Source organism: Shewanella sp. 1180_01, assembly GCF_052850535.1.
The window spans coordinates 1-57,671 of sequence record NZ_VXCT01000009.1 but is presented as its reverse complement, the minus strand read 5'-3'; the positions used below and the strand labels follow the sequence as shown (position 1 = coordinate 57,671).

Below are 57,671 nucleotides of genomic sequence, written 5' to 3'. Positions count from 1 at the left end.
GACTTATTATGTTACATATTAAACCTATTCTCAGCAGTTTGTTGCGCAGTAAAAGCGGTCCTGTCTTACTGCTTATTCAGATTATTTTGTCTGTGGCAATTGTGGCGAACGCGAGCTTTATTATTCAGGAGCGTTTAGCCCTGATGCAGCGCGTTTCGGGAGTCGAAGAATCTGAAGTCTTGACCTTTAGCTTGTTCAACTTCGATCCATTGATAGATAAAACCGCGCAAAACAAAATTGATCAGCAAATTTTACGTGGGCTACCCAATGTGATTGATGCGACCTCAACCAATATGTTGCCATTAAGCGGTGGCGGCTGGTCGAGCACCTTCAATCTGGGGCCCGATCCGGATAGCGCTAAATCGACACCGCAATTTGCCATGTACTTAGGGACAGATCACACCCTTGAGACCTTAGGTCTTAAGCTGATTGAAGGGCGTAACTTTTACCCCCATGAACTTAAGGACAATCTCGATAGCCCGAGCCGATTAGCGATCATCTCCAGCGCGTTAGCGAAAGCGATTTGGCCTGATGAATCACCACTTGGCAAAGTGTTGTACGAGGGTAAAGATGCACAGATCACTGTGATAGGGGTTGTCGATAAACTGCAAGGCGCGTGGATTGACAGTTCTAGCCTTGAAAACAGTGTGATTCAAAATGTGGATTATGGCAGCAGTTCTTACATGGTTCGGGCCAAACCTGAGTTTCACGCCGAGCTTAAAGATGCGATAAAAAAAGCGTTGCTGGCCGAGAATCCTAACCGAGTTCTCGATGGCTTTAAGTCAATCGAGGCGTTAAAAGATAGCTCATACCGCGATCATAAATTGATGATTACCGTGTTGATCATGATGGTGGTGTTGCTGCTGCTGATCACTTCGCTCGGTTTAACGGGCATGGTGATGTTTAATATCCAGCGCCGCACTAAACAGATAGGTACCCGCCGCGCATTAGGTGCTAAAAAGCGCGATATTATCAGTTACTTCCTCGTGGAGAACTATTTGATTTGCTTAGCGGGAGGCGTGTTGGGCGGCTTGTTAGCGATACAGTTAGGGCAGCAGTTAATGAGAATCTATAGCTTGCCTATGTTGGATTTAAGCTACCCACTATTTACTGTGGCAGGTTTGTTTATTGTCACCACGCTGGCGGTTTACTTACCGGCGCGTAAGGCGGCAAATATTTCGCCAGCAACGGCAACCCGCAGCGTATAGCGAAATATTTGATGTCACTCAAGGTACGATAAAAGCCCAATAAAAGTGCGATAACAATAGGATGTTATTGCACTTTTTGTTACTTTACGGTTAATAGTTTTATATAGGACAACACTCATACTTATGGATACTATCCTCATCGTCGACGACAATCACGCCATCTGCCAAGCCCTAGGTTTGATGCTAGAGCTTAATGATTATCGGGTGCTGACTTGCCATAGTCCGGAGGACGCCCTTGGGTTATTGGCGACGCAAGATGTGGATTTAGTGATCCAAGATATGAACTTTACCCGAGATACCACCTCGGGCGAGGAAGGTAAGCAGCTGTTTTACGCCCTGCGTGAACGCCAAGGCGATCTGCCGATCATTTTGATGACGGCGTGGACCCAACTCGAAACCGCAGTTGAATTAGTGAAAGCGGGCGCGGCCGATTACATGGGTAAACCTTGGGATGACGCTAAGGTGCTCAATAGCATTACCAATTTGATCGCGCTTTATAAACTCTCCCGTGCTAACCATCGTCTCGAGCGGGTGAATCATCAACGCCAAGTGGCGATCGCCGATGCGGACCTCTGTGGGATTGTCTTTGGTAGCGGCGCGATGCAGCGTTGCATTGATTTAGCCTTGCAACTGGCACGCTCCGATGTGTCGGTCCTCATCACTGGCCCTAATGGTGCGGGTAAAGACAAGCTTGCCGATATTCTCCATGCTAATTCTCCCTTAAAAAACAAGCCTTTTATCAAGGTCAATGTCGGCGCTTTGCCGATGGATTTATTAGAGGCAGAGTTGTTTGGTGCCGAGGCGGGGGCTTTTACGGGGGCGACTAAAGCGCGTATTGGTCGCTTTGAAGCGGCCGACGGCGGCACACTGTTTTTAGATGAAATCGGTAACTTGCCCTTATCTGGCCAAGTAAAACTGCTGCGCGTGCTGCAAACCGGTGAATTTGAACGCTTAGGTAGCCATAAAACCCAAAAAGTGAAAGTGCGGGTGATCAGTGCGACCAATGCGGATCTGGCCCAAGATATTGCCGAAGGGCGTTTTCGTGAGGATTTGTTTTACCGCTTAAATGTGATTGAACTGGCGCTATCGCCGCTGAATCAACGCACCGATGATATTTTGCCTTTAGTACAGCATTTTATCGGTAGCGATTTTAGCTTGAGTAAGCCCGCATTGCAGGCGTTGTTGCACCATCGCTGGCCGGGTAATGTGCGTGAGCTGGAAAACGCCTGTAAGCGAGCGGTATTGTTGGCGCAAAGCCATGTGCTGACTGAAGCTGACTTTGGTTTAGCACCTGTCGTGAGTGTCGTAAGAGCTACTTCCCATATTTCGGCAGCTTCTGAGCCTCGACGCTTTGATCAGCGACAGTCTGATCCGCGCATCTTTGAACAGAGACAATCTGATCCACAGCCAGCTTATGCGTCTGCTTCCATTCCCGCTAATGCCACTTTTGCTGATCACTCAGCCTGCAATCTAGCAACGTCTACCAATGAGGTGATAGAGGTGAGTCGAGAAGATATCGAAGCGGCGCTAAAACAGCACCATGGTGTGATTGCTAGGGTCGCCAAAGCGCTTGGGCTCAGTCGTCAGGCGTTGTATCGGCGCATGGATAAGTTTGGTTTAGATAAGTCATAGGCCAAGCGCAGATGCTAGGTCACAGCTTCTAGGCATAGATACTAAGTCTCAGATACTAGGCCACAGAAAGGCTATCGATTAAGGAATGTGAGTGTTAATTCGAACTAAACTGATCATTTATTCAATGGCTTGCTGCGCTTTTGGCGTCTTGCTCAGCTTTGCCTTAGTGAAATATTTCTCACCTAATGCTTCGTCTGTTGCCACGTCTAACACGATTGAAATCCCTGATATGAATGTGCAACTCGATTTTGCGGAGCTGGAGAAAACCGTCGCTTCCATCGAGCTTGCCCTTAAAGATACTGAACAATTACAGCTGACGGCAGCCATGCAAGCGCGCCAGAGGACCGAGCAGATTAAGGCAGAACTGCAAAAGCTTGAACAACTTAAACAAGAGCAGTTACAGATAAAACTCTTCAAGTTAGAACAGCTTAAAGAAGGGCAGTTTAATTTCACCGCTCATATTGCTGAGCCTTTACGTGTAGAACCGCTATCCATTTTACCGCCCAAAGCCCCTGTATCCCCAGTGGCGCCCGCTGAAATAGCAGACAACGAGCGAATCTCGAGTTTAACCTTAGGTGAAGGTTTGCTGGTGTTATTGCTTGCTTGTGGAGCGTGTGGTCTAAGTGTCGCTTGGTTAACACGGCATCTGGGGCGCAGTTTGGACTCCCTCGAAATAGGTCTACTGAACTTTAGCGATAATGACTTTAGCGTGAGTATTCAAGAGTATGGTGAAGGTCAGCTCAAAACCTTGGCCCAGTTATTTAATCATTCGGCGGCAAAATTGCGCCAAGAAAGGCAATACATTTACCAGCGTGAGTTGTTGCTGGATAAGGTGATTCAAAGCTCTCCCAACGTGATGTTATTGCTCGACGACCATCAGCGGCTCATTTACGCCAACGATGCGGCGCGTCACCTATTCCACAAAAAGGGCAAAATGGAAGGTTTGAGGCTAGATGAATTGTTGGTGGACTTGCCCGAAGTATTGGCCTTAGCGCTTAAACATGAAAAGAACGGTCTCTTTGCCATGGGCGAAGATGATGTGGAAACTTGGTATTTGAGTCGTGGCCAATTTTTGTTGAATAACCAACAGCATAACTTGATTTTACTTAAGCAGATGACCCGCGAGCTTAATCGTCAAGAGGTGGCGGTATGGAAGAAAGTGATCCGCATTATTAGCCATGAACTCAATAACTCAGTGGCGCCCATCGCCTCTATGGTTAACTCCGGCCGACTGCTCACCAAAGATATCGATAATCCCAAGTTAACCTTGATTTTCGATACGATCGAGAATCGCACTAGTCATCTGAGCCAGTTTATCTTCAACTATGCCCGCTTTGCTAAGTTGCCGCTCCCGCAGCGGCGTCAGGTGAATTGGACGCAATTTACGACCCAGTTAACCCAGCATTATCCCTTTAAACTTAGGCATGATTTGCCTGAGGTCGATGGTTATTTCGACCAAGGACAGATGGAGCAAGTGCTACTCAACTTGCTTAAAAACGCCCATGAATCGGGTTCAAACCCAGAAGATGTCACCCTGTCGATTCGGTATCAAACCTTAGTGGATGGTGCAGGTTTTAGCATTGCGATCGAGGATCGCGGTACTGGCATGTCTGGCGAAGTATTAGAGCAAGCGCTGTTGCCATTTTACTCGACGAAACAATCGGGTACTGGGCTTGGTTTACCTCTGTGCCGTGAAATTATTGAAGCCCACGATGGCAGTATTAGCATGCATAATCGCAGCGACGGCGGCCTGTTGGTTCGGCTGTGGTTACCACAATGACTATGGTTACCACCATGGGGGCCACAATAATCCGCACGTTTTGTATCAGCACAGCAATGCGACCCTAAGGTCGCATTTTTATTGCTTCTTCATTTGTTCGTTTACCCTATTACTCCGGTCTTAACGGCTTCTTTGCGTATTAGCCAAATGGGCTATTTTTGCCTTTTTACCTTAGCTCTTCGGGCTAATTTGCCCCCCAGCGTAATGACGGGGGATCTTCAACCCTGTTAACCTGCTTTATCGAAAATTGACGCTAAAACTCCCGTTGTTAAAACAGAGGTTGGCGCGGTTTTTAAGGTTCGATTAAAAGGTTAAGGAGGGATAAGTGAAACAGTTAAAACAGCGTCTGCTTACTTACATTTTATGTCCATTCCTGCTGCTGGCTTCCCCTATCACTCTTGCCGACAACGACATTGAAATTAGTGGTTTAGTGATAGATAGAACCTTGACTCGGTTTGGTAAGGATTTTGGCTTCTACTACTCAAGCTATTGGCGCGAGCTGCCCTTTACCCAAGGCTTTAACGTGACGCTGTACGAGACTGTGTTTCCGCAGGCTGGAACCGTTTTAACCTTAGAAGTCAACGGGACACGGATTTACACCACCCATTTTGGTCGTCGTGCAAATCCGGTTAAAGAGAGTGCAGAGCAGGCGATTTTGATCACGATTGATTATTTAGCGCAAGTCAGAGCCAATGCAATAACAGGTGATTTTTCAGGAACATCGGACGACTTTTAGGATAATAATAATGACATACAGGACGTTACTTGCCCTTGTCACGCTATGTGTGGCAAGCAGTGGCCAAGCCACTGAATTGATTTACACGCCAGTGAATCCCAGCTTTGGCGGCAATCCACAAAATGGGGCTTTCTTATTAAATAAAGCCCAAGCCCAGAATGACAATAAGTCCAACTCGTCCGAGAAGGACTTTATTACTCGCTTTAAAGAATCCCTAGAGCGTAATCTTATCAATTCTATTACCCGAGGGATTGCTGATGGTGAAATCACCGATGGTGATTATAATACTGGCGATTTTCGTATAGAAATTAACTCTATAGGGGATAAAGTTATACTGACTATCACTAATATTGCCACGAATGAAGTGACAATAATTGAAATGTCAGCGTTTGGAGGTGGCAACTAATGGCCCGTTTAATCATTTTGGGTCTATTGCTGTTAAGCATGTCTGCCTGTAGCTTGATCCCTAAACCCGATTTGAATATCTCGCCTGCCGAGGTTAACCCCTTGAGTGAAGTGATGCGTGGGCTGCAAACTCAACCTGGGCCTAAGTTTCCCATTCCAGTTGCTGTGTATTCCTTTCGCGATCAAACTGGGCAATATAAACCACAGGCTAACGTGAGTTCGTTTTCGACTGCGGTGACTCAGGGCGCAACTTCGATGTTGATGCAGACCTTGCTCGATTCTAAATGGTTTACCCCAGTGGAACGTGAAGGGCTACAAAACCTGCTGACTGAGCGCAAGATCAGTAATAAACAGAGCGGTACTAAGGGTGATGATGTGCCCGTATTATCCACCGCCAGATTGTTACTCGAAGGTGGCGTCATTAGCTATGAGACTAACACCAGCACAGGCGGTAGTGGTGTCGAATACTACGGCATTGGTGCTTCGGAAATGTACCGTGAAGATCAGGTGACCATTTATCTGCGCGCCGTTGATGTGCACACAGGTAAAGTGATGATGTCGGTCTCGACCAGCAAACGAGTCTTGTCCCAAGAAATGCGCGCGGGTTTATTCCGTTATACCAGTTTAAATCGCCTCGCCGAGGCCGAAATTGGCTTTACTACCAATGAGCCAGTGCAGTTTTGCGTGTTGCAAGCCATTGAATTAGCGGTCGCTGAGCTGATTGATAAGGGCATTAAGCAAGGCTACTGGAGTCCAACTCAAGTCACCCAACCAGTCGAGAAAGCGCAGGAATTGAGTCAGAGTTAGACGTTAGACGCTAGATGTCGGAGTTAGATATCGCTGAAAGCAGGCCTCTGCTTTAACTCTTAGTCACTATATGTGTGAATACGTAAAAGAAAACCGAGCCAGTTAAACTGACTCGGTTTTTTATTGGATTAATTTCTGCAGTGGGTGGACGTTGGCAGTGTTGTGGGTTGTGTGGTGTTAGTCCGCTTGCATGGCCTTCCAAAACAGTTCAAAACTGGCATCGCGGTACGTTTTATTCGTGCCTAAGTGCGGATTATCGATAAAGAATCGGGTTGCCGCCAGATATTGGCCATGGCAGTTTTCTAGCATCAGCTCCAGCGGATAGTGGGCGATTAATCCCTCTATTTGTCCTTGCTTAATAAGCTCGCTAATAAAGCCTAAGATGCTATTCATCGCTTGATCGCGCACCTTAGCGGCAATCATGGGCGACATTGAATATTGCTGAAAAAACAGTTGTTTGACAGGGTTATCCAGCGACCAATCAATCGCACTTTGCCATAGTTGTAGGGCATTGAGCTTTAGATCGCTGCCCTTATGGGTGTTTAACAGTAAGGTATCGGCAAATTCTTGTTTTATAGTAAGAAACAAAGATTCCATCAAGGCTTCCTTGGAAGGGAAATGATGGAACAAGGTGCCCGTTGCTACACCTGCTTGCTTAGCTATCGAAGCGGTGGACGTGCCATGAAATCCTTGGCTGACAAAGAGTGCTAAGGCCGTGTCGAGAATGGCTTGGCGCTTATCTGTCATGGTTTTAATAGGTTGCGGCGTTAATGGCTGATTCAAGATTTATCCCCCCAATGATTAGCGCAAGAAAAGTTTCATCAAGATACGCTGGATAACAGTGCCATAGGGCGGGTGCACAAATTTGCCCGTGTTGAATCGACCACGGCTGAGCACTGTTTTAGCGTGGCTGAAGGTTAAAAATCCTTCCTTGCCATGGTAATGCCCCATGCCCGATGGACCTATTCCGCCAAAGGGCGCATCGTCGGCGGCGACATGGAACACGGTTTCGTTAATGCACACGCCGCCAGAATGGGTCTGTTGGAGGATTTTTTGCTGACTTTTCTCATCGAAACTCATCACATAGAGCGCTAGCGGTCTTGCTCTCTGGTTGATGTATTGAATCGTTTCATCTAAGGAGTCGTAGCCAATGATCGGCAGTAATGGACCAAAGATTTCCTCTTGCATCAATAGCATATCTTCACTGGTATTAGTGATTAGCTGAGTCGCGAGTTTGCGATGTTGGCTATCTATGGCTTCGTCTGTCGCCGAAATAATATGGGCACCTTTAGCTTTCGCATCTTCGAGCACTGTCATAAGGCGGTCAAACTGATGGGTATTAATGATGCTGCCATAGTCTTTGTTGTGGTTTATCTCGCCGTACATGGCATTAAATTTAGTTCGGTAGGCGGCGATGAATTCATCCACTTGGGCTTTAGGGCATAGAACATAATCGGGTGCCACACAGATTTGTCCGGCATTCAAACACTTACCATAAATCATTCGTTCTACTGCTATCTCAAGCGGCATATCGGGGGCGATAATTACTGGCGATTTACCGCCCAGTTCGAGTGTCACTGGGGTGAGATTATTGGCCGCGGCGCGCATCACATGGCGGCCAACTGTGGTGGAGCCGGTAAAGAGTAAATGATCGAAAGGTAGGGCTGAAAACGCGGCGGCGACGTCGGCCTCACCTTCAATGACTGCCACGTGTGACTCATCGAAGACGTGTGCCAGTAGTTGTTTAATCACTTGGTTGGTCGCAGGGGTGAATTCAGACAATTTGAGCATGGCGTGATTACCCGCGGCGATGGCGGTCACTAGCGGGCCAATCGACAGCATGACGGGGAAATTCCACGGCACGATAATGCCGATAACCCCTAAAGGTTGATAATGCACTGTGACTTTGGCAGGGGCGAGCAACAGCCCCGCATGGCGAGCGCTGGGCTTGAGCCATTTTTTTAGATTTTTCAAACTGTAATTGATGTTGTTGATGACAGGCATAATGTCTGAGATCAGGCTGTCATCAATCGATCTATGGCCATAGTCTTGGCTTAAGGCTTCGACTAAGGGCGTTTTAAATTGCAGTATGGCCGCTTTAAGTCGAGTTAATTGCTCCACTCGCGTAGCGTAATTAGGATTCGGCGCCGCTAAATAACTGCTGCGTTGGCGTTGGAGCAACTGAGTCAGTGGCGAGGCATCAAGGTGTTCGGTGGCCATATTCATAGTGGTTGCTCCAAGCGAGATTATAGGCTGAGTCTTATTCGGCACTTTAGTTAAGCTTTAATCTTAACGATTGAACCTGCTATTAAACAAAGACAGATAAATAAGTACCGACTGATTAGTCGGTTTATCCTAACTTGCTAAGTGAGATGGTGCAAGGTATCTGGTGTATTTTTGAGCAAGATCACGGCTTGTTGTGGCGTTAGCTTTTACACTAAATCAAGGGTTGTTACATAAGGAGTATGTATGGCATTGTTAAAGCATGGAATTTCAATTGGTATTGAACGCTATGGTGATGATGATTTTTTCGTTGCCTTTAAAGCTATCGGTACCTTAACTCATCACGACTACGAGATGATGGTGCCTGTGTTGGAGTCGGCACTGGCGGGCGTAAAAGATCCTGATATCTTCGCTTTAGTGGATGTGACCGAGTTGGATGGCTTGGAATTACAGGCCGCTTGGGATGATCTCAAACTTGGGGTGAAGCATATTCGTCATTTCGAGAAGATTGCCATAGTCGGTAAGACGACTCTGCAGGAAGTACTGGCTAAATTGGCAAACTGGTTTACGCCTGCTGAGGTCAGGTTTTTTGTTGACAATGGCGACGCCGTTGCTTGGTTAAAAGACTAGTTGCTCAGCAATCCATTCGCGCCATAGAAGGAGTACAGATTATGCGTACAGGTCAAATACTCTGGCCCACAGATTTTTCGGAAACTGCGGCCCATGCACTGAGTTATGCCATTGAAATGGCTAATCTATACCATGTAGGACTAAAAATTTTACACGTGGTTGAACAGCCGCTCGGTGATGAAAACTTTATGATTTTATCGATCACTCCAGAAGAGCTGGCTAAGAGTATGGAGGAAGCGGCAGCAACCAAGATGCAGGCGCTGTTAGAAGGGTTAAACACTGAACTTCCTATCACGACCTTGATCCGCCGCGGCGATCCTGTGTATCAGATTTTAGAAGAGGCTAACAGTAAAGATATTGGCATGGTGGTGATAGCGAGCCATGGCCGAACTGGGATTTCGCATTTTTTACATACTAATGTCGCAGAAGCAGTCGCTAACGGTGCGGCTTGTCCTGTGCTGGTGGTGAAGTAAGTGAGTTAGTGGCTTGACTCAATAAATCCAAAGGACGCTTATTGCGTCCTTTCTTTTTGATTGATAAAGAATAATTAATTGAAATGGGTACGCAAGAAGCATAGCTAACTGCTATAAAATAGTGGTATTTTGGCTTTAATAGATAGTCTGATTAAAACTCAAATGATGGATAAGCTTATGCGTACTCAAGAAGTGTTATGCCCTACGGATTTTTCATCCACCGCAGCCCATGCGCTCAAATATGCGGTTGAAATGGCTAATCTTTATCATGTCGATATTCGATTATTGCATGTGACAAGCCCTGCCCGTGGCGCCCATTGCTACGGTATTGCGGTCGATATTCCCGCCACATTGGAAAATGAACTTCAAGCCTTTGTCGATGCAAAAATGCAAAGTTTGCAGCAGGAAATGCAGCAAGAACTCAACGAGGGACTCAATATTAAACTAGTGGTGCGCCATGGTGATGCTATCGATGAGATTTTAGCGGAAGCCGTTGATGTCGGTATGGTGGTGATTGCCAGTCACGGCAGCAGTGGTTTAGCGGATTTTTTAAAGCCCCATGTGACACAAGATATTGTTAAATATGCGAAATGCCCTGTGCTGGTGGTGAAATAAAGCTTAGATATATAGGTTGAAGTAAAGAGCTTTAGATAAAGCTCTTTGAGAAAACCTAGTAGGAATCATTTTTTATTATTTTAGGTTCAGTTAGCTTGTTTGACACATCGGCTTCATTTTCAAATGACATCAGGCGTCGATACTTTTCCTGCAAGGCCACTAAGCTCCCATCTTGGGTAATTTGTTTGAGTCCCGCATTAAAATCATCCCGAATTTGTTCACTGAGAAAGGCAAACTTGTATTCAGTTGGTGGGAATATTTGGTGGCAAATGGCCTGTTGTGTTGAATCTTTCTCAGTGAGTTTCCCCTCAAGGTAGGCCTGCTTTAAGTAGTATTTGAAGATATTTTTATCCATCACCACGACATCGGCCCTGTGTTTCATCAGCATATAAACTTGCTGTACTTGCCTCGCTTGTTCTTGGTAGCCACTATTAGCTTTGGCCATTCTGGCAAATTCTTCCCCCAGTAGCGATGATGCACGCTGAAAGGAGACGACTTGCTTGTTGTTTAAGTCGTTTATGTTATTGATAGTAAAATGATTGGCTTCGAGGCTAATGGCGCAGTTTTGGTAGGTTATCGCAACATTGGAGTAAAAGACGTTGTCGATCATGCCATCTTTAATGTTGATGATACCATCGAGTTTACCTTCCCTGAGTTCATGGAAAGTGCGTGCTAGAGGTAAGTAGTGGATAGAAGCAGTATGGCCTTTAACGGCGAGGGCTTGGTTAAGTAATTCGAGTTCGAGCCCGCTATTGGTTTCTTGGATAACATAAGGGGGGATAGACAGACTGACGCCTATCTTAATTTCTGCCGCTTGGCCGAGCTGAGCGCCGCATAAGGTGAGTAACCCCATCAATTTAAAGCGGTTACGACGAGCCACTGAGCTATTTGGCTTATTTAGATTATGCGCCATAAGTTACCAACACCTCCGCGGTACACACTTGCAACTGTGTTTGACACTCGTCAGTCTTTCCATGACTCGATTGAATAAGTGTAGTGTGTCTGTGAACTCAGCACGGCTTTATTTATCCAAATACGCTAAAGAATGAGCGAATTAAAAGGATGAGTCAGGTTCACGCAGAAAGGCAATTTCCTCTGCTGTCGATTCTCTGCCTAAGATGGCGTTTCTATGTGGATAGCGACCAAATCTGTCGATAATTGCCTTATGTCGCAATTCAAACGCTAAGTTAGCCATCGCCGCTTCGCGATTAAACAGTTTAACCGCGACTTGATGGATCATGGCTGACTCGCTGTGCATATAGGGCATAAAGAGAAAGGGCACTTGTTTAGGTTTGAGTGCCAAATCAACCTGTTGGGCAACGGCTTCTTGGGCGAGCACTAAGGCGAGGGTATCAGCTTCGAAAGCGGCAGGCGTATCACGGTAAATATTACGGGAGAATTGGTCGAGTACTATGATCTCTGCTAATCGGCCTTGGGGCGTGACTCGCCAATGGGAAAGCTCCCCACGTTTAGCTTGGACTAATACGTCCCCAAAGCGCTGTTTGATTTGTTCGTCAAATTCAACATCTTTAATCCACCAAAGCTTTGGCTCAATTTCTTCAAACCAAAATGTCAGTATTTGATCGGCTGTAATTGTCTGGCTCATCTTAGCGTTCCCTCATAGGTGGTGAGTGACATTACAAATAACAGTTGTTGGGGGAGGATGACAAGTCGTTTCGCTTGATTTAGGGGGAGATTGGTTATCTGCGGAGCTTGTCGCGTGGCGTAAGTATTTAGTGTTGGCTATTGCCTGAATATAAAGTAGTTTTGATGATAATTACTTTTGTTTCTAGGCAGGTCATTCTATGTCATCTTCAATGCCAGTATCGCAACAGGTTTCAAAGCAACATAAGGCGTTTTTGCGTAAGCTCTATTTAGCGCATTTAATGGATGACGACCGCCATAACCTTTTATCACTCAATAAGTTAACTGGAATGCCGCGCCGCACCTTACAGGATGCCATCGCCGCATTTGAGGATGTAGGTATTCGGGTCGAGTTTGTGCAAGAAGGCAGTCGTAACAACGCCGGTTATTACCGCATAGTGACGTGGGGCCCCATCAGCAGCGCTTGGGTTGATACCCATCTAAGTGAAATCGCCGATCTGATAGGTGTTGTTGAGAGCGGCGAAACCGCAGTGTGAAGCGGTCACTTTTAAGCTCGGCAATCACGTCATAAAAAAGTAGGCGGCAAATACTGCCCAACTTAACAGTAGTAGGGCGATGGCAACCCAAGTTGCGAGGGTGAATTGGCTCTGGGAGTCGAAGGCTTCGTCAGCATCGTCTAGATCATTGATGTCATTCACTGTGCGAGATTTCGCTTTCAACTGTTGTTTACGGGCTTTATCCCGCTCACGGGCTTTGGCTTTAAGCAGTTTTTTATACTCGGCGATGCCTTTTTCAATCCCTTGGGCAATGAGCTTAGTTTGCTCTTTAGTTTGTCCTGGCTTTTGAGTGGCTTTGGCTGCGACCAGTGCTTCTTGCTGAGTTTCTGTCGAGATAGTGGGTTTCATCTGGATTCTGCCTGATTTAATGCGGCTTAAGTTAACGCGACTTAAGTGAATGCGGCTTAAGTTAATGCGGTTTGAGTTAACGCGCCTGCGGCTGAAATATACTCGTGAATATAAGATATGCTCGCGAAGCTGCTCGCTAATCTGTTCCTAAAAAAGCGTGCGAAAAGTATCAGCGCCAGATTATACCCGCATTAGACATTAAAACTTACAGCAAATATCTTCATTTCATTAAAAAATCAGTGGATGTCCACCTTGTGGTGCAGGGAAGTACACAGGTTCATAGTCCCATACTTCACGAATGGTATCGACCGACAAGGCTTCCGCTGGCGTGCCTTCGCTCACGATTCGCCCTTGTTTTAATACAATTAATTGATCGCTATAGCGAGCGGCTTGGTTAAGGTCGTGCAGTACCACTATCACAGTGTACGCGTGCTGATGAGCTAAGTTTTGGGCTAACTCAAGCACTCTGTGTTGCTGGGCGAGATCTAATGCCGATGTTGGCTCATCGAGTAACAGTATGGGCGGGAATGGCGATTGACTGAGTTGAGTCAAGACGCGGGCGAGCTGGACTCGCTGTTTTTCGCCGCCAGAGAGAGTTGGATAACTGCGCTTAGCCAGATGGGTTAAGCCCACTTGCGCCAGCTGCTCGGCAACTAACGCTTCCCCCTCTTTATGACTGATGGTTAAGGGATAAAGACCCATAGCGACCACTTCGAACACTGTAAAGGGGAACGTGAGACTGGCGTGCTGTGGCAGTACGGCTAAGGATTTTGCCAGCTCGCGCCTAGGCCAATCCACCAGCTGGCTATGGCCTAGGCGGATACTTTGCCTTGGCGTACTTATTTCTTGGCAAAGGGCTTTGAGTAGCGTCGATTTCCCCGCACCATTGGGGCCGAGTAGGGCAGTTACTGCACCGGGTTTAAATTGCACATTAATATCGCTGAGCACCGTTTTCTGCCCAATGCTGACATCGAGCTGACTAATGCAGAGCTCAGTGCGCTCAAACTGTGCATTAGCTGAATGAGTCAGGTGTGCTCTTGATGCTAATTCAGAATCTAATTTTGACTCTGATCCTGATTCGGCATAGGAAGTGGCAGTCATAACGCCTCGCTTAGATGAGCTTACTGCGTTGTTGCAGTAGTAAGAAGATGAAGAATGGCGCACCTATGAGCGCGGTCACTAACCCAACCGGTAACTCTGTTGGTGGCAAGAAGGCGCGAGCGCCGATATCGGCTAAGGCTAATAGGGCTGCACCTAAAAGGGCGCTGATGGGCAGCAGTTGGCGATGATCTGGCCCTAACATCATGCGGACTAAATGCGGTACCACTAGGCCGATAAAGCCAATAATGCCTGTCGCTGCGACGCTTACGCCAACGCCTAAGGCACAAAGTAAAATAAGTCTAAGCTTGAGCCTATCGACATCTATCCCTAAGTGGCGCGCTTCGGATTCGCCAAGCAATAAGGCATTGAGCGCCGCCGCATCTTGGCGAAATCGCCAGCTTAGTAATGCTAAAGTCACGAGACACAGGCTGACATACATCCACTGCGCACCCGCTATCGAGCCCATCTGCCACAAGGTTAAGTCACGCAGCGCCATGTCGTTGGCAAGGTACGTGAGCATGCCAATTCCAGCGCCTGCAAGTGCTGCAATGGCGACGCCCGATAGCAGTAACAACACGACCGATGTTCCGGTTGGGCTACTGGCGAGGCGATAGACGACAAGGGTGGTGATTAAACCCGATACAAAGGCACTGATGGGGATCATAAATGGATTTGCGTTGGGTAACAGCACGATACAGATGGCCGCGCCAAGAGCTGCGCCAGATGACACCCCGATAATACCGGGATCGGCCAAGGGATTACGAAACAGACCCTGCATTACAGCGCCGCACTGGGCGAGCGTGGCGCCTACTGCCAGGGCCAATAATGTCCGCGGCAGGCGAACAGTGTTGACCACCAGTTGCTCGTGGGGTGCAATATTGCCGATGTTTTGCTGGGTCGCCCAATTAAGTACAGCGCTTAGGGCATCCACTAGGCTGATACTGACCGGCCCAGTGCTGACCGAGAGTAAGCAGCTTAGGGCTAACAGTGTGACTAAACCGGGCCAGAGCCAGCGATTGAGGAACATCTCAACTATCCTTTCTATTTTTATCAGGTGACTAATCTGGTGTGTGAGTCAGTAGTGCAAATCTGCGAGTCCGATTAGTGACTCATACAAGCCATTCAAATAAGTGGCCCGATATTAGTAACTTAGATAAGCGACTAACATGAGCCCCCTGATGAGTGACGATATTCTTTACTATGCTGGTTACTGATTTTGCTTGAGCAATGTGCTGGCGAGCGTATCGGCGGCGCTAATGGCACTGATGCCTAAGCCGCCGAGAAGCGCTTGTGGCGCCAGCGTTTGAATATGGCCGTTTTTACCCGCGGGGGTATGGGCGAGTAGCGGCATCTCTTTCATTAGTTCTTGGGCAATTTGCGTGTTGGTTTGCTCGGCGGGTTTATCGCTGCGCTTTGACAGTAAAATAATGTCGGGCTGCAAGGATAAAATCCCTTCCTGAGACATACTTTTGTAGCCATCAAACTCGGCGATATTCTGTGCACCTGATAGCGCGATAATAGTATCAGCGGCAGTGCCTTTACCGCCGACCCGTGCGCCACGGCCTTCTTGTAGCAGCATAAAGAGGATTTTTGGCTGCGCGCCAGCATCGCTTATTTGCTGTTTTTTATCCGCCAAGCTTTGCAGTTGTTGATGTAAGTCCTGCTTTAACTTAACAGCGTTATCAGGACGATTGAGTAATTGACCTAAGGTATCCACATTGCTCATTAGCTGCGGCTCATCGTTCGTTGCGGGTAACTGCACAACTTGGATATTGGCTTGTTTTAATACATTGAGCGTGGTCTCAGGCCCCATGACATCCGAACCGACAACCAGTGTTGGCGAGAGCGCAATAATGCCTTCGGCGGAGAGCATTCTGTGATAGCCAAGCTTAGCCACATGGGCTAAACCTTCAGGTACATAGCTGGTGGAATCTATGGCGATCAGCTCATTACCCGCATCGAGGGCGAGCACGAGCTCAGTGACGCCCGTGCCCGCACTCACGAGTCTTATCTCATGTTCAGAATGCGTTTCAGCACTAAAGGCGCTGGACGATAGCAAAGCTGCAAATGCTGAGGCGATAAATACCACTTTGCTTAATGGCTTAAATCGGCTTAATGGATTAAATGCGCACTTAGGCTTATGCGGATGGCCAAGGGCGCTAGTATCTATTTTTAATGACATTTTAGTTGCTTGAAACAACATGGTTGAACTCCTAATACAAACTTGTTCGCCACAGGCTTAGATACTGTTTCTAATCATCAGACTTTTAAAATAGTGTCTTTAAAAATCAATACGTTAAGTTAAGTAGGTTAAAATCAGTAAGTTAACAGTCGTGGTTTACTGCCTGCATCTTTTCGTGTTGGTTTTGGTCTTTAGCTAGAGAGGCTGTACTAGCTGTGTCTCTGGCTCATTATCTAGCTTGCTCATTTGGCTTTTGGGGGCAGATAGCGGGCTTGGCAACGCGCTAATGCTCCATCAATATTTGAGTCTGGCTGATGTACTGCGTCTGCAACAGCGCGAGCAGTTGCATCAAAGGTTCCACCGGCGCGGCCTTATCGGCGGCAATAACTACGGTCGCCTCCGGCATAGTCTTAAAATGTGCGGTAAACGCGGCGGTAAAAGTCGCTAAATCATCAAATGTCTCACTATCTATTGCCCAATAAGGCGCTGTCGCCATGATATTGATGGCAATCGTTGGCTTATTGTCGATTGCAGTGATGGCCGCACTTGGGCTTTGCGGCACATCTACCGGCAAGCTGAGTAGTTGGGTGTTTGCCGTCAGCAGTAGAAATACCAACACGATAAAAATAATGTCGATTAACGCGGTTAAATCTAGGCTCGGAAGTTGCTCAGGCGAAGCAATGCCTGCCTGCGAGCGCGGTGATGCATCTGCACTTATCATGTCAGTGGCTCAATCTGGGAATGAGAGTTGAATGCCGACTTTTGCGCAGTGCTGCTGTTACTGATTTTGCTGAATGCTTGATATTGATTGCTATCGATTGATATATCTTCGATACCCGCTAACCACAGATTGAGTTGATTGAGCACGTGCCCTGCGCGCAGGCATTGACCTTGAGCCCAAATGCCAAAAAGATGGGCGGCGGTAATGGCGGGCACGGCGATAATGAGTCCGGCAGCTGTGGTGTTCATCGCAAGACCGAGTCCGGCGCTGAGTTGCGCTGGGGTAACAGGGCCTTGTGATTGCCCAAGCTGAGCAAACATGTCGATGAGGCCTAGTACGGTGCCAAGTAGGCCGAGTAATGGGCTGATAATGCCAATCACCTGTAAAACCTTGAGTCCGGCTTGCAAGTCGCGTTGCTGTTTGTTGAGCCACAGACTGAGTAATTCTTCCCTTAGCACTTTGGGCTGGTGGACTTGTTTGAGTAACAAGGTCGCGCCACGGGCGAGTAAATCTTGCTGTGCGCTGGTTTGCGCTAGCAGTGCGCTGACGTTTTCAGTGGTCGCCGTCGAGCTTGATTGGCGCAATGACGTTACCCAAGCCTGTTTTTTCGGCCAGATTGATAGCAGAGTTTGATGCAAAAACAAGGCGCTACGTTCAAGGCAGATCATCAAGGCCAAAAAAGCACATAACAACAAGGGCCAAGTCAGCACGCCAAGCTGAGTCTGTAGGGTTGAGAAATCAGTTATGGGCATTAAGCCTCTCCAATCGATTGAAAAATCAGTTTTATACATCAGTGAGTGAGTCAAAAAGTGAGCTTTACTATAGCTAACTATTTAGCGCTTTATCTTTTGTACTGCAGGCTTTCCTGCTGCCTGTTTTCCTATGGCTAGCTTTTCAGCGATAAGATTGAGGCCCGCTAGTTAAGCGCGAAACGAATAGGCACTCTGACCTTGTAGTGACTCGCTAACCTTGGCGTCGGCGCCGCAAATTGCCAGTTTTCAACCGCAGCGATTGCTGCTTGATCTAGCAGGCTGAAGCCTGAGCTTGTGACTAACGTCAGTGCCAGTTGCTCGCCAAGTTCGTTAAACATCACTTCTATGGTTGCAGTGCCTTCGAATCCTTTCTTACGCGCTATCCGTGGATAAGTCGGTTGCGGTGGCGCTGTAGCAAACAGCGGTTTGGCTAATTCCACTATGTTCGTTTGGAGGCTGTCGTTAAATGGGGCATTGTCAGATGCTGCACTGGCCACATTCTGGGTAGCTTTTGCATCTAGTTCGGCTGCGTTAGCGATTAAATTCGTTAGTTCATGTGCTGTTTTGGGCTCTGTTTTTAGCTCTAATTCTTGTTCAACATGTTCGGGTCGCTTATGTGCTAAAGCGTTCGTCACTAAAGGATCTGCATCTGGATGACTTTTAGTCGTGGGCTTTGCGGCTAAAGATTTTTTGACTAACTGGCTGTCAATTCGTTGATCCGCTTTGGTTTTTTCAACAGCCTCGATAACCGTTTTATCGACAGATTCCGCTGTTGATACTTTTCGCGCGGTGCTGTTTACGCTTGCTAGCTTGGATTCTGCTTGCGTTATGGGCTCGACACTGGCGTTGCTGCTTGTCGTGCTCGTCGCAGCAGAAAAATTGAGGGTGACACGATTCGCGCTGGGAGCGTTCGATGCTTGATTTGCACTCGATGCTTGGGCGCTTTGCAGCATAGTGATAGCAGGCTGCGAGGCGATAACACCCGTTTGGATGGCAACAGTTAACGCGCCAAAGGCAAGATATCGTTTCGGTGTCACAGCAACCTCTTTTCCCAATAAAGCACTTCTGCTCATTTATCTTCGCTAATTAAGATATCTCAATATAAACAAGATCGCAAATGATAATGATTTGCATTTGATCTATTTTGTTATCTCAGGTAGAGTGCCTGCAATAGCTCGAATGAGCGCTTAAAAAAACAGCTAAACCGACAATTTATCCTACTTTATGGATACTGATTGCCTTGGACTCTGTCTGGAAAGGGCTCAAGTTTGAAAGAGCCTAATCTGGAATGGAGCATCTGTAATAGACTCAATCTCAAAAGGATTGGTGTCTGGAAAGAGACTCTGGGCTCAGTATTGAATTGCACGGGAACAGCTAATTATCACTTGAGGATGAAGAGATGAAGAAAAAGCCGTTAGTGATCGCCATGGCGATAGCACTGAGCAGTACGGCCCTAAGTTTTACGTTAGCGGCAGAAGAAAATGTTAAGCCTGTTGTTCAAGGTGATGCGGATAAAAAACTCGTTACGACAGAGTTTGATGAAGTGTTAGTGAGCGCAACCCGCATCAGCGAGAAAGCCTCCGAAACCAGCCGCAGCGTAGCCGTGGTGGGTGAAGAGCAACTTGCGGTTGCTCAAGCATCATCTGTGGCTAATGCCCTTAAAAATGAGGCGAATATTACGCTAACGAATGGCCCAAGAGCTTCATCTCAAGGGGTTGAAATCCGTGGTTTAAGTGGCAGTCGAGTCCTGCAGACGATTGACGGAGCGAGACAAAATACCGGCTCTGGCCACAGAGCAACCTACTTTATGGACCCTGAGTTACTGAAATCCATTGAAGTGCTGCGCGGTCCAGCCAGTAGTTTGTGGGGCAGTGGCGCACTGGGTGGCGTCGTTGCGCAAAATACTAAGTCAGCGCAGGATTTCTTAGCGCCCAATGAAACCTTTGGTGGCTATTTCAAGCAAGGCTATGAAACCAATGGCTCGCGCACTAAAACCAGTGGCGCTATTTATGGTCAACAAGACAGTATCGATTGGTTACTGAACGGCTCTTACACCGACTCAAACAATATAAAAACCGGTAATGACGAAACCCTAAGCAACAGTTCATCTAATGGCAGCAGTGGTTTAGTCAAATTCGGTTGGCAAGCCGATGAGGCGTCACGCTTAGAGTTATCTGCGAGAGTCAATAAGATCAATGAATTAGTGCCAAGTAATCCTTCTGCGGCAGCAAGTAATTCAGTACCTTTAGTGCGTCGCAAGACAGACGATCAAAATATCACCTTAGATTACAGTTTCAATCCAGCCAATAACCCGTATCTGGATACTAAGATGCAAGTGTATTGGAACAGTACCGACTACGACGAAGACCGTATTACTAAGGGCCAGCTAGACAGTACTGAGTATCGCACTGTGGGCATTAACCTCAATAACAGTTCGCGCTTGGGCAATACATTGCTGACCTACGGCGTTGATGGCTTTCGCGATACCATAGAAACGACGCGTGATGATTCGGGTCAAGTGGGTCAGCGTCCGGGAAATATCGATGGTGAAACCACAGTATGGGGCGCTTTTACGCGGGCAGATATTGAGCTGACTCAGACATTAAATCTGGATGCGGGTCTGCGTTATGACAGCTTTAAAAATGACAGTAACAACCTCAATTTATCCTCCGATGATAATGAGTTATCGCCATCGCTAGGGCTAGTTTGGCAGACTCAATCTTGGTTGACCTTAAGTGCCCGTTACGATCAAGCCTTCCGCGCACCTTCGGTAGAGGAAATGTATTCTAGCGGCACCCATTACTGTATTCCACCTATTCCGGGATTTTTGCCCCAAGGTCTATGCAACACCTTTGCGACCAATCCGGATCTAAAGTCTGAAAAAGCCCGCAACAAAGAAATCAAAGCAGACTTACGTTTCAGTGAGTTAGCCGGTGATGATGAATTAGCGTTGACGTTCAACATCTTCCGTAACGATGTGGACGATTTCATCGTGCAGCAAGTGTCTAATCCTTGGCATGGTATTCCTGGGTTCGAGCAAACGACCTCATGGAATAACGTCGAAGATGCGCGTTTAACTGGCTTTGAAATTAGCGGTCGTTACCGAATTGGCCAAACTCGCTTAGCAATGAATTATGGCCAAACCCATGGTGAAGATCGTAAAAATGGCGGCGATATTGAAGGTATACCCGCCAATAAATTTAACGTCGATTTATCCCAAGGCATTATGGAAGGCGACATGAAGCTCGGCACTCGCGTCACTTATGTGGCGACGCAGTCGAATACGCCTGATGACTTCAAAGTGGCGAAATACGACGATTACACCCTATGGGATGTGTATGTTGCGTGGGAGCCGACTATGGGCGCGATGGCGGGTGTGAGAGTGGATTTCGCCATCGAAAACATCGGCGATGAGAAGTACCAACAAGCGTGGCAAACCTTGTATCAACCGGGTCGTAATATGAAGTTATCGGCGCGCTATATGTTCTAAGCCTTGCATTAAAGTGCTGACTTCCGTTTCGGCAAATGCTTAGTGTTAAATCTGAGCAAGCGGTATACGGGAGTCAGCGTTTAATGCCAAGTCACTCAATAGTCACTACCGCTGGAGACAGTAAAATGAAGATGACACTCGATAGCGAGCTCGATGTCGCGCCAGATTTAGGTTCTGAGCAACGTCAGCTAAGTGAGCAAAATCAGCCAAGTGAGCAACAGGCGCAACTGCGACAACGATTTGAGCAACAAGCTGATTTAATGCCAGCGCAGCTCGCTAGTGAATTAGGCATTGCCGAGCTCGAAGTCGTTGCCGCCTTGCCGCCCGAACAAGTGGTGTTTGTCCCGTTAACTCAGCTCGATACATTACTGCAAGCCTTACCTGAATGGGGAAAGTTAACCACTATTGTGATGTTATCGGGCAGTGTATTTGAATTTAAAGGGGATTTTCCCGAGGGAAAATATGCCCACGGTTATTACAACCTCTACAGCAAGGGCGACGGTTTGCACGGGCATCTCAAATTAGATGCCATGCGTGGCATCGCTTTGATCAGCAGACCTTTTAGAGGCAGCGAGAGCCATTCGATTAACTTCTTCGGCAGCGAAGGGGAGGTCGTATTCAAAGTATATTTAGGTCGTGATAAACAAAGAGCGCTGTTTCCTGAGCAAGTTCGCCAATTTAAAGCACTCGCGACTGCCTTTGCCTCGGTGCAATCACATATCTGAATTGCAGCATTAACGACAGTATTTAAGGAACACAGCAAATGAAGCCTGAAATGACCGAACAAGAACAACGTTTAAGAGACAAGCTTTTACCTGAGATAGAAGCCTTCAAACAGCAAAGGGAAACCTTACAACTGGCCACGCTAGGTATTGATGGCCAGCCGAATGCGAGTTATGCACCCTTCGCACTGGCCGATGATGGTTTTTATATTCTGGTGAGTGACTTAGCTCGTCATGGTCATAACTTAAAGCACTCATCTAAGGTCTCTGTGATGCTAGTTGAGGATGAAACCGCCGCAAAATCGGTTTTTGCCCGCAAGCGTTTGACCTTCGATGCGATTGCCGAGGCCGTGCCCCGCGATACGCCGGCCTTTATTAAGGGCGTTGGTGTGTTATCGGCCCGTTTTGGTGAAATGTCCGATAACCTTGCGGCATTAACCGATTTTAACTTATACAAGCTCGCGCCCCATCAGGGTCTTTATGTGAAAGGTTTTGGCCAAGCATTTAGCCTGAGCGGCGCAGAGTTGTTAGATGTGGATTGGAAGCGTGATGGCCACCATGGCACGCCAAAAACGCCGGAAAACCAGCAAGTCGCTTAAGTCGCGCTAAGCGATGGCAATAAAACCAACCCGCACTCGCTGCGGGTTGGTTTTATGCTTTTCTTTTGAGTAAAACCACGCTTTGCCCTTGAATTTTCCCGCAACAGGTAGCATCTAATTGATATGCTTTAAGCAAAGCTGCGCGGTTAACGGCTTGCAGATACCCAGTTCAGGTGAATGTTATGCTTGAATTGCCGTTCCCTACCGAAGGATACCACCGTGACCGAGCCGACCGTCGAATTAGCCAAATCACCAAACCCCATTAAAGCGGGCGCAGAGCCATTGCCTGAAAAGTTAATTCCAGTCACGCCTACAACAAGCGCTGATGCTTCGAAGGTTAAACCAACCTCAGCGCAGCAAAGATCCGTATTGCCTTGGATTATGGGTTTTCTTAAACCCTACAAACTGAAAGTCGTCGCGGCGATTATCTGCTTGATGATAGGGTCACTCGCTTGGCTATCATTGGGCCAAGGTGTGCGCTTAATGGTTGATGAAGGCTTTGTGCGCGACAACGCGCAGCGGCTGAATGAAATCATACTGTTAGTGCTTGGGATTACCGCCGTCAGTGGCACTGCGGTGTTTTGCCGCTTCTATTTAATGACTTGGCTCGGCGAGCGGGTCAGTGCCGATATTCGTCTAACTGTTTACAATCAACTGCTTAAACTTTCCCCCGCCTTTTACGCTAAAGTGCGCACCGGTGAAGTGATCTCCCGTTTTACCGCCGACTCTACTTTGCTGCAAACCGTGGTGGGCTCGAGTTTATCTATGGCATTGCGCTCAAGTGTGACGGTACTTGGTGGTTTAGTCATGATGGGCATCACCAGCGTTAAGATGACCTTATTAGTGTTATTGGCTGTACCTTTAGTGTTGGGACCTGTGATCTTTTTCGGCCGTAAAGTGCGTACGCTGGCGCGAGAAAGCCAAGACAGGGTTGCCGATCTCGGCGCTTATGTGGATGAAACACTTCATGAAATTCATACGGTACAAGCCTATGGTCATGAAGATAAAGACCGTAGCCTATTCAATACCCGCGTCGAAGATGTGATGTCTGCGGCAAGCGGGCGGATCCGTTACCGTGCCTTGCTGATCTCAACCGTGATGTTTTTAAGTATCGCGGCGATTGCTATGGTGACTTGGGTCGGTGCCAGCGATGTGATGGCGGGTAAGATGACGGGCGGCGAGCTATCCGCCTTTATGTTTTACGCTGTGATGGTTGCAGGCGCAGTGGCGACGATTAGCGAAGTGATCGGCGAAATTCAGCGGGCTTCTGGCGCCGCCGAGCGTTTAATTGAACTGGCTGAAACGCCAGTGGATATTCCCGTTGCAACTCATCCTATTGTTTTACCCGCCAAGGTCAGTGGCGAGTTAGTCATAGAAGGACTCAACTTTGCCTATCCAGAGCATGATGCCTTAGTACTAAAACAGCTTAATATGGCCATTGCCGCGGGGGAGCGGGTTGCCTTAGTCGGCCCAAGTGGCGCGGGTAAGAGTACCTTGTTCCAGTTATTGCAGCGCTTTTATGTGCCTAGCGCTGGCAGTATTCGACTGGAAGGAATTGATATTGCTAAGCTTCTGCCACAAGACCTACGGGCGCAGTTTGCTCTGGTGCCGCAGGACTCTGTGATCTTTGCGACCAGCGTACTTGAAAACGTGCGTTATGGCCGAGTCGATGCGACTGAGCAAGAAGTGATAGATGCTTGTATCGCGGCCCGTGCCCACGAGTTTATTATCGAATTTACTGACGGTTATCAAACCTATTTAGGCGAGCGTGGCGTGCGACTTTCTGGTGGGCAAAAACAGCGGATCGCCATTGCGCGGGCGATTTTAGCCGACAGACCGATATTGTTACTCGATGAAGCGACCAGCGCCTTAGATGCGGTAAGCGAGCAGAAAGTGAAGCAAGCGTTGGACGTATTGATGGCGGGTAAAACCACCTTAATTATTGCCCATCGCTTATCGACGGTGATCAATGCCGATAGGATTTTTGTGTTCGATAAGGGCGAGATTGTTGCCTGCGGGCGCCACCAAGAGTTGATGCAATCCAATGCGTTATATCGTGAATTTGCCAGTCTGCAATTGTTAACCGAAGAGGCCAATGCCAGCGCCTTGAATGAGATCATTTAGGTAAAATAAAACCCAGTTGCTAGCTGAAACGCTCAAGCTAGCTCACTGGGTCTTTTATTGTGCGTTTGTTGCTAAGCTTTGTTGCTAAGCTTTGTTGCTAAGCTTTGTTACTTAGCTTTGTCTTTAAGTGCGGCACTTTAAGTACTGCACTTTAAGTGCGGTCTCTAAGCTTTATCTTTTAGCTCGCGGCGCAGAATTTTTCCTACGGTACTCTTAGGTAATTGCGTCATAAATTCAATGACTTTTGGCAATTTATAGGCGGTCAATTGCTCGCGGCAATAGGTTAGAATGGCCTCTTTTGCCTGTTGATGATCTTGGCTATCATCCTTGAGCACGATAAAGGCTTTAACCGCTTCGCCCGAGTGTTCATCTTTTACTCCCACCACGGCGCATTCGATCACACTTGGATGGCTCGCCAGCACGTTTTCCACCTCGTTGGGATAAACGTTAAAGCCTGAGACTATGATCATATCCTTTTTGCGATCAACAATTTGATGGAAATCTTCCGCTGTTGCTATGGCAATGTCACCGGTTTTAAAGAAACCATCTTGAGTCATAGCGTTGGCGGTTTCCTGCGGATTATTCCAATAACCCCGCATCACTTGTGGGCCGCGCGCGGCTAATTCTCCCGCCGTACCTAAGGGCACTTCAAGGTTGTTTTCATCTAAGAGTTTAACTTCAGTGCCAATCACAGGTTTACCAATAGTGCCAAGCTTTTGATAACCGGGCGCATTGAGTGAAATCACCGGTGAGGTTTCAGATAATCCATAACCTTCGCTGATCATATTGCCTGTCGTCTGTTGCCAAATATTCGCCGCTGCGGCCGTGAGTGCAGTGCCGCCAGAGATAGTGATTTTTAAGTGGCTAAAGTCCAGCGCCTTAAACTCGGGTTGATGGCATAGGGCGACAAACAGGGTATTGAGTCCTGCAAATCCCGTGAAGGGGTATTTGGCGAGTGTCTTAATTAAGCCACTAATATCACGCGGATTTGGAATTAATACCGAGCAACCACCGCACTCGAAATACAGCACTAAGTTCACCATAAAAGCGTAAATATGGTAAATCGGCAGTGGCGCAACAAAGATATCTTCCCCTTCGGTGATCACGCTCGCGATACGGGATTTTACCTGCGCCGCATTGGCGATCATATTGCCGTGGGTCAACATGGCACCTTTGGATAATCCTGTCGTGCCACCTGTGTATTGCAACGCCGAGAGGTCGTCGAGATTTGAGATAAATCGGCTAAAGGGAAGGTCAGCCCCTTGTTTTAAAATCTGACAAAACTCGACATTCTTAAGCCCTGTTTTTGGCTGCACATGCGGATCGATCAAATCTAAAGGATGGGTGGAGATGACAAGTTCTATTTGAGTGCTGTCGATGACTTTGGCCAAGGTCGGCAATAGGTCGGATAACACCACAAGCGCTTTAGCACCAGAATCATTGAACTGATGAATAAGCTCGCGCTCGGTATATAAAGGATTCGTATTAACAAGGATAAGCCCAGCCCTGATTGCGCCGTAGGCCGCGATGACAAATTGGGTGATATTGGGCAATTGAATGGCGATGCGATCGCCGGGTTTGAGTGTGGTCTTATTTTGTAAATAGGCGGCAAAGTAACGAGAGTCGCGTTCTATCTCATTAAAACTGCAGGTTTTACCAAGGCAGGCATAGGCGGGTTTATCGCCATAACGCAGGCTGGTTTTCTCGATCAGATCGACCAGTGATGAGTAGTCTAGTTTGAGTTGAGAGTCTTGATCGTATGCCATGCTGAACTACCTCAAAGATGATGTTTATTAGTTGTTATTATTCTGGAGTTAAACAGGTGTTTAGATTAGAGGGTGTTAGCACTAGAGGTCAATGCTTATCGCAAAAAACATCGCTATGCCAATAACGGTATCTTTATGTAACAAATAGTATTTTTACTCTAAAACTCAGGCGTTAAGGATAGCGTAATTATCGTATCATCGATAAAGCACTAATAGTGCGTGAGTGGAGATCATTCGAGATTTTGTAATGGGTATGTTTATAAGAATTCAACTTGCTTAAGCTTATTTTGCGTAACGTCGAATAACAGATGGATTGCAGCCACTGCTGATTAGATGCCTAAGATTGGATTTTATTGGACGAAGAAGCACTAAAGATATCGCAAGAAATACACTGTCCTTTGAGGATGAGTGTTTGATTTAGAACGGCGCTTAGGTTGATTCCCCAAGCGCCGATTTAGCGGTTAATGTAGACGGTTACCGATATTAACCGCTAAAAGCCTAGGGACTGAAGAATCCAGTTTCTTGACTCACTTGCTGGCTTGGCTGTTTCACATCCGTCACCGAGAATTGGATCATTTTGCGCCCCGAGGGGATGGCATCCTTATCGGCTAATACTGTGACGGGATAGTCCACTTGTTCGCCCGCAGCCAAGGTAATAATAGGATCGGCAATCAAGCTGAAGGGCATTTCACTGTCAACAGCGAGTTGATACTGCTTAGTGTCCTGCGTTTTGTTGCGGATCTTCAGCTGATAGGTATTTTCAATCTTATTGTCAGCGGTTTCGCGGTACAGGCTTTGACGGTCTCGGATCACGTTAAGCTGGATTTCGCTGCGGCTATTTAAATCTAAACCTATCACTATCAGCATGATCACGACCGCTGCGCCGTAGCCTAAGAATCGCGGCGAGCGCCAATAGGAGTAGCTGACTCCCTTAAGATCATTCTCACTCATGTAGCCGATAAGGTTCGGTTTATAATCGAATTTCAACATGGTTTCATTACAAGCATCGACACAGGCACCGCAGTTGATGCACTCATATTGCAAGCCGTTACGAATATCTATCCCTGTTGGGCACACTTCGACACATAAATTACAGTCAACACAATCACCAAGATTACTCTCTCTGAGATTGGTTTCTTGCTTACGTTTACGTGGGCCGCGGGATTCACCGCGCTGTGCATCATAGGTCACAGTTTTAGTGTTGGCATCGAACATTACAGCTTGGAAACGTGAATAGGGGCAGCAATGTAGACACATTTGCTCGCGCATCCAGCCCGCATTCAGATAAGTACAAATGGCGAAAAACCAGACCCAGCTAGTCACCCAAAAGCTGGCATTGCCCGTCAATATGTCCATATAGAGTTCGCGGGCGGGAATGAAATAGCTGATAAAACCACAGCCGGTGAGCAGGGCGGCGAGACCCCAAAGTAAGTGCTTGGTGCTTCTTTTACCTATTTTGCTGCCAGACCAAGACGCTTTGTCGAGTTGCTTGCGTTTGTTGCTGCTGCCTTCGATGCGCGTTTCAATCCACACATAGATAAAGGTCCACGCCGTTTGTGGGCAAAGATAGCCGCACCAAACGCGGCCCCAGAATACGGTAATAAAGAACAGACCGAAGGCGGCGGCGATAAAAATCCATGCGAGTAGGGTAAAGTCCTGCGGCCATAGCGTGATGCCAAAGAAGAAAAACTGTTGCTGGCTGATATCTAACAATATCGCTTGGCGGCCATCGATTGAGATAAACGGCAGGGCGAAAAACAACACGATCAGCAGGCTATTCATCATGGTTCGCAGGCGCTGAAAATCACCTTTCTGCTCACGAAAATGGATGTTGCCAGAGGGCGAATTACTCCCTGTTGCAGTTTCGCTGGAGAGGATTTTAATCGGAATGTGCAGCTCGACTGAGGAAGGTTTCGCGCTCATACTCTTATTCACACTTGGAGAATTGGGGGTAACTTCGCTCTTGGGCATAAAGGGTCCTAACGGCTTAAATAAGATTCGCCTCCCTATAGCAAGCGCTAGGCCAAGTTTTAACTGATTCAACCTTATGATATATATTGTTATTTTATGATGCGAGCTAAGTGGTAGTCGCGATATATCACACATTGGCGATATATCGCGTTTTTAGCTTGTGTGGTTAGAGTTATATTTCACTCGATTGACGTTGGATCCCCAGTTTTTTCATCCGCGATCTTAACGTACTTGCCGGAACGCCTAGCACATTCGCCGCGCCGAGTGGACCGGATATTCGCCAGTTTAAGCGTTTAAGGGTCTGTTCTATATGTAAGGCTTCCGCTTCTGCTAAGGTTTGGCCTTGGGCTTGAGCTAAGGGGTTGTTGCTCGGCATCGCATGGATCTGCAGAATATCGCCTTGGGATAGAATGGCTTCGCGCTCGAGGATGTTTTGCAATTCGCGCACATTGCCCGGCCATGTATAAGCCATGAGCTTTTGCAGCCCTTTTTGGCTCACACCTCGGATTTTTTTACCTAACTTACGATTCAAGCTGTGCAGTATATGGCTGACGAGTTCGGGGATATCTTCGATCCTCGCGCGCAGTGGTGGCACTTGAATAGGAAATACATTCAAGCGGTAATAGAGATCCATCCGAAATAATCCCTGCTCGACCCGCTTGAGTAAGTCGTGATGACTGGCGGCGACCAAGCGAATATCCACTTGAATGGTTTCGCTGCCTCCGAGGCGTTCGAAGGATTGCTCTTGGATGACCCGCAGTAGTTTTGATTGGGCTTCTAAACTGAGTTCTGCCACTTCATCGAGGAACAGCGTGCCTTGGTGAGCAAGTTCGAAGCGGCCTTTACGGCGACTGGTGGCACCGGTAAATGCGCCTTTCTCGTGACCAAAAAGTTCACTTTCTAACAAAGATGCCGAAAACGCGGCGCAGTTGACGCTGATCATCGGCTTGTCTTTGCGGCGACTGAGTTGATGTAAGTTACGGGCAACAAGCTCTTTTCCTGTGCCATTTTCACCACAAATGAGCACAGTACTGTCGGTATTGGCCACCATATGCAATTGCTGGATCATGTGGCGGATCACGCTACTGGCGCCCGAAATATCCACATCACCCGTTTTGTCAGCAAGTTCAGCCTGCAGATAATGATTCTCCGAGGCGAGTCGCTCCGAGAGCGCCTGCACTTGCGCCAATGCTTGGCGTAATGACTGCTCTGTTTGCTTTTGAATACTAATGTCACGAAATATCGCGACTACGCCAATCAGTTCATTATCACGGTAAACGGGGGTGGAACTGTAATACACGGGGAAGCTACTGCCATCTTTACGCCAGAACACATCGTGGGTGATTTCTCGGGTAATACCATCCTTTAAGGTGTTGTAAATCGGGCAATCTTCTTGGGGATAATGGCTACCATCGGCATGGCTGTGATGATGACAGTTATGGATATTTTTGCCCAGTAACTCTTCATTCTTCCAACCTGTCATGCGTTCAGCCGCGGGATTGATGAACACCGCATTCCCGCTTAAATCAAATCCATAAATACCTTCACCGACAGCGTTAAGCAGTAACTGATTTTCAGGTAAGAAATGCTTATCGACTGATTTTTGATTATTGACCGAAATCTCATTTGTCATCTGTGGTACTCAAGCTTGGCTGGTATTGCCCGAGTATACCTTAAGTTGCATGTCGCGATATATCGTGTCTTTGATTGAGTTAGTGAGTATTTCCCACTTTATGGTGACTTATGGGTTTTACATTTTGGCGCCCTAAAGTGCATTTTACCTAACGACACACCTTAAAAAATATTCACTTATAACAAACTGATCTAAAAGAGAAATGACTAATATTCATTCAAAAGTCTGATTTAATATTGGATATTATCTTATTTATGTTATAAAAATGTTCTTGTTATGTAAAAAGTAACTTTGTATTGACCGTGGTAGCAAGGTTTTAGGGACTATAATCACATATAGCAGGTCAGGTATTCTAAAAATAATAAGCAGTTGGGATGAATATGATGACCTCAAAGAAGCAGAAGTTTGGATTAAGTGCAGTCAGTTTGGCGATTACGTTAGCTTTGTCTGGTAGCTTCATTAGCCCGCAAGCCATGGCTGAGGAAGAAGACGCTGCTGTTAAAAATGAAGGCGTGGAAAAGATTGCAGTTGTTGGTTCACGTGCGGCACCACGCTCAGTGGGTGAATCCCCTGTCCCTGTTGATATCATCGGTAACGAAGAGTTTACTCGTAATGGCGCTACGGATATGAATGACTTGCTCGGTAAAGTGGTGCCTTCCTATAACGTAGGGGTGCAGCCTATCAGCGATGCAGCGACCTTAGTTCGCCCAGCCAATATGCGTGGGCTCGCTCCTGATCATACCTTAGTCCTAGTCAATGGTAAGCGTCGACATCGTGCGTCCGTTATTGCCTTCCAAGGTGCAGGTATTTCGGATGGTGCTCAAGGTCCCGATATTTCAGTTATTCCTGCGATTGCCCTCAAACAAGTGGAAGTGCTGCGTGATGGCGCCGCCGCTCAGTATGGCTCAGATGCCATTGCGGGCGTGATTAACTTCCAATTAAAAGATGATTCTGAGGGGGGGCAAATTGAGGTGCGTTACGGCGAGTACTACGAAGGGGACGGTTCATCGCCACAGGTGGCTGCCAATATAGGCCTTCCTTTTACTGACAATGGTTTCGCTAATTTTAGCGTCGAGTATAAGCAAGCCGATACGACCAGTCGCAGTGTGCAGCGTGATGATGCGGCAGGATTGATCGCCGCGGGCAACACTGCCGTGGCTAATCCGGCCCAAGTTTGGGGTAATCCAGAAACCAAGGAAGACTTTAAGCTGTTCTTTAATATCGGATTAGATTTAAATGAAAACCAGCATGCCTACACCTTCGGTAACTGGGCCCGTCGAGATGTCGAAGGGGGCTTCTATTTCCGTAATCCAGATAGCCGCAGTGGCGTTTATGGTAACCAGCTATTTCAACGTGATCAGAATGGTGAATATATTCTCGATGCTAATGGCGATAAATTGGCATTAAAAGATGATCAGGGTAGAGATAGGTACGACAGATTAGTCGGGGATATTACTGGGAATATGTCCGGTAACTGCCCCCAGACTGATGGAATGAATCAAAATGGTCTGAATATTTATGATATTGTAGGCTTAACTGCAGTTAGCGCTAATCCTAATTGTTTCGTCTTCAATGAGATGTTTCCCGGCGGCTTTACGCCGCGTTTTGGCGGGGTCGTTGAGGATTCATCCTTAGTAGCGGGTCTTAAAGGCGAAACCCGTAAAAATATTAACTATGATTTAACGGCATCCTATGGCCGTAACGAAGCCGATTTCTATATCAACAATACTATTAATGCTTCCTTGGGGCCCAATACCCCTACCAGTTTTAAGCCGGGCAAATATGTGCAGATGGAGCGGGGTGTTAGTGCCGATTTTAGTTATTACGAAATCGATACCTGGAGCTTTGCTGCTGGGATTGAATATCGCCGTGAAACCTTTGAGATCTATGCTGGTGATGTTCCTTCCTTTGAAATTGGCCCATTGGCGTCACAGGGATTTGGGATCGGCTCCAACGGTTTTCCCGGTTTTAAACCTGAAGATGCGGGGGCGTGGTCGCGTAGTAACATAGGCGTATATCTGGATGTGGAAAAGGAAATCACCCTAGACTGGTTAATCACAGGCGCAATACGTTATGAAAACTATGACGACTTTGGCTCTACCACTAACTGGAAGTTAGGTTCACTGTTTAATGTGAACGACTATTTCGCTATCCGAGGCGCCGCTAGCACAGGTTTTAGGGCGCCCACGGTAGGGCAAAATAATGTCCGTAACGTGACTACGGCCTTTGGTCCTAATGGTTTGCAAGATCAAGCGACGTTACCGCCTACCAACCCTATATCGGTACAAAAAGGGGGCAAAGCACTGGAGCCTGAAACCTCAGTCAACTTATCTATTGGTGGCGTGTTGACTGTGGGTGATCTCTTTATGACGGTGGACTATTTCAACATTAAGCTGGAAGACCGCATTACCCAGACTTCGCCATTAGAGCTAACCCAAGCCGATATACAAGATTTACTCGACCAAGGCATATTGGATGCTAGCAGTTTTGCGGCGGTACGTTATTTTACTAACGATTTTGATACTACAACCCAAGGGATTGATTTAGTCGCTAACTATTCACCAGATTGGCTCGATGGTGCCAGTTTTGCCTTAGCCTATAACTGGACTGAGACTAAGGTTGATTCCTTTAACTCAGCAAATATCAGTGCCGCTAAAGTGAAATCTCTACAGGATGCCCTGCCGCACCATAAGGGCACTTTGACTTGGACTCAGGAACTCAGTGCCGAGTTTCGTTCAATGCTAAGAATGAATTATTACGGTGCTTATTGGGAAAACCATTTAGATTCCGATGGTGAATTGCCAATAGATGTGAGTTCTGCGGTAACCTTTGACGCCGAGTTAGGCTACGACATTAATGACAGTTGGAGTGTGGCAATCGGTGCACAAAACTTATTGAATACGTATCCCGATAAGAACCCTTGGGCAGGGATTGCAGGAGCTGAATATCCTGTGACCTCTCCCTATGGGTTCAACGGTGGCTTCTACTATGGCCGTGTAAATTACCGTTTTTAATTAGTAAGCCAATTTATAGAAGCGATTTCTAACCCACCTTTCAAGAAATTTGGCTTTTATAGATTTGAAGTGAAGTGAGCAAAAAGGCTGCAGTGCAGCCTTTTTTATTGGTTGATTTTTCGTTAGCTGCGATTCGTTTGTGCGGCAGCAAGGCCATTCAACACATCACTCATACTGAGTTTTGACGGCAAAAGAATGCCATTGGGTGCGCTTGGACCGTAGATTTTATTGTAGGGCGTACCAGGTACACCTTCATGGCGCATATAGCTTTCAATCGTTTTGTTGGCCTCACTCCAGTTGCCTTGCATCAGGATAATGTTGTCTGCCATTAAGGCATTCACAATTTGTTCCCTATGGGTGACTTCGGCTTTATTGGTTTGGCAGATGGTGCACCAATCTGAAGTGATATCGACAAACACTGTATAGCCTTGGGCAACCAGAGGTGCAATTTGCTCGGGTGCTAAGGTGTGCCATTGCAGTTTTTGATAGGCTTGATAATCCTCGCCTTTATGCACAAATCCAATAATCGCACCGAGTCCTAAGGCGAAAAATCCCAGTACAAATATCACCGCCAGCGGTATGGTTTTTCCTTTTTGTCTTTGCCAAAGCAGCAGCAAGATAGCGCCGATTAATAGACAAAGAATGATAATACTGATCAGAGTAATAGTGCTCATAAAACTTCCTGCTGGAGAATGGCGTGCCTTTATTAACCATAGAGGCTAAGGAATACAGACTTAGATTCGTGCCTATCTTAGCGGTTAACGGCTTAAATCAGCGTGAATTTATGGGATTTCATTTGAGCAGCCCTTTGACGCATTCAGTTGCAATTGTGTTTTGCGCCTGCTGTTGAGTCTTTGTAAGCTGGGCAGGATGATAGTTACCGCTATAACAAAAATAATAGGAAATAAGATGACACCTTTATTATCGTGTCGACGCTCGTCGGCTAGGCCGCTTTGGTCATTATTACTGTTGCCGTTGATCGTATTCTGCTCGAGCCTGAGCTATGCCGAACCCGCCAAAAAGGCCGAAGATAAAGCCGACAAGCTTGCCCCTGAAGTCGTCAAAACTGAGCATAAGATGACGATTCAAGGGCAAAAAGTCAGTTATCAAGCGATAAGTGGCGAGACTATTTTAAAGGATGATAAAGACGAACCGCTGGCGAGTATTTTCTCTATTACCTATTTACGTGACGATGTTAAAGACAGCAACAAACGCCCCGTAACCTTTATTTTTAACGGCGGTCCGGGTTCGGCCTCGCTCTGGTTGCACATGGGCTTATTCGGTCCTAAACGTGTGGTGGTGCCGGATGCAAAGGACGATGGCGCAGCACCTTATCATATTGAATCAAACGATTACTCTGTGCTCGATGAGTCCGATCTCGTGTTCATCGATCCCGTAGGTACTGGCTTTAGTCGCGCTTTAGGTGATAAAAAAGGTGCAGACTTTTGGGGCGTGAAAGAAGATGCCCAGTCAATTGCCGAGTTTATTCGCCGCTGGTTGATTGAGCATAAACGTTGGAATTCCCCGAAATATTTGGCCGGCGAGAGTTACGGTACTACCCGCGCGGCAGCACTTGTTAATGAATTGCAGGGCGGTTGGACCGACATTTCGGTGAATGGAATTATGCTGATTTCATCTATTCTCGATTTTAGTCATGCCCGCTACCAACCGGGTAATAATCAACCATACATTGGTTTTTTACCGACCATGGCGGCGACGGCTTTTTACCATAATAAAGTCAGCGCTACGGATAAAGCTTTAGGGCTAGAGGCTTTTATTGAGGAAGCGCGCAAGTTTGCCATTAAAGATTATGCCCTCGCGTTGTTGCAAGGCAGCCGCTTAACACCCGAGGCCTATCAAGCGGTACGTCAAAGCTTGGCGCGCTTTACGGGGTTAAGTGAGCACTATTTAGATCGTGTTAATTTGCGCGTGAGCGCCAGTCGATACACTAAGGAGCTGCTCAGAGATCAAGATTTGACAATAGGTCGGTTAGACAGCCGCTACACAGGTAAAGACTATGATAGTGGCGGCGATTCAACCGACGATGATCCATCAGGTTATGGGATTGATGGCGCTTATACAGCCGCCATGCATCAATATCTGTATGACGATTTGGGCGTGACCTTATCCCGTCCTTTCAATGTACTCTCCGTTGATGTGAACCGGGGCTGGAACTGGAATATCAGCGGTAAGCAGATGCACTATGTCAACGTTGCGCCTTATCTTGGTCAAGCGCAGCGTGAGAACAAAGATCTGCGGATTTTTGTCGGCAACGGTTACTTTGACTTTGCGACGCCATTTTTTGCCACCGAAAATACCTTTGCCGATAACGGCATAGATAATAGTCGTGTGAGTATGCATTACTATAAAGCGGGACACATGATGTACGTTGAGCCCGAATCCTTAACTCAGTTAGTGAAGGATATCCGTGCTTTTTATCAGCCTAAATAGCCGTTAATTTATCGACAAACGGATTGATTAGCGTTAACGCCTTAATGGCGCAATGCTAGAATAGCAAACAAGTTAAGGCCCCAGAGTTTATATACATCAATGGGGCCTTTTTATTCGGCGTAAGGTGTGTTCAATGAGTTTTAGTACTTGGTTAGGTTTATTGGCTATTTGTTGTTTGGGGGCTATGTCGCCGGGCCCAAGTTTAGCTATGGTGGTGCGCCATACCTTAGGCGGTGGACGGGGCAAGGGTATAGTTTGCGCGTGGGCACATTCGATAGGCATTGGGATTTATGCGTTGGTGACGTTACTCGGCTTAGCCGTCGTACTTAAAAAGGCGCCCTTAGTCTTTAATGGCATTGCGATTCTCGGTGCTTTATATCTGGCTTGGATGGGAGTTCAGGCGCTACGTTCCAAGGGCGGTATGCAAGCTAAATTGGCCGCAGGGGAGGCGACAGATACCTTGACAGCAGCTCGTGATGGTATCGCCATTTCCTTATTTAATCCTAAAATCATGCTGTTTTTCCTCGCGTTATTCAGCCAATTCGTGATGGTGGCCGACAGCATGACGGCTAAAGCTTTAATCGTTTTTACCCCTTTAGTGGTCGATGGACTTTGGTATACGCTTATCGCTTTATTGTTATCCCACTCAAGCGTGTTGCCTAAACTACGGGAAAAGGCAGGGTTAATTGATAAGTTGTCCGGCGTGGTGTTGATACTGCTGGCATTCCGCGTGGTATACACGCTTTAGTTATTGATTGCAGGTCATCTGTTTCAACAAACAAAAACGCCATCAATCGATGGCGTTTTTTATGTTTTCGCTATGCATGAAAGGCATGCTTAGCCTTTAAACATTTGCACTGAATTGTCGGTCTCTTCTGCCACCGCTTCTTGGAGAATTGGCGGATTCGCGATGTGATCGTCTAAGTTGTCACTCAGCATTTCTTTGAATTCACTGCTAAACCATTCTAATGCGCTTTCTTTCTCGGCGCCGAGATCCGCTGATTTAATCGCGGCTTCGAAGGCGTTAAAACGTGCCGCGGCAAAACGCAGTGCCGTGCCAACCTTGCCTACATCTGCTTCTTGTTGGCTTAGCTGATTGGCTAAGGCAATAAACTGATCAGCAAGTTCGTAAATGGTGGTGTTGCTCGTGTCGGTCATGGCGTTCACTCTAAAAAGTAACAGATTAAAGTTGGATTCTAACGTAATTGACGTAAGAAGGAATCGTCAGGCATTAACTATTGGGATCTGTGTCGGTAATGACGACTCCGGTTTGGGAGTCATAACTGATCGAGAGTTTGTCGTTGGTTCGATAGAAATAAGTGCACTTGCCTGGGTTGGTATAGCTGGCTTTGTAGTCGGTTTCAGTCGTATCAACATTTAGGCGTGAGACACTCGGTTGGGTATTTTGGAATAATACTTCCCATACCGAGATACAGTCTTCGACATTATCGAGCGCCGGTGAGGCTTCATTACCAAAGATATAGTGTTGTGCAGGCCAGCCGAAGGCGTTGAAATCTACTTGCTCAGATTGCGCCGTGCCAAATACCGGTAAGTCTTCTTTTGGACCTGAACCCACTTTTACCGCCCAAACGGATCGCGCCAGATTGATGGCTGACTTAAAGCCACCGCCAGCGGCTTTGACTGTAGCGATTTGCGCATCTTGCTGCACATTGATAAATTTTGGCAGGGCCACTACCGCTAAAATACCGAGCACTATGATGACCACCACAAGCTCTACTAAGGTGAAACCCGTTTGATGTCGTTGTATCAATTTATCAGAATGTTGGATCATCATGGAGTATTAGACAGTGCGAGAATGGGCGCACTATAGCATTTAAATTCGAATGTTTTAAATTGAAAGTCTTAAAGTGAAACACTGCAAACATAGCCTTATCACTCATCGACAAGCATAACCTTCAAACTTGCCATTCTACAGCAGGACTTTTAAGCTAGCCCGATAATAGGATTGAGGAAGTAAAATCGTGACTCAGGTGACATGGCAAACATTTATCGATGGGCAAAGGGCTTTGCCTTATTTTCAGCAACTAAGTGCGTTTGTAGACAATGAACGTAGGGTTGGGAAAGTGGTTTATCCACCCGAAGCTGATGTTTTTAATGCTTTTACTATGACTCCGCTTGAAAAGGTCAAAGTGGTATTGATTGGCCAAGATCCCTATCACGGCCCAGATCAAGCCCATGGTTTATGCTTTTCGGTCAAACGCGGTATTAAACCGCCGCCTTCCTTAGCCAATATGTACAAGGAATTAGCGACAAATATTGATGGCTTTACCATTCCATCCCACGGGGATTTATCTGCATGGGCGGAGCAGGGGATCTTAATGCTCAATACGGTGCTGACCGTTGAGCAAGGTAAGGCGCACTCCCATGCCAAAGCGGGCTGGGAAGTCTTTACTGCTGCCGCGCTGGAATTATTGAATCGCCAGACACAGCCGATTATCTTTGTGCTTTGGGGCAGTCATGCCATCAAAAAAGGTCAAGTGATTAACGCACCGCAACATCAAGTGCTTACTGGGCCGCATCCTTCACCTTTATCGGCTTATCGTGGTTTCTTTGGCTGTGGGCATTTTTCTCAAGTGAATCAATTATTACTTGAGCGGGGCGAAGCGCCGATCCGCTGGCAGGTTTAATCTTAGGGTTGCGGGTTTGAGGCAATAAAAAAGGTCTTACTGAGTAAGACCTTTTCTTTGGGCTAAAAATGAATTAGCGAGTGATCAATGATTACGGTCGACCGAAATCTTAGCTAGCGCAACTAAGGCTTGCTTGTAGTCGCTGTCAGGCAGAATCGATAATGCCTCGATGGCTTTCTCTGATTCTTCAATCGCTTTTTGCTGGGTGTAGTTTAACGCGCCACAATGGTGCAGTGCTGCCACTATTTTATCTATGGCCTGTGTACCATCGCCTTGCTCAATTGCTTGACGTATGAGGTGTTTCTCTTCGTCTGTGCCATGGGCAATGGCATAGATGAGTGGCAGAGTTGGTTTACCTTCAGCAAGGTCATCACCTATGTTCTTGCCTAGCTCATCACTGTCGGCGGTATAGTCGAGTAAATCGTCGGTAAGCTGGAAGGCGGTCCCAAGGTATTTACCATAGTTACCTAAGGCGGTTTCTTGCTCTAGCGTCGCACCCGCTAACACACCCGCAAGCAGAGTGGCCGCTTCAAACAACTTAGCAGTTTTGCAATAAATGACCCGCATATAGCTTTCTTCTGTGGTGTCAGGATCGTTGCAATTCATCAGTTGTAAGACTTCGCCCTCGGCCAATACGTTCGTGGTATCCGCTAACACTCTGAGCACTTTCATGCTGTCGAGTTCAGTCATCATCTGGAATGAACGGGTATAAAGGAAATCCCCGACCAGCACGCTGGCGCTATTGCCGAACAGTGCGTTGGCGGTTTCTCGTCCGCGGCGCAATGTCGATTCATCAACTACATCATCGTGGAGCAATGAGGCCGTATGGATAAACTCAATAATCGCCGCTAGCTTAAGATGCGCTTCGCCTTCGTAGCTCACCGCACGTGCGGCTAATACCGACAGCAGAGGACGAAGACGTTTACCACCACCATTAATAATGTAAAAACCCAATTGATTAATTAGGGCGACATCTGATTCAAGCTGTTTATATATCAGCTGATTGACTGCTTGCATATCAGTGTCAGCCAGTTGACGAATAGCGTTTAAATCCATAGTAGACTCTGGTTGTGGGGTCATTACGTACCGGCCCCTGTTTAGGCTCACGTGTTATAATGAAATGAATTTTACCTAAAATTCTGACATATGACAGCACTAGCTCAACTAATGTGAGAGTTAATCCGGTCTTTTTTTATTCTTTCCTAATTAGGGCTTGCCAGAGTTAGATTCTTCGCGTAAACTCCGCGCCCATTGTCAATAAAGTTTTTATAGCACCCTGCCTCATCCAAGAATGAGCCCGCGTGTTAGGAATTGGAGTAAAATAGCTATGTACGCTGTTTTTCAAAGTGGTGGTAAACAACACCGTGTAGCCGAAGGCCACACTGTTCGTTTAGAAAAGTTAGAAGTTGCAACTGGCGAAACTATCGAATTCGATCAAGTTCTTTTGATCGCTGATGGCGAAACAGTGCATGTTGGTGCTCCTTTAGTAGCTGGCGGTAAAGTCGTTGCTGAAGTTGTAAGTCACGGTCGTGGCGATAAAGTAACTATCGTTAAGTTCCGTCGTCGTAAGCATCACGACAAGAAAATGGGCCACCGTCAGTGGTTCACTGAAGTTAAAATTACTGCTATCAACGCATAATAGGAGTCTAACTCATGGCACATAAAAAAGCTGGCGGTTCTACTCGTAACGGCCGCGATTCAGAAAGTAAACGTCTAGGTGTTAAGCGCTTTGGCGGTGAATCAGTTCTAGCTGGTAACATTATCGTTCGTCAACGTGGTACTAAATTCCACGCTGGTGTAAACGTAGGTATTGGTCGTGACCATACTCTGTTTGCTCTGACTGACGGTAAAGTGAAATTCGAAGTTAAAGGCGCTAATAACCGTAAGTTTATTAGCATCGAAGCTTAATTTTCGAACCTAGCTTATACTGTTAAAGCCCCGCCATTGGTGGGGCTTTCTGTTTTTTGTGCTTCTATTTACGCCGTGTAGATGCTTGAGTTGGTAAATGATTACCAAGAATGAGCATTGACAGGTAAGATTGGGAGCAAAGTATCTCGAGTTTTTTGGCGACCAATGAAGTTAGACGGTATAATTGCTTCATTCAGTGGTGCCAGGAGTAAGTATGAAGTTTGTCGATGAGGCAGTAATTAGGGTCGAAGCAGGCGACGGCGGTAGCGGTTGTGTTAGCTTTAGGCGCGAAAAGTATGTACCAGATGGTGGTCCTGATGGTGGTGATGGTGGCGACGGCGGCAGTGTTTTCCTGCAAGCTGACGAAAACTTCAACACCTTGATCGAGTTCCGTTTTGAACGTTTTCACATGGCTGAACGTGGCGAAAATGGTCGTGGCCGTGATTGTACCGGTCACAGCGGTAAAGATCTGATCTTAAAAGTTCCTGTTGGTACTCGCGCGGTCGATCATGATACTGAAGAAGTCCTTGGGGATTTAACGACCCACGGTCAAAAGCTATTGGTTGCCAAAGGTGGTTTCCATGGTTTAGGTAACACCCGTTTTAAGAGCAGTACTAACCGTGCCCCACGTCAAAAGACGTTAGGAACACCCGGTGAAGTTCGTAGCCTTAAATTAGAGTTGTTACTGCTGGCTGATGTTGGTTTGCTTGGCATGCCTAACGCGGGTAAGTCGACATTCATTCGTGCGGTTTCCCGTGCAACGCCTAAAGTGGCTGATTATCCGTTTACAACACTAGTGCCTAACTTAGGTGTGGTTAATCCGCGTCCTGGTCAAAGCTTTGTGATCGCGGATATTCCAGGTCTTATCGAAGGCGCAGCCGATGGTGCGGGTTTAGGTATTCGCTTCTTAAAGCATCTTGAGCGTTGTCGTATTCTACTGCACATTATCGATATTGAGCCTATTGACGGAACCGATCCGGTTGAGTCTGCGCGTGCTATCGTTGGTGAGCTTGAGAAATACTCTCCAAAACTGGCAAGCAAGCCACGTTGGTTAGTCTTTAACAAAACCGATTTGCTGCTCGAAGAAGAGCTGCAACAAAAGGTTGATCGCATCGTTAAAGAGATGGGTTGGGAAGGCGACGTTTACACTATTTCTGCCTACAACCGCGACGGCACTAATGAGTTGGCATTAAAGCTCCTCGATTATATTGCGAGCCTGCCACCAGAAGACAATGAAATCGACCCAGACAGTGAAGTCGAGTTCAAGTGGGATAATTATCATCAAGCTAACTTAGATTCTGTAAATGAAGACTATGTTGATGAAGATGATGACGACGACTTTGATGATGACGACTACGACGTAGAAGTTATTTACCAGAGATAATCTTACCGTCTTAATTTTGAGAGTTTCGTGTACGCAGATACTCAAAATGATATTACTCGGCAAGTTGTGCGTGCTGCACAACTGCTACTGGCCTACGGCGCAGAATCTGATTTAGTTGAAGAAATCAGCCAGCGTCTAGGTCAGGCTTTAGGCCTTGCCAGCGTAGAACTCTCTATTTCCTCCAATTCCCTCGTATTAACCAGTTTAGTTCATGGTCGATGCATCACTACGACTCGTCGTATTCGTGAGCATGGCATTAATATGACCATAGTTTGTGAATTGCAACGCATCTGTTTATTAGCTGAAAAAGGTCTGTATGGCCCCAACGAAGTCCGTAAACGTTTGGCGCGGATTGAGCCTAAAACCTATCCACCGAGTTTAGTTGTCTTCATGATTGGCCTGTCTTGTGCCAGTTTTTGTCACCTGTTTAATGGTGATCTTATCTCGTGTGTGATTACCTTTTTTGCCGCAGCTGTGGGCATGTCGGTACGTTTAGCGATTGCTAAGCAGCATTTTAATTTATTGGTTAACTTTGCCGTCACGGCTTTTGTCACCAGTATGTTGGCTCAAACTGGCTATGTGTTTGCATTGAGTGAAACGCCTAAGGCTGCTATGGCCGCGAGTGTGCTAATGCTGGTGCCGGGTTTTCCGATGATCAATGCGATTTCCGACATGGTGAAAGGGCATATGAATGTCGGCATCTCCCGTTGGGGTCATGCGACCTTGTTGACCGTTTCTTCTGTGATAGGCATTACGATTGCGATGCAGATCGGCGGGATTTTCCTATGATGGAATTACTGATAACGCTGCTGCACGATGCTTTTTTCTCAGCAATTCCCGCCGTGGGATTTGCTATGGTATTTAATGTTCCTAAACGATTTCTTCCCTATTGCGCCTTAGCGGGAGCCATTGGTCATAGCTCGCGTACCTTAATGCTACAGTTTAGTTTACCGATTGAGTGGGCCACCTTTGCCGCGGCTGCAATCGTCGGGATTATTACGATAGGGTTTGGAAAGCGCCACTTAGCGCCACCTTTAATGTATGCTGTCGCCGCTATTATTCCTATGATCCCTGGCACTTATGCCTTTAATACCGTCATTGCCTTAGTGCAACTGACTGCTCAGTCTCAGGTGAGTCCTGAACTGACGGCACAAGTGATTAGTAATGGCCTCAAAACCGTCTTTATTCTCGGGGCGTTAGCTGTGGGGCTGGCTATGCCGAGCTTGCTGTATTTCAGAACCCGCCCCGTCATTCAATAATTCTATTTCAATAAAACAGGAGTGAGCATGCGCATTGCTATGATAGCCGCGATGGCAAACAACCGAGTCATCGGAAAAGAGAATAAAATGCCATGGCATCTTCCAGAAGATCTACGTCACTTTAAAGCCATGACCCTAGGTAAGCCTGTGGTGATGGGGCGTAAGACCTTTGAGTCCATTGGTAGACCTCTTCCTGGCCGACATAACATAGTGATTTCACGTCAAACGGATCTCGTCATTGAAGGCGTGACCTGTGTAACCTCCTTTGATGCAGCCAAACAAGCCGCCGGCGAGTGTGAAGAGTTAGTAGTGATTGGTGGCGGTCAGCTTTATGCCGAGTTATTACCTTACGCAGATATCTTATATTTGACGCAAATCAAGCTAGAGGTTGAGGGCGATACATTTTTCCCCTATTTGGATGACGGAACTTGGAAGGAAACGGAATCTTTGTCTAGTATAAATGCGGATGGTTTGGAATATCGCTTTATCAATTTGGTAAAAAAATGTTAAATTGCAGCCTCTGTTGTGTACCCTGTGTGTATGGGGCGTCAGTTTATCTAACGTATTGCATCATATCGGACATTTAGTTTTCACGGAAAGAAGAGATAGCCTATTTCGTTATCCTAGATTTCGAACGAGAGCTAAAGCCAAGAGGTCAATACCCTTGAGAGACGAGATGCAGCCCATACAAAATTGATAATAAAACTATAAGAAAGTATTAAGGAGTATCGGATGCGTCTTATGCCTGTAGCCTTGGCTGCGTTAATTGGATTTAGCTATATCACTGTACCAACCCCTGCTGTTGCGGGCGTTGATCCACTCGTCGCGAGTATTTGCGATTACGTAAAAGCTAACGATAAAAACCGCCTACGTAAAAAATTAAAAGAAAGCCGCGTTAAGCTACGCCAGATTTACAGTGGCATCAGTTGCGATGGCGCAAGTCTATTGCGTACCGCTTACGGCGCGAGTGCTAACGATGCCGGTGAGTTTGTGGCTAAACGTTTGTCGGTGACGGAACTGAGTGTCGCTGAAGCCGATGGTATGACTATCCAAGCTTGGGCTGAAGCAAACGGTCATGGTGATAGCCCTATCACTGCAGCAGTGAAAGAGCGTCTTGGCGCTGCTGCGGGCGGCGAAGAAGAGTAATCGCTGAGCTGAACTTGTTGCTCCGAACAAGCGGCACTTTAGCCTATTTTGCTGCTTAGTTTTATTAAGTGACGAGTATTAAGCGCTTTGCATTAAACATCTTGCCTTGAATCAGAAAACATGCCGAACTTAAGTTCGGCATTTTTTATGGCCCTAATTTGCACTAAGTCGGTCAGGCCGAGTGATTGGTATGATAGGGAAAGTAAATTTGGCGCAAAAAAAGGGCCGCTAAGCGACCCTTGGTTTAGTGGATTTTAACAATTAAAACTTAAACTCTAAATTCACCAACTGAGGCTTGAAGCTCTTCGGCTAGTTTGGCGACTTGATGGCTAGACTGAGCCGTTTGATCTGCGCCGATAGCCGTTTCTTCCGAAATGGCAGCAATATGCTCCAGTTTCTCAGACACTTGCTGGCTGACTAAATTCTGCTCTTGAGCTGCATGGGCGATATGAGTGCCTGAGTCGTAGGCCTTATGTACAGACTGGCTAATGGTTTCGAGGGCAATGTTGGCTTGCTCAGTTTTTTCAACACAGGCATTTGCCTGAGCGCGTCCCATATCCATGGCGGCAACGGCTTGCTCTGCACCTTGCTGCAACACTTCAATCATCTGTTGGATCTCTCGGGTCGATACCTGAGTGCGTGAGGCTAAGCTACGGACTTCATCGGCAACCACCGCAAAGCCACGACCTTGTTCACCGGCTCTAGCAGCTTCAATGGCGGCGTTAAGGGCGAGTAGGTTAGTCTGCTCTGCAATGCCGCGGATCACATCCAAAATTGAACCAATTGAGGCACTATCAGACTGCACTTTATTGATCACAACGCCGGCTTTAGCCACTTCATCGGCTAAAGCCAAAATCGTCAGTTTGTTCTCTTCGGCAATGGCTCGCATATGCTGAGTTTCTTGGTCGGCTTGCTTGATTTGCTCAAGGGCTTGATCGGCACTTAACGACACTTGTTGCGCGCTAGAGCTCAGTTCTGTGGTTGCAGTGGCCACTTGGTCCACTTGGCTTTTTTGTTCTTGAATGCCGGAGGTAGTTTGTGCTGTGATTGCCGACGTTTGTTCAGCTGCCGCGGCCAGTTGGTTCGATCTATCCAAGATGCCGATAATCAAACTGCGTAAGCTATCGACGAGACGGTTGCAGTTTTTCGCCAGCTCTGCAAATTCATCGTGTCCAGAGTCATCCAGCTTATGGGTAAGGTTGCCTGAGGCTAAGACGTTTAGAGCATTGTTCACTTGGCTGAGTGAGCGTTTGAGCGGGTTCACTACAGCAAAACTCACAATGACAGCGACAACAATGGCAATTAACACTACAACCATGGTTTGTATGCTAGCAGAGTCAATCTTAGCGATGGTGTCGTTGCTCATGTTGGCGGCAACAAGTTCGATGTTATTACTCACATCATCCATGTTCGTGTTAATGACTTTCACGTCTTTTTCGATAATACCGAGTTTGAGCACAGCTTCTTTAGCATGGGAAAGCTGGCTCGATTTCAGCTGCAACATAGATTGCGGGCCGGTGACAAGCGCTAAAACTTTTTCAATATCTTTAGTGACTGAACTTAAGGTATCCGCATCGACGATACCTTGACCGTGACGATTTACATATTCAAGTTTGTTCTTGGTTTCGCTGATAATGTAGTCAAGTTCTTTAGAGATCAGTTCGTGCTTACTGTCTTCTTCATTGGTGACTAAGTCTGCGATAGTGGTGATGATATTCCCGAGGCTAGTATCAATCGCGCTGGCTGACGCGGCCAGACTCTGCTCATCGGGATTTTGACTGCTTTCTAAATCAACAATATCGAGCAGTTCAGATGAGGCATCATCGGCGGCATTTTCGAGTTTTTTCTTTAGATTAACTAACTGTTCTTGCTTGCTTAATGAAGCTTCACGTTCGGCGATCATAGCAAGGCTGTCTCGTTCAAAGCTTGAGAAGCTACCGCTTAATTGGCTGATTAAGGAGGTGAGCTCTGGCTGGCTTTTCACTAATTGGGTGATGTTAGCTATTTCGTTTTTGAACTGAGTGCCATGATCATCGAACACTTTGCGAATACTGGGAATATTGGCTGATTTAGGCGTGTGATAGGCAATCAGGATTTGTCTTTGTTGCTCGCTCAAGGTTTCACTGAGGTGATTGGTCGACTTAAGCGCTGGCAAGCTTAATTCTTGCATCATCGCCGAGCTGGCTTTTAGGCTGTTGTTGGTGAGGTAGGATGTAAATCCCAGCACCACGAGCAAAAGCGTGACAATACCAAAACCGCCAATCACTCTGGTGGCTACGTTAAATTTCATAGGATACTCCGATTTTTATTATATTTTTCCAAATGAAAACAGGGCGATTTCAGGGTTAGGCGGCTCAGTCTGTTATCGACTTTAAGCTGTTTTAGTTTAACTCTTTTTTAACTTTTTTTGGGTAATTTTTTGGTCTTTTTCAAGATGCCATAGGGTTAAGTGTTCACCCCAGCAACAACCTGTATCTAAAGCCTTTAATTTAGTATCGCCGATATTGCCCATCAGTGCTGCCCAATGGCCGAAAACCAAGGTGTGACTCTGGCGCAGGGGCGAAGCAAACTCAAACCAAGGTTTGAGTTGTGGATTAGTACAGTTTTCAGGAGGTTGTTTACAGTCAAAATCGAGTCGGCCATCGACATAGAGGTAGCGCATGCGTGTTAATGCGTTGATGCAGTAACGTAGGCGCTCTATGCCAATTGCACTTGGGTCCCATTGTTCGGCACTATCCGAATACATTTGGCTTATCAGTGCCTCAAGATAATCATCTTGTTTGAGTGCGCAACTGACGAGTGCGGCTTCTTCTCTTAATACTTCAAGCGACCACTGCGGTGGTACACCCGCATGACTCATGATGAGTTGGTGTTCGGGTAATTCACGCATTAGGGGTTGCTGTCTCAGCCAGTCAATTGAGGCTGAAATATCGGGCGATTCAAGAATTTCAGTTAAATTATCGCTGGGCTTAGCGCGTTTGAGCTTGCCGTGTAACGCCATTAAGTGGAGATCGTGATTGCCTAAAACCGTTTTAGCGGAATCACCTAAAGAACGAAAAAAACGTAGTGTAGATAAGGAATCTGGTCCGCGAGCAACAAGATCACCTACAGCCCAGAGTTCATCACGGGAGGGATTAAAATCGACCTTAGCGAGTAATTTTTGTAATTCAGCGAAACAGCCTTGGATGTCACCAACAAAATAATGCGCCACAGTACCCCTTTCCTAACGATATTAATGTAGTAAGCCTGGGGTCGCTAAACGGAAGGGACGGATCGTCGCTTGGAAATGCTCACCCGATTCGCTGACCATACCATAAGTGCCATGCATTATGCCAAGGGGTGTATCGAGCACAGTGCCACTGGTGTATTGATAGGCGGTATTTGGCGCTATGGTTGGTGTTTCACCGACAACTCCGGCGCCTTGGACTTCACTGGTATTGCCATTGGCATCTGTGATTATCCAGTGACGGGTTTCGAGTTTAGCTGCCTGCTCACCTAAATTGATGATAGTGATGGTATAGCTGAAGAGGTATTTTTCATCCTCGGGCGAGGACTGCTGCTCTATATATTCAGTTTTAACTTCAACCCGAATGGAGGTGTCCAATGCGCTCATTCTTGTTCCTAGGCTCTGGTTAAAGGGCACCTAAGTGCCCAGACATATTTATGCTTTCTTATCGCAAACCATGTTAGCCATAGCAACATACTGTTGCACGCTAATCTGCTCTGGGCGTTGACTTGAATCAATCCCTAATTGCTCGAACTCATCGTCGGATAACATGTGCTTTAAGTTATTACGCAGAGTCTTACGACGCATGTTGAACGCCGTAGTACAAAGGTGACGTAGTACGGTCACATCTTTGCAAGGGAACGGCTTTACAGCGTATGGCAATAAGCGTACGACTGCTGAGTCGACCTTAGGCGCGGGCGTAAAGCTGTGGGGCGGCACTTCAAGAACCGGAACCACTTGGCAGAAGTATTGCGCCATTACCGTTAAACGGCCATAGGCTTTACAGCCTGGGCTTGCCGATAAACGCAGTACCACTTCTTTTTGCAGCATAAAGTGCATGGTTTCAATCTGTTCGGCAAATTCGAACAGGTGGAACATCAGCGGCGTTGAAATGTTGTAAGGTAAGTTACCAAACACTTTCATCTTTTTGCCTGGCACACTCAGTTGACCAAAATCAAACTGCAGTGCATCACCTTGGTGAATGGTCAGTTTATCTTTAAGGACTGGGTGATGATTTAAGCGTTCAACTAGATCGCGGTCAAGTTCGACGACGGTCAGGTTATCTACAGCTTCGGCTACGGGTTCGGTTAAAGCACCAAGGCCTGGGCCGATCTCGACCATCACATGGTGATTATCGGGGGCAATTGCGCCCACAATGCGGTCAATCACATTGCTGTCGGTAAGGAAGTTTTGTCCGAAACGCTTTCTGGCCGTGTGGCCTAAATGTACTTTGTTGCTCATTAATAATGTAATCGTTTAGTTCTTTGAGGATAACTCAATGGCTTTATTCAGAGCACACACAAAGCTGCCAATATCGGCTTTGCCTGTACCCGCGAGATCGAGCGCCGTACCATGGTCAACCGAGGTACGAATATAGGGTAAACCTAAGGTGATGTTTACCGATTTGCCAAATCCTTGTGACTTGAGAACGGGAAGTCCTTGGTCATGGTACATGGCCAAGACGACATCGGCGTCCTGTAAATATTTAGGTTGGAACAGGGTATCGGCGGGTAATGGGCCGACAATATTCATCTGGAACTCTTCTCGCAACTCGTTGAGTGCAGGAATAATCACGTCGATTTCTTCACGCCCTAAATGGCCGTCTTCACCTGCGTGTGGATTAAGGCCACAAACATAAATCTTCGGTGAAACTATGCCAAATTTGCTGATGAGATCGGCATGTAAAATCTTGATAATATGCTGTAGGCGTTGACGTGTTATCGCTTTTGCAACATAGGCCAGCGGGATATGTGTGGTCACGAGTGCCACTTGTAATCCCGGCGTTGCCAGCATCATCACCACATCGGGGCAATTTGCTTGATGGGCAAAAAACTCAGTATGGCCACTAAAGGAAATACCCGCTTGATTGATAATGCCTTTGTGTACCGGACCCGTCACGACAGCATCAAACTCGCCGCTCATGTTTTTCTCGCCCGCATAACGCAAGGTTTCAACTACATAAGTGCTGTTTTGTTCATCGAGCTGACCGCAAATCGATTCGGTCACTAGCTTGAAGGGGGCAATAGTTAATGTGCCCGCTTCTTGCGGTTTAGGCGCTTGATTTGGCTGGTAAGGGCGGAAAGTCACTTGCAAACCGAGTCGTTTAGCACGGCTGGTTAATAATTCTGGATCCGCACAAACGACTAACTCAACAGGCCAAGCCTGCTGAGCGAGTTGTACGACTAAATCGGGGCCAATACCTGCGGGTTCACCTGGGGTAACGGCAATACGTTTAGTGCTCAATTAGAATTAACCTCGATTGGTCTCTGGCTGGAAGATTTCAATGTATGCGTCTGAACGCATTTCGTCTAGCCAGTTTTGCAGTTCTTCGTTAAATTTGCGACGGAAGATCAACTGGTGCGCACGGTTACTGTTGAACTGATCCGTGGCATCGGTTTTTCTGCGTTCTTCTAACTGGGTAATGTGCCAACCGTGAGTAGTACGGAATGGCTCGCTGATCTGGTCAGTTTTCAAACTGTTAAGGGTTTGAGCGAACTCTGGCACGTAAATGCTTGGCTCTGCCCAACCTAATTCGCCGCCTTTAGTGGCGGAACCTGGATCTTCAGAATATTGACGCGCTAGGTCTTCAAACTTAGCTTCACCTGAGCGAATTTGCTTCAGGAATTGCTCAAGCATGGCTTTAGCACGATCTTCCGACAAAATTGGCGATGGCTTGAGCAAAATGTGGCGCGCTCTGACTTCTTCAATTTCTTTGGTTTGTAGGCCGCGAGCATCCATGATCTTAATGATATGGAAACCTGCACCACTCTTAATCGGGCCGATAATGTCACCCGTTTTCGCACCGTTGATCACTTCGGCGAACAGGGTTGGCATTTCGTTGATGTTCATGTAGTCCCAAATACCGCCTTCGAGTGCTTTAGGGCCCGAAGAAGATGCGATAGCGGTACGACGGAAATCTTCACCACTCTTTAAACGCTCCAAAACGATATTGGCACGTTTGCTCGAGGATTCCAGTTGTTCACTGGTAGGATTATTTGGCACGTCAATCAGGATGTGGCCAATTTGGTATTCCACATCTTTCATCCCTTGTTCTTGGATGAGTTTGACTAGGCTAGTAATTTCCTGTGGTGACACTTGAATACGACGTTGTACTTGAATACGCTGAATTTCACCTAGGGTGATTTCTTCGCGCAACTGCTCGCGGTATTGGCTGAAGCTTAACCCTTCGCTTTCAATTTTCTGTTGCATCTGCGCCACAGACATTTTTTGTTCGCGCGCGATGTTTTCAATCGCTTGGTCTAATTGTAAGTCACCAATATGCAGGCCAATACGATCTGCCATTTGCAGTTGTAAACGGGTCAAGATCAAACGTTCAATCACCTGAGTACGCAGGGCACTGTCAGAAGGTAACGATTGGTTTGCCGTTTTGGCATTGGCTTTAACAGTGTCAATCATGTTAGTGATTTCACTTTCGAGCACTATGCCGTCGTTAATTTGGACCGCAACGCGGTCGAGCGGCTGAGGTGCGGCCAATGTAGGTTGGCTGATAGCGAGTGCAAATAAAGCAAAAATCAGATGTTTACTGGGTTTCATCCACAAAATCCTTGGCACGTTCTAAGGTCAGGTTCGACGGCTTAATTGAAATAACTTTACCATTTATATCGAAATTACAGCGAGTTGCCCTAATGTCATTTTTTGGCGATGCATTTGAGTGCATGGTTAAACCTTAAGATCCGCTTTTATTAGCGTTAGCAAAAGGCAAACGATAAAGCACTCATTAACCTGTTTGGACTCTCAGTCCTTGTTGAGGTTCAGCAATCTATCACAATTCTTTGCTAATTCCTCAGATAAAGCGGTTTTCTGTAGTTAAACAGGCCGTCATTGAGCATATCGGTTACGCCTAATGGGCCAGAACCACCGAGTCCTTTAATGACTAAATTCAGGTAGAAGCCGCTTTCAAACTGCTCACGGGAGTCGATAGCAGCAGAGCCTATGTTGTCGTCATAGTTAGTTTTAATGCGGTAGTGATAACTAAATCGCACCGCATAACAACATGATTCGTATTGAATACCTGTGTAGGTTTCAATGCTGCGGCTTTCGTTTAAGTCATAATACCAATTACCCACGAAGTAGAGATCGTCACTGATGGGCCAAGCGCCACGAACACCCGCTTGGGAGATGTTCACAGTATCATTGGTATTGGAGTTCAATAAATCGGGGACGTAGCGATAGCTAAATTGCAGCAATTTGTTCGCTTCGGGTCTGAAGTCTAAGGTGACTTCCGTTTTTTTATTTTCACTGGTGTTGGTGTCGTACTGAATCGCCGCACCCATATACCAATCATTCGTCAAACGGGTATCTAACTCGGCAGCGAGTACAGATGTCGATTGATTTGATTCAAAAATATTGTCTTCGTAGCCGACTTTACTGTCTTGCAAGTAAAAAATTTGCCCTAGGCTGAATTTAGTCGCTTCTTGGTTGTGATCGTCGAACAAGCGTGTTGTTAAACCTAGCGTGACTTGGTTCGCATCGGAAATACGATCCAGTCCCGAGAAACGGCGATCACGGAATAGACCAAAATAGTCATCCTGTAATTGGGCCGTATCATAAATACCTATGCCACGTTGGTCTTCGTAGCCAACATAAAGATATTGGAATTGCGGTTCCAGCGTTTGGCGATAGTTTTCATCGAAAAGCTCAGTAAAACGCTCGAAGTTAATCTGACCATTAATCCGTACCTGCGGAATGGTACGGCTTACCGTGTCGTCTAGTTCTTCATTAGGATTGTTATTCTGTTGCCAATAATTAGTTTGCATCAGCTTCACTTGGCTGGTGAGTGAGCCCGAAGGTCCGTGAATTGGTAGGGTAACGCTCGGCGCCATATGTAAACGCGTCGCCGTGTTCACATTATTGTCTTGATGGGCAAAATTCGTCAGCTCTGAATTAAAGCCAAAATCTAAATTGTTCCAGAAATCGGCGGCGCGATAGTTAAAGTTGACTTGAGGCATCACCTGATACGGTTTTTCATCTTCACCGAGTACTTTAATATCTTGGACTCGGGTGCTGATATCCCAGTTACTTTCGAAGTAGCTGATTTCACCTATGCGCGACAGCTGGTTGTCGGTAGCACGGTTAACATCCGACTTTAAGTCATTGAAATAGTTGTTGTCTGACACGTCGGTAAAATTAGCTAATACACGCCAATTTTTGTCGATAGCCCCTTGATGTTGCCAGTTATACAGGTAGCGATTAGGACTACCACTGATCAATTTATCGTTGCCAAGATATTCAAAATTGACTCGACCTTTTTGAGCCTCGCCTGCTAAATAACCAAACTCAGTCTTAGTGAATAATCCACGGTTAGACATATAGTTAGGTGTAAAGGTTAAATCATATTCAGGGGCAATGTTCCAGTAATAGGGCGCAGCAATTTCGACACCATTAGTGGTACTGGTGCTAAAGCTGGGGTAGAGAAAGCCCGACTTACGTTTATCAGAAACCGGCACTGTCATATAGGGAATGTAGAATACAGGCACGCCGCCGACTCTTAACTTGGCATTCCAAATTTCGCCCCATTCTTCTTCACTGTTGATCTTAATTTTTTCGGCTTCGAGCAGCCAAGACACATTGTCGGGTGGACAAGTGGTAAAGTTGGTATTGGTTAAAATTAAATTGTTATTGATGGTAATTTGCAGCTTTTCTGCATCGCCATGGACCTGTTGGCCATGCAGCCAATATTGTGCCCCTTTAAGGGTGGCACGATTGGAGCGCATTTGAGCTTGCAATGATTCGGCGGTAACAGTGAAGTTACTGTCTTGGAAGACTAAATTACCATTGGCATCAAACTGTTCGGTCGCTTGATCTAAAATAGCCTCATCGGCTGCTATGTGTCTATCGCCTTGGCTAAAAACCACATCCCCGCGGAAAATGGCTTGTTTGCCCATTTCTGCATCAGAGTTATCAGAGACAATACGAATTTTGTTGAGTTCAGCCGCACTCATCCCTTGGGTTTGAGATACGATACGGGGTACTGGCGGTTCGATTAAGCATTGAGATGCCGAAGCGGTTGGAGAGTCGTCTGCCAGGACTAATTGCGGTAACAGGCTCAGGGCCAGAAGGTATCGGATCTGCATCTTTAGGTCAGTAATTATGATTTCTTATTCTGGACAAGTATGGATGGGGAAAGTTGCAATTTACAAACGCAACGCCGCTTAATAAATCTCTCAATTTCTTAGCTGTTTCCAAATTATATGCCAGCTATAATAAAGCAATTTTTCTTTAAGAGCCATGAAATGACTTTATCCGATCCGAGATTTCTTTCCCTAAATCAGTGGCTGAATGGTTATTTTTCCGATGAGGTGACACCAGTATTGATTTCCGGTGACGCAAGTTTTAGACGTTACTTTCGGATCACGACGCCCGATGCCACCTTTATCGCCGCCGATTCACCGCCACAACTGGTGCCTATCGCACCCTTTATCGCCTTATCTAATGCCTATGCCGCCGCGGGACTGACAGTTCCAAAAGTGATCCATGCCGACGCCGCTCAAGGTTTTATGCTGATGAGTGACTTAGGTGATACCCAGCTGTTATCTGTGCTTAACGTGCAAAACGTGGCTGACTATTATCGTCAGGCACTCGATTTACTGCCGCAAGTGGCTTCTGTGGTTGCAAGTCAGCATCTTGATAGCGGCCTCGTTCAGCCCTTACCTCTGTACGATGAAGCCTTTGTTCGCCGTGAATTGCACATCTTTACTGAGTGGCTACTCGGCACTCATCTTAATTTGTCATTGGACGAGTCGGAGCTGCAAATGCTAAGCGATAGCTTCGATCTGCTTGTCGACAATGCGCTATCTCAGCCTAGCGTGGGGATGCATAGGGATTTCCATAGCCGCAATCTTATGCTGCAAGCAGGCGAATTGTGCGTAATTGATTTTCAGGATGCTGTCGTCGGCCCTGTGACCTACGACGCGGTATCGCTATTGCGTGATTGTTATATTCGCTGGCCGCAGCCGTTAGTCGCAGACTTGATGCAATACCATTATCAGCAAGCACTCGCGCTAGGCTTCATTCCCACACAGACCCCCGTTGAGCAATATCAAACTTGGTTTGATCTCATGGGCTTGCAGCGACACATCAAGGCGGTGGGGATTTTTGCACGGTTAAATTATCGCGACAGTAAACCTGCCTATATGGCGGATATTCCACTGACATTAACGTATATTGTCGACATCGCCATGCAGTATCCCGAACTCGTGCCATTTGCACACTGGTTGACTCGTCGCGTGTTGCCTGCGTTTACAGCTAGCCAGTCTTTATCTGAGGTTAAGCAATGAAAGCCATGATCTTGGCCGCCGGACGAGGTGAGAGGTTACGGCCGTTAACGGACAATATGCCTAAACCTATGGTGCCAGTATTAGGTAAACCGTTGATTGTTTATCATATTGAAAAACTTGCTGCGTTAGGCATAGTCGATATCGTCATCAACCATGCTTGGCTAGGACATAAATTAGTCGAGGCGCTGGGCGATGGTAGCGCTTTTGGGGTGCGAATTCGCTATAGCGCCGAAGAGAGTGCGCTTGAAACCGGCGGCGGCATTAAACGGGCTTTGCCTTTATTGTGTGAGGGTGAAAGTGATGAACCCTTTTGGGTCATTAATGGTGATGTGTTTATCGATGCCTTACCGACAATGACTGAACTTGCTGCCGATACGCTCGCCCATCTCTGGCTAGTGCCTAATCCTGAGCAGCATCCAAATGGCGATTTCGCCTTGGATGGCAATCGAGTGCAGGAGCTTGGTGAGACTAAGTACACTTTCTCTGGCATGGGCATTTATCGGCCGTCGCTGTTTAATCAGACGCCGCAGGGGGCGTTTGCACTCGGTCCGTTGTTGAGAGCACAAATGGCTCAAGGCCGAGTCAGTGGCGGGCTGTTTGAGGGACTTTGGTGCGATGTTGGCACGATAGCACGCTTGCAAGGGCTCGAACTCAGATTACAAAGCAATACCTAAATATCCGTGTTGGCTTATCCATAGGATTTCGCTGGCACATCAAATACATAATAGAAATCAGGAAATAAGATGCGGCTTTGGGGTAAGTTTTTTGGATTTGTCATTGGTTTTATGTTCGGCCGTATTTTTGGTGCACTGCTAGGTTTGTGGCTCGGTCATCTTTACGATAAGCGCGCGGCTTCTGGTGTGGGGTTTCGCGAGGTTCTAGGGCAGGCTAAGAATCGCCAAGCTATCTTCTTTAATACCACCTTTGCGGTGATGGGGCATGTGGCGAAAGCGTCGGGACATGTGACTGAAACCGATATTCGCATCGCGACCTTGTTAATGGATCAAATGCGCTTAACTGGTGAAGCCCGTAAAGAAGCGCAGCAGGCGTTTCGCGAGGGGAAATCGGCGGAGTTTGATCTGCGTAGCAGCTTACAAGCTTTCCGTGTTATTACCATGGGCCGCAAAGAGTTAGTGCAGATGTTCATCGAAATTCAGATCCAAACGGCATTGTCCGACGGTGAACTGGATCCCGCTGAACACGCTATCTTGATGACGATTGCCCAAGAGTTAGGTTATGGTCGAGCACAGTTAGATGAATTACTGAAGCGCTGGCAGGCGGAGTTTCGCTTTCATCAGACCTCAGGTGGCAACAAAACATCGATTACCGATGCTTACAGTTTGCTGGGGATTACTAACGAAGCCAGCGACCAAGAAGTTAAGCGAGCTTACCGTAAGTTGATGAACGAACATCATCCCGATAAGTTAGTCGCTAAGGGATTGCCGCCGGAAATGATGGAGCTGGCAAATCGTAAGGCACAGGATATTCAAGCGGCCTATGACAGAGTCAAGTCTGAGCGCGGTATGCGTTAGTCTTGATTGCTTTGGATTGTATAAAAGATAAGGAATTCATTATGAAACACACGCATAGCCTGTTGCTGTTGGCGAGTTTGCTCCCTGTGACTATGTCCACGCAGGCCGAAGTGTTTGTCGCACCTTTTGGCGGTTATAGTCTGGGTGGCGGTCAATTTGATGTTAATCAAATTGACGTCAACGCAGATCAAACGGGCGACAAGAAAAATGTGAAGGTCGAGGAATCGAGCCATTACGGCCTGATGCTGGGTATTGGCACGAATGATCCCGGTAATATTTATCTTTTATACAGCCACCAAGCCTCTGAACTCAAAAGTGGTGGCTTGTTTACGCCCGATCGCCTTACCTCATTAGACTTAGATTACATCCACTTAGGCGGCACTTTATATTTTCCCCGTGGCGATATTCGACCCTACGTCACCGCAAGTGCGGGGATCACCCGCATGCTGCCTGACGCTTGGTCTAGTGAAACGCGTTTCTCTATGGGGATTGGCGGTGGGGTAGAGTATCAAGTCACTCAACACTTTGGTTTGTTTGCAGATATCCGCGGTTACGCGACGTTTATCAACAGCGACAGTTCGTTGTTTTGCAATGAAGATGAATGCCTATGGCACATTACGTCGGATGTGATGTGGCAGGCGCAGGCTAACCTTGGGCTCAAAGTCAGCTTTTAGCACTAACACATCGTCTTAAAAGGAGATTTAGCGACATGAAGATAGTTGTACTCGATGGCGAAACTTTAAATCCTGGCGATCTCAGTTGGCAATCCTTGACTGAATTAGGCGAGTTTGCGTGTTTTCCCCGCACCGCTGGCGCTGATATTGTCGCACGTGCCCAAGGCGCTGAGATCATTCTCACCAATAAAACGCCGCTTAATGCTAAGACTCTGGCGCAACTTCCGGCACTGAAATACATAGGCGTATTGGCAACGGGTACTAACGTTGTTGATATAGCGGCAGCTAAAGCGCAAGGCATAGTGGTTACGAATGTGCCCGCCTATGCGCCCGATGCCGTAGCGCAGATGGTGTTTGCTCATATACTGCATCACACCCAAGCCGTGGCTGCCCATCATCAAGCTGTGGTTGATGGTCAGTGGGTGAACTGCCAAGATTTTTGTTTCACCTTAATGCCGCTGCAATCCTTAAAAGGCAAGACTTTAGGCTTAATAGGTTACGGTGATATTGGCCAGCAGGTTGGGACGCTCGCCCTTGCATTTGGGATGAAAGTGCTCGTCAATACGCGCTCAGTTATCAAAGACTTGCCCCAAGGTGCCACTTGGGTACCGCGTGATACTGTGCTGAGCGAATCAGATATTATCTCGCTGCATTGCCCACTTACCCCTGAAACTGAGCAATTTATCAATCAACAAACTCTTGCTTTGATGAAGCCTAATGCGCTGCTTATTAATACGGCGCGCGGTGGATTAATTGATGAGGCCGCGCTTGCAGCAGCGCTTTTGCAAAACCGCTTATTTGCCGGTGTCGATGTATTATCGACCGAGCCGCCCAGCGCGGATAATCCCTTGTTGCATGCGCCGAATATCAGCATTAGTCCCCATAATGCGTGGGCGACTAAGGAAGCGAGACAAAGTCTACTCAATATTGCCGTGGCGAATGTGCACGGTTATTTGCAGGGTGAAGTGAGTAACTGTGTGAACAAGTAAAGCGGTATGCGTCTTTCTCTCTTTTCATCATATCGACGTTAAGAGAGAAAGACCTGAATGGT

At 46.9% G+C, this 57,671-nt stretch carries 56 protein-coding genes; 30 read left to right on the top strand and 26 right to left on the bottom strand.

What is annotated here, in order from left to right:
* Nucleotides 1-8: 8 nt before the first annotated feature.
* The 6 genes from FW758_RS07460 to FW758_RS07435 all read left to right on the top strand — a co-directional run bounded on the left by FW758_RS07460 (nt 9) and on the right by FW758_RS07435 (nt 6,568).
* Entirely contained in the window at nt 9-1,208 is a 1,200-nt protein-coding gene (locus FW758_RS07460; protein ID WP_446445050.1) for an FtsX-like permease family protein, read from the top strand.
* A 123-nt stretch (nt 1,209-1,331) separates the two neighbouring features.
* Nucleotides 1,332-2,840, top strand: a complete 1,509-nt coding sequence (locus FW758_RS07455; RefSeq protein ID WP_446445049.1) for a sigma-54-dependent transcriptional regulator — start codon at nt 1,332-1,334, stop codon at nt 2,838-2,840.
* 91 nt (nt 2,841-2,931) lie between these two features.
* Nucleotides 2,932-4,620, top strand: coding sequence for a sensor histidine kinase (locus FW758_RS07450; protein ID WP_446445048.1), 1,689 nt, complete (start codon nt 2,932-2,934; stop codon nt 4,618-4,620).
* A 325-nt stretch (nt 4,621-4,945) separates the two neighbouring features.
* Nucleotides 4,946-5,356, top strand: a complete 411-nt coding sequence (locus FW758_RS07445; protein ID WP_446445047.1) for a curli production assembly/transport protein CsgE — start codon at nt 4,946-4,948, stop codon at nt 5,354-5,356.
* 10 nt (nt 5,357-5,366) lie between these two features.
* Nucleotides 5,367-5,762, top strand: coding sequence for a curli assembly protein CsgF (locus FW758_RS07440; RefSeq protein ID WP_105251643.1), 396 nt, complete (start codon nt 5,367-5,369; stop codon nt 5,760-5,762).
* Nucleotides 5,762-6,568, top strand: a complete 807-nt coding sequence (locus FW758_RS07435) for a CsgG/HfaB family protein (protein ID WP_446445046.1) — start codon at nt 5,762-5,764, stop codon at nt 6,566-6,568. Before FW758_RS07440 ends, FW758_RS07435 begins: the two co-directional genes overlap by 1 nt.
* Before the next feature lie 177 nt (nt 6,569-6,745).
* Here the strand turns inward: FW758_RS07435 and FW758_RS07430 are convergent, their stop codons facing one another.
* Together FW758_RS07430 and FW758_RS07425 are read right to left on the bottom strand one after the other, a co-directional pair.
* Complete coding sequence (locus tag FW758_RS07430; RefSeq protein ID WP_172599555.1) at nt 6,746-7,351, bottom strand: TetR/AcrR family transcriptional regulator; 606 nt, start codon at nt 7,349-7,351, stop codon at nt 6,746-6,748.
* Between the two features lie 18 nt (nt 7,352-7,369).
* Nucleotides 7,370-8,794, bottom strand: a complete 1,425-nt coding sequence (locus tag FW758_RS07425; RefSeq protein ID WP_446445045.1) for a coniferyl aldehyde dehydrogenase — start codon at nt 8,792-8,794, stop codon at nt 7,370-7,372.
* 243 nt (nt 8,795-9,037) lie between these two features.
* On the opposite strand from FW758_RS07425, the gene FW758_RS07420 reads away from it, so the two are divergent.
* The 3 genes from FW758_RS07420 (at nt 9,038) to FW758_RS07410 (ending at nt 10,509) form a co-directional block, all read left to right on the top strand.
* Nucleotides 9,038-9,421 (top strand): STAS/SEC14 domain-containing protein, encoded by a 384-nt coding sequence (locus FW758_RS07420; RefSeq protein WP_006082808.1) that lies wholly within the window; start codon nt 9,038-9,040, stop codon nt 9,419-9,421.
* A 41-nt stretch (nt 9,422-9,462) separates the two neighbouring features.
* Entirely contained in the window at nt 9,463-9,894 is a 432-nt protein-coding gene (locus FW758_RS07415; RefSeq protein WP_006082807.1) for a universal stress protein, read from the top strand.
* A gap of 177 nt (nt 9,895-10,071) precedes the next feature.
* Nucleotides 10,072-10,509, top strand: a complete 438-nt coding sequence (locus FW758_RS07410; protein ID WP_446445044.1) for a universal stress protein — start codon at nt 10,072-10,074, stop codon at nt 10,507-10,509.
* Nucleotides 10,510-10,564: 55 nt separating this feature from the next.
* On the opposite strand, the gene FW758_RS07405 is transcribed toward FW758_RS07410, so the two are convergent.
* On the bottom strand, nt 10,565-11,422 hold the full coding sequence (locus tag FW758_RS07405; RefSeq protein WP_446445043.1) for a substrate-binding periplasmic protein: 858 nt from the start codon (nt 11,420-11,422) through the stop codon (nt 10,565-10,567).
* 141 nt (nt 11,423-11,563) lie between these two features.
* Complete coding sequence (locus FW758_RS07400) at nt 11,564-12,115, bottom strand: DUF924 family protein (RefSeq protein WP_446445042.1); 552 nt, start codon at nt 12,113-12,115, stop codon at nt 11,564-11,566.
* A 199-nt stretch (nt 12,116-12,314) separates the two neighbouring features.
* Here FW758_RS07400 and FW758_RS07395 point away from each other — a divergent pair, with 199 nt between their 5' ends.
* Nucleotides 12,315-12,650, top strand: coding sequence for a winged helix-turn-helix domain-containing protein (locus FW758_RS07395; protein WP_259512216.1), 336 nt, complete (start codon nt 12,315-12,317; stop codon nt 12,648-12,650).
* Nucleotides 12,651-12,674: 24 nt separating this feature from the next.
* Here the strand turns inward: FW758_RS07395 and FW758_RS07390 are convergent, their stop codons facing one another.
* The 7 genes from FW758_RS07390 to FW758_RS07360 form a co-directional block, all read right to left on the bottom strand.
* On the bottom strand, nt 12,675-13,019 hold the full coding sequence (locus FW758_RS07390) for a DUF2956 domain-containing protein (protein ID WP_446445041.1): 345 nt from the start codon (nt 13,017-13,019) through the stop codon (nt 12,675-12,677).
* A 228-nt stretch (nt 13,020-13,247) separates the two neighbouring features.
* The gene (locus tag FW758_RS07385) at nt 13,248-14,120 is read right to left on the bottom strand and encodes a heme ABC transporter ATP-binding protein (RefSeq protein ID WP_446445040.1); all 873 of its coding nucleotides are present in this window, start codon (nt 14,118-14,120) and stop codon (nt 13,248-13,250) included.
* A gap of 10 nt (nt 14,121-14,130) precedes the next feature.
* Entirely contained in the window at nt 14,131-15,147 is a 1,017-nt protein-coding gene (locus FW758_RS07380; protein WP_446445039.1) for a FecCD family ABC transporter permease, read from the bottom strand.
* 180 nt (nt 15,148-15,327) lie between these two features.
* Nucleotides 15,328-16,323 carry a hemin ABC transporter substrate-binding protein gene (locus FW758_RS07375; protein ID WP_446445038.1) on the bottom strand — a complete coding sequence of 332 codons (996 nt, stop codon included), beginning with the start codon at nt 16,321-16,323 and terminating at the stop codon, nt 15,328-15,330.
* A 262-nt stretch (nt 16,324-16,585) separates the two neighbouring features.
* On the bottom strand, nt 16,586-17,023 hold the full coding sequence (locus FW758_RS07370; protein ID WP_012088459.1) for an ExbD/TolR family protein: 438 nt from the start codon (nt 17,021-17,023) through the stop codon (nt 16,586-16,588).
* Complete coding sequence (locus FW758_RS07365) at nt 17,020-17,775, bottom strand: MotA/TolQ/ExbB proton channel family protein (protein ID WP_012088460.1); 756 nt, start codon at nt 17,773-17,775, stop codon at nt 17,020-17,022. The genes FW758_RS07370 and FW758_RS07365 overlap by 4 nt, the downstream gene beginning before the upstream one ends.
* Nucleotides 17,776-17,939: 164 nt before the next feature.
* Nucleotides 17,940-18,812: an energy transducer TonB gene (locus FW758_RS07360; RefSeq protein WP_446445081.1), complete on the bottom strand. Its 873-nt coding sequence runs from the start codon at nt 18,810-18,812 to the stop codon at nt 17,940-17,942.
* Nucleotides 18,813-19,174: 362 nt separating this feature from the next.
* On the opposite strand from FW758_RS07360, the gene FW758_RS07355 reads away from it, so the two are divergent.
* The 4 genes from FW758_RS07355 (at nt 19,175) to FW758_RS07340 (ending at nt 24,710) form a co-directional block, all read left to right on the top strand.
* Complete coding sequence (locus tag FW758_RS07355; RefSeq protein WP_011846012.1) at nt 19,175-21,265, top strand: TonB-dependent hemoglobin/transferrin/lactoferrin family receptor; 2,091 nt, start codon at nt 19,175-19,177, stop codon at nt 21,263-21,265.
* A gap of 83 nt (nt 21,266-21,348) precedes the next feature.
* Nucleotides 21,349-21,990 carry a heme utilization cystosolic carrier protein HutX gene (gene hutX, locus FW758_RS07350; RefSeq protein ID WP_446445037.1) on the top strand — a complete coding sequence of 214 codons (642 nt, stop codon included), beginning with the start codon at nt 21,349-21,351 and terminating at the stop codon, nt 21,988-21,990.
* 38 nt (nt 21,991-22,028) lie between these two features.
* A complete protein-coding gene (hutZ, locus tag FW758_RS07345) occupies nt 22,029-22,586 on the top strand; it encodes a heme utilization protein HutZ (protein ID WP_107402482.1) in 558 nt (185 codons plus the stop codon).
* 219 nt (nt 22,587-22,805) lie between these two features.
* Nucleotides 22,806-24,710 carry an ABC transporter transmembrane domain-containing protein gene (locus FW758_RS07340; RefSeq protein WP_446445036.1) on the top strand — a complete coding sequence of 635 codons (1,905 nt, stop codon included), beginning with the start codon at nt 22,806-22,808 and terminating at the stop codon, nt 24,708-24,710.
* 164 nt (nt 24,711-24,874) lie between these two features.
* Here the strand turns inward: FW758_RS07340 and FW758_RS07335 are convergent, their stop codons facing one another.
* The 3 genes from FW758_RS07335 to FW758_RS07325 form a co-directional block, all read right to left on the bottom strand.
* Complete coding sequence (locus FW758_RS07335; protein WP_446445035.1) at nt 24,875-26,476, bottom strand: AMP-binding protein; 1,602 nt, start codon at nt 26,474-26,476, stop codon at nt 24,875-24,877.
* 498 nt (nt 26,477-26,974) lie between these two features.
* Nucleotides 26,975-28,447 (bottom strand): cytochrome c oxidase accessory protein CcoG, encoded by a 1,473-nt coding sequence (ccoG, locus tag FW758_RS07330; RefSeq protein ID WP_446445034.1) that lies wholly within the window; start codon nt 28,445-28,447, stop codon nt 26,975-26,977.
* A gap of 172 nt (nt 28,448-28,619) precedes the next feature.
* Entirely contained in the window at nt 28,620-30,080 is a 1,461-nt protein-coding gene (locus FW758_RS07325) for a sigma-54 interaction domain-containing protein (RefSeq protein ID WP_446445033.1), read from the bottom strand.
* A 380-nt stretch (nt 30,081-30,460) separates the two neighbouring features.
* On the opposite strand from FW758_RS07325, the gene FW758_RS07320 reads away from it, so the two are divergent.
* On the top strand, nt 30,461-33,094 hold the full coding sequence (locus tag FW758_RS07320; protein ID WP_446445032.1) for a TonB-dependent receptor plug domain-containing protein: 2,634 nt from the start codon (nt 30,461-30,463) through the stop codon (nt 33,092-33,094).
* Between the two features lie 122 nt (nt 33,095-33,216).
* Here FW758_RS07320 and FW758_RS07315 read toward each other — a convergent pair whose 3' ends face one another.
* Entirely contained in the window at nt 33,217-33,768 is a 552-nt protein-coding gene (locus FW758_RS07315) for a thioredoxin family protein (RefSeq protein WP_220592193.1), read from the bottom strand.
* Between the two features lie 235 nt (nt 33,769-34,003).
* On the opposite strand from FW758_RS07315, the gene FW758_RS07310 reads away from it, so the two are divergent.
* On the top strand, nt 34,004-35,545 hold the full coding sequence (locus FW758_RS07310) for a S10 family peptidase (protein WP_446445031.1): 1,542 nt from the start codon (nt 34,004-34,006) through the stop codon (nt 35,543-35,545).
* 133 nt (nt 35,546-35,678) lie between these two features.
* On the top strand, nt 35,679-36,293 hold the full coding sequence (locus FW758_RS07305; RefSeq protein ID WP_220777044.1) for a LysE family translocator: 615 nt from the start codon (nt 35,679-35,681) through the stop codon (nt 36,291-36,293).
* Nucleotides 36,294-36,382: 89 nt separating this feature from the next.
* Here the strand turns inward: FW758_RS07305 and FW758_RS07300 are convergent, their stop codons facing one another.
* Both FW758_RS07300 and FW758_RS07295 read right to left on the bottom strand, forming a co-directional pair.
* Nucleotides 36,383-36,703, bottom strand: a complete 321-nt coding sequence (locus FW758_RS07300) for a DUF3144 domain-containing protein (RefSeq protein ID WP_106649673.1) — start codon at nt 36,701-36,703, stop codon at nt 36,383-36,385.
* A 73-nt stretch (nt 36,704-36,776) separates the two neighbouring features.
* Nucleotides 36,777-37,340 carry a prepilin-type N-terminal cleavage/methylation domain-containing protein gene (locus FW758_RS07295; RefSeq protein WP_446445030.1) on the bottom strand — a complete coding sequence of 188 codons (564 nt, stop codon included), beginning with the start codon at nt 37,338-37,340 and terminating at the stop codon, nt 36,777-36,779.
* A 187-nt stretch (nt 37,341-37,527) separates the two neighbouring features.
* Between FW758_RS07295 and ung the strand changes: the two genes are divergently transcribed.
* Nucleotides 37,528-38,193, top strand: coding sequence for a uracil-DNA glycosylase (ung, locus tag FW758_RS07290; protein ID WP_446445029.1), 666 nt, complete (start codon nt 37,528-37,530; stop codon nt 38,191-38,193).
* An 84-nt stretch (nt 38,194-38,277) separates the two neighbouring features.
* Here ung and ispB read toward each other — a convergent pair whose 3' ends face one another.
* Entirely contained in the window at nt 38,278-39,249 is a 972-nt protein-coding gene (ispB, locus tag FW758_RS07285) for an octaprenyl diphosphate synthase (RefSeq protein ID WP_041408529.1), read from the bottom strand.
* A gap of 271 nt (nt 39,250-39,520) precedes the next feature.
* Here ispB and rplU point away from each other — a divergent pair, with 271 nt between their 5' ends.
* The 7 genes from rplU (at nt 39,521) to FW758_RS07250 (ending at nt 43,890) form a co-directional block, all read left to right on the top strand.
* Entirely contained in the window at nt 39,521-39,832 is a 312-nt protein-coding gene (gene rplU, locus FW758_RS07280; RefSeq protein ID WP_006080526.1) for a 50S ribosomal protein L21, read from the top strand.
* Between the two features lie 14 nt (nt 39,833-39,846).
* On the top strand, nt 39,847-40,101 hold the full coding sequence (gene rpmA, locus FW758_RS07275) for a 50S ribosomal protein L27 (protein ID WP_006080527.1): 255 nt from the start codon (nt 39,847-39,849) through the stop codon (nt 40,099-40,101).
* Between the two features lie 214 nt (nt 40,102-40,315).
* On the top strand, nt 40,316-41,485 hold the full coding sequence (gene cgtA, locus FW758_RS07270; protein WP_006080528.1) for an Obg family GTPase CgtA: 1,170 nt from the start codon (nt 40,316-40,318) through the stop codon (nt 41,483-41,485).
* 27 nt (nt 41,486-41,512) lie between these two features.
* Complete coding sequence (locus FW758_RS07265) at nt 41,513-42,274, top strand: threonine/serine exporter family protein (protein WP_006080529.1); 762 nt, start codon at nt 41,513-41,515, stop codon at nt 42,272-42,274.
* Nucleotides 42,271-42,744 (top strand): threonine/serine exporter family protein, encoded by a 474-nt coding sequence (locus tag FW758_RS07260; protein WP_311889534.1) that lies wholly within the window; start codon nt 42,271-42,273, stop codon nt 42,742-42,744. The genes FW758_RS07265 and FW758_RS07260 overlap by 4 nt, the downstream gene beginning before the upstream one ends.
* 27 nt (nt 42,745-42,771) lie before the next feature.
* Entirely contained in the window at nt 42,772-43,254 is a 483-nt protein-coding gene (gene folA, locus FW758_RS07255) for a type 3 dihydrofolate reductase (RefSeq protein WP_446445028.1), read from the top strand.
* A 222-nt stretch (nt 43,255-43,476) separates the two neighbouring features.
* Nucleotides 43,477-43,890: a DUF3718 domain-containing protein gene (locus FW758_RS07250; protein WP_006080534.1), complete on the top strand. Its 414-nt coding sequence runs from the start codon at nt 43,477-43,479 to the stop codon at nt 43,888-43,890.
* A gap of 268 nt (nt 43,891-44,158) precedes the next feature.
* Here the strand turns inward: FW758_RS07250 and FW758_RS07245 are convergent, their stop codons facing one another.
* From FW758_RS07245 to lptD, 8 genes are all read right to left on the bottom strand, one after another.
* Nucleotides 44,159-46,180 (bottom strand): methyl-accepting chemotaxis protein, encoded by a 2,022-nt coding sequence (locus FW758_RS07245; protein WP_446445027.1) that lies wholly within the window; start codon nt 46,178-46,180, stop codon nt 44,159-44,161.
* Between the two features lie 96 nt (nt 46,181-46,276).
* Nucleotides 46,277-47,101 (bottom strand): symmetrical bis(5'-nucleosyl)-tetraphosphatase, encoded by an 825-nt coding sequence (locus FW758_RS07240; protein WP_446445026.1) that lies wholly within the window; start codon nt 47,099-47,101, stop codon nt 46,277-46,279.
* Between the two features lie 21 nt (nt 47,102-47,122).
* A complete protein-coding gene (apaG, locus tag FW758_RS07235) occupies nt 47,123-47,503 on the bottom strand; it encodes a Co2+/Mg2+ efflux protein ApaG (RefSeq protein ID WP_006080538.1) in 381 nt (126 codons plus the stop codon).
* A gap of 48 nt (nt 47,504-47,551) precedes the next feature.
* Nucleotides 47,552-48,358 (bottom strand): 16S rRNA (adenine(1518)-N(6)/adenine(1519)-N(6))-dimethyltransferase RsmA, encoded by an 807-nt coding sequence (rsmA, locus tag FW758_RS07230; protein ID WP_446445025.1) that lies wholly within the window; start codon nt 48,356-48,358, stop codon nt 47,552-47,554.
* Nucleotides 48,359-48,373: 15 nt separating this feature from the next.
* Nucleotides 48,374-49,360, bottom strand: a complete 987-nt coding sequence (gene pdxA / locus FW758_RS07225; protein WP_446445024.1) for a 4-hydroxythreonine-4-phosphate dehydrogenase PdxA — start codon at nt 49,358-49,360, stop codon at nt 48,374-48,376.
* Between the two features lie 6 nt (nt 49,361-49,366).
* Entirely contained in the window at nt 49,367-50,671 is a 1,305-nt protein-coding gene (gene surA, locus FW758_RS07220; RefSeq protein WP_006085822.1) for a peptidylprolyl isomerase SurA, read from the bottom strand.
* Nucleotides 50,658-50,795 (bottom strand): copper oxidase, encoded by a 138-nt coding sequence (locus FW758_RS07215; protein WP_446445023.1) that lies wholly within the window; start codon nt 50,793-50,795, stop codon nt 50,658-50,660. Before FW758_RS07215 ends, surA begins: the two co-directional genes overlap by 14 nt.
* 118 nt (nt 50,796-50,913) lie before the next feature.
* Nucleotides 50,914-53,211 (bottom strand): LPS assembly protein LptD, encoded by a 2,298-nt coding sequence (gene lptD / locus FW758_RS07210; RefSeq protein ID WP_446445022.1) that lies wholly within the window; start codon nt 53,209-53,211, stop codon nt 50,914-50,916.
* A gap of 159 nt (nt 53,212-53,370) precedes the next feature.
* Between lptD and FW758_RS07205 the strand changes: the two genes are divergently transcribed.
* The 5 genes from FW758_RS07205 to FW758_RS07185 all read left to right on the top strand — a co-directional run bounded on the left by FW758_RS07205 (nt 53,371) and on the right by FW758_RS07185 (nt 57,609).
* Nucleotides 53,371-54,414 carry an aminoglycoside phosphotransferase family protein gene (locus FW758_RS07205; protein WP_446445021.1) on the top strand — a complete coding sequence of 348 codons (1,044 nt, stop codon included), beginning with the start codon at nt 53,371-53,373 and terminating at the stop codon, nt 54,412-54,414.
* Entirely contained in the window at nt 54,411-55,088 is a 678-nt protein-coding gene (murU, locus tag FW758_RS07200) for an N-acetylmuramate alpha-1-phosphate uridylyltransferase MurU (RefSeq protein ID WP_311990508.1), read from the top strand. The genes FW758_RS07205 and murU overlap by 4 nt, the downstream gene beginning before the upstream one ends.
* A gap of 69 nt (nt 55,089-55,157) precedes the next feature.
* A complete protein-coding gene (gene djlA, locus FW758_RS07195; RefSeq protein WP_446445020.1) occupies nt 55,158-55,946 on the top strand; it encodes a co-chaperone DjlA in 789 nt (262 codons plus the stop codon).
* A 41-nt stretch (nt 55,947-55,987) separates the two neighbouring features.
* Nucleotides 55,988-56,620 (top strand): outer membrane beta-barrel protein, encoded by a 633-nt coding sequence (locus tag FW758_RS07190; RefSeq protein WP_446445019.1) that lies wholly within the window; start codon nt 55,988-55,990, stop codon nt 56,618-56,620.
* A gap of 35 nt (nt 56,621-56,655) precedes the next feature.
* Complete coding sequence (locus tag FW758_RS07185) at nt 56,656-57,609, top strand: D-2-hydroxyacid dehydrogenase (RefSeq protein ID WP_446445018.1); 954 nt, start codon at nt 56,656-56,658, stop codon at nt 57,607-57,609.
* Nucleotides 57,610-57,671: the final 62 nt, after the last annotated feature.

What these genes read in the sequence shown, in the direction of transcription:
- FW758_RS07420 (WP_006082808.1), top strand. Translation starts at nt 9,038, where the DNA reads ATGGCATTGTTAAAGCATGGAATTTCAATTGGTATTGAACGCTATGGT.
- FW758_RS07455 (WP_446445049.1), top strand. Translation starts at nt 1,332, where the DNA reads ATGGATACTATCCTCATCGTCGACGACAATCACGCCATCTGCCAAGCC.
- ispB (WP_041408529.1), bottom strand. Translation starts at nt 39,249, where the DNA reads ATGGATTTAAACGCTATTCGTCAACTGGCTGACACTGATATGCAAGCA.
- FW758_RS07365 (WP_012088460.1), bottom strand. Translation starts at nt 17,775, where the DNA reads ATGCCCATAACTGATTTCTCAACCCTACAGACTCAGCTTGGCGTGCTG.
- FW758_RS07405 (WP_446445043.1), bottom strand. Translation starts at nt 11,422, where the DNA reads ATGGCGCATAATCTAAATAAGCCAAATAGCTCAGTGGCTCGTCGTAAC.
- rsmA (WP_446445025.1), bottom strand. Translation starts at nt 48,358, where the DNA reads ATGAGCAACAAAGTACATTTAGGCCACACGGCCAGAAAGCGTTTCGGA.
- FW758_RS07435 (WP_446445046.1), top strand. Translation starts at nt 5,762, where the DNA reads ATGGCCCGTTTAATCATTTTGGGTCTATTGCTGTTAAGCATGTCTGCC.
- ccoG (WP_446445034.1), bottom strand. Translation starts at nt 28,447, where the DNA reads ATGCCCAAGAGCGAAGTTACCCCCAATTCTCCAAGTGTGAATAAGAGT.
- FW758_RS07215 (WP_446445023.1), bottom strand. Translation starts at nt 50,795, where the DNA reads ATGCACTCAAATGCATCGCCAAAAAATGACATTAGGGCAACTCGCTGT.
- FW758_RS07460 (WP_446445050.1), top strand. Translation starts at nt 9, where the DNA reads ATGTTACATATTAAACCTATTCTCAGCAGTTTGTTGCGCAGTAAAAGC.
- FW758_RS07425 (WP_446445045.1), bottom strand. Translation starts at nt 8,794, where the DNA reads ATGAATATGGCCACCGAACACCTTGATGCCTCGCCACTGACTCAGTTG.
- hutX (WP_446445037.1), top strand. Translation starts at nt 21,349, where the DNA reads ATGCCAAGTCACTCAATAGTCACTACCGCTGGAGACAGTAAAATGAAG.
- FW758_RS07325 (WP_446445033.1), bottom strand. Translation starts at nt 30,080, where the DNA reads ATGACAAATGAGATTTCGGTCAATAATCAAAAATCAGTCGATAAGCAT.
- surA (WP_006085822.1), bottom strand. Translation starts at nt 50,671, where the DNA reads ATGAAACCCAGTAAACATCTGATTTTTGCTTTATTTGCACTCGCTATC.
- FW758_RS07355 (WP_011846012.1), top strand. Translation starts at nt 19,175, where the DNA reads ATGAAGAAAAAGCCGTTAGTGATCGCCATGGCGATAGCACTGAGCAGT.
- FW758_RS07315 (WP_220592193.1), bottom strand. Translation starts at nt 33,768, where the DNA reads ATGAGCACTATTACTCTGATCAGTATTATCATTCTTTGTCTATTAATC.
- djlA (WP_446445020.1), top strand. Translation starts at nt 55,158, where the DNA reads ATGCGGCTTTGGGGTAAGTTTTTTGGATTTGTCATTGGTTTTATGTTC.
- FW758_RS07185 (WP_446445018.1), top strand. Translation starts at nt 56,656, where the DNA reads ATGAAGATAGTTGTACTCGATGGCGAAACTTTAAATCCTGGCGATCTC.
- FW758_RS07260 (WP_311889534.1), top strand. Translation starts at nt 42,271, where the DNA reads ATGATGGAATTACTGATAACGCTGCTGCACGATGCTTTTTTCTCAGCA.
- hutZ (WP_107402482.1), top strand. Translation starts at nt 22,029, where the DNA reads ATGAAGCCTGAAATGACCGAACAAGAACAACGTTTAAGAGACAAGCTT.
- FW758_RS07415 (WP_006082807.1), top strand. Translation starts at nt 9,463, where the DNA reads ATGCGTACAGGTCAAATACTCTGGCCCACAGATTTTTCGGAAACTGCG.
- FW758_RS07300 (WP_106649673.1), bottom strand. Translation starts at nt 36,703, where the DNA reads ATGACCGACACGAGCAACACCACCATTTACGAACTTGCTGATCAGTTT.
- FW758_RS07400 (WP_446445042.1), bottom strand. Translation starts at nt 12,115, where the DNA reads ATGAGCCAGACAATTACAGCCGATCAAATACTGACATTTTGGTTTGAA.
- FW758_RS07370 (WP_012088459.1), bottom strand. Translation starts at nt 17,023, where the DNA reads ATGATAAGTGCAGATGCATCACCGCGCTCGCAGGCAGGCATTGCTTCG.
- FW758_RS07390 (WP_446445041.1), bottom strand. Translation starts at nt 13,019, where the DNA reads ATGAAACCCACTATCTCGACAGAAACTCAGCAAGAAGCACTGGTCGCA.
- FW758_RS07305 (WP_220777044.1), top strand. Translation starts at nt 35,679, where the DNA reads ATGAGTTTTAGTACTTGGTTAGGTTTATTGGCTATTTGTTGTTTGGGG.
- FW758_RS07410 (WP_446445044.1), top strand. Translation starts at nt 10,072, where the DNA reads ATGCGTACTCAAGAAGTGTTATGCCCTACGGATTTTTCATCCACCGCA.
- apaG (WP_006080538.1), bottom strand. Translation starts at nt 47,503, where the DNA reads ATGAGCGCATTGGACACCTCCATTCGGGTTGAAGTTAAAACTGAATAT.
- FW758_RS07440 (WP_105251643.1), top strand. Translation starts at nt 5,367, where the DNA reads ATGACATACAGGACGTTACTTGCCCTTGTCACGCTATGTGTGGCAAGC.
- FW758_RS07295 (WP_446445030.1), bottom strand. Translation starts at nt 37,340, where the DNA reads ATGATGATCCAACATTCTGATAAATTGATACAACGACATCAAACGGGT.
- FW758_RS07190 (WP_446445019.1), top strand. Translation starts at nt 55,988, where the DNA reads ATGAAACACACGCATAGCCTGTTGCTGTTGGCGAGTTTGCTCCCTGTG.
- FW758_RS07205 (WP_446445021.1), top strand. Translation starts at nt 53,371, where the DNA reads ATGACTTTATCCGATCCGAGATTTCTTTCCCTAAATCAGTGGCTGAAT.
- FW758_RS07320 (WP_446445032.1), top strand. Translation starts at nt 30,461, where the DNA reads ATGATGACCTCAAAGAAGCAGAAGTTTGGATTAAGTGCAGTCAGTTTG.
- FW758_RS07385 (WP_446445040.1), bottom strand. Translation starts at nt 14,120, where the DNA reads ATGACTGCCACTTCCTATGCCGAATCAGGATCAGAGTCAAAATTAGAT.
- rplU (WP_006080526.1), top strand. Translation starts at nt 39,521, where the DNA reads ATGTACGCTGTTTTTCAAAGTGGTGGTAAACAACACCGTGTAGCCGAA.
- folA (WP_446445028.1), top strand. Translation starts at nt 42,772, where the DNA reads ATGCGCATTGCTATGATAGCCGCGATGGCAAACAACCGAGTCATCGGA.
- FW758_RS07310 (WP_446445031.1), top strand. Translation starts at nt 34,004, where the DNA reads ATGACACCTTTATTATCGTGTCGACGCTCGTCGGCTAGGCCGCTTTGG.
- rpmA (WP_006080527.1), top strand. Translation starts at nt 39,847, where the DNA reads ATGGCACATAAAAAAGCTGGCGGTTCTACTCGTAACGGCCGCGATTCA.
- FW758_RS07250 (WP_006080534.1), top strand. Translation starts at nt 43,477, where the DNA reads ATGCGTCTTATGCCTGTAGCCTTGGCTGCGTTAATTGGATTTAGCTAT.
- FW758_RS07380 (WP_446445039.1), bottom strand. Translation starts at nt 15,147, where the DNA reads ATGTTCCTCAATCGCTGGCTCTGGCCCGGTTTAGTCACACTGTTAGCC.
- FW758_RS07245 (WP_446445027.1), bottom strand. Translation starts at nt 46,180, where the DNA reads ATGAAATTTAACGTAGCCACCAGAGTGATTGGCGGTTTTGGTATTGTC.
- FW758_RS07395 (WP_259512216.1), top strand. Translation starts at nt 12,315, where the DNA reads ATGTCATCTTCAATGCCAGTATCGCAACAGGTTTCAAAGCAACATAAG.
- murU (WP_311990508.1), top strand. Translation starts at nt 54,411, where the DNA reads ATGAAAGCCATGATCTTGGCCGCCGGACGAGGTGAGAGGTTACGGCCG.
- lptD (WP_446445022.1), bottom strand. Translation starts at nt 53,211, where the DNA reads ATGCAGATCCGATACCTTCTGGCCCTGAGCCTGTTACCGCAATTAGTC.
- FW758_RS07375 (WP_446445038.1), bottom strand. Translation starts at nt 16,323, where the DNA reads ATGTTGTTTCAAGCAACTAAAATGTCATTAAAAATAGATACTAGCGCC.
- cgtA (WP_006080528.1), top strand. Translation starts at nt 40,316, where the DNA reads ATGAAGTTTGTCGATGAGGCAGTAATTAGGGTCGAAGCAGGCGACGGC.
- FW758_RS07335 (WP_446445035.1), bottom strand. Translation starts at nt 26,476, where the DNA reads ATGGCATACGATCAAGACTCTCAACTCAAACTAGACTACTCATCACTG.